This is a genomic window from Actinopolymorpha cephalotaxi (assembly GCF_013408535.1).
Lineage (GTDB): Bacteria > Actinomycetota > Actinomycetes > Propionibacteriales > Actinopolymorphaceae > Actinopolymorpha > Actinopolymorpha cephalotaxi.
This window is the reverse complement of sequence record NZ_JACBZA010000001.1, coordinates 4,768,400-4,826,070: the sequence shown is the minus strand read 5'-3', so window position 1 is coordinate 4,826,070 and position 57,671 is coordinate 4,768,400. Positions and strand designations below refer to the sequence as shown.

The following is a 57,671-nucleotide window of genomic DNA, read 5'->3' as shown; positions in this document are numbered from 1 at the left end:
CTGCGCTGGGTCTACCTGCAGGTGCTCCGGGAACTGGCCCAGCACAACGGCCACGCCGACATTCTGCGCGAACAGGTCCTGGCCGACTGAGGTCGGAGGCCCGGCACGCGGGCCGACCCCGGCGCTGCGCAGGCGAGACGTCGCGCAGGCCCTAGGGTGTCACTGGACGGGCGGAAGGAGGCGTGCCGTGAGCGCCCTGGCGATGGCCGGTAACGCGGACTACTACGCGACCTACACGACGGTTCTGCTGGTCGTGCTGGCCGGAGTGGCGTTCGCCGCGGTCGCGTTCGGCGCCAACCGGCTGCTGCGCCCGCACCGCCCGACGCGGGAGAAGCTCCTCACCTACGAGTCCGGGGTCGACCCGGTGGGGGAGGGCTGGGCGCAGACCCACGTCCGCTACTACGTCTACGCCTACCTCTACGTCGTGTTCGCGGTGGACGCGATCTTCCTGTTTCCCTGGGCCACGGTGTTCGCCGCGCCCGGGTTCGGCTGGGCGACGCTGACGGAGATGTTCGTGTTCATCGGGTTCATCGCGGTCGGACTGCTGTACGCCTGGCGCAAGGGAGTGTTGACGTGGACGTGACCCCGAAGGGCCCGGTCGACCTGCCGTTGCCGCAGGTCGCCCCGACCGGAACCGGTCCCGGACCCGGAAGCCCCGGCGAGCTGGGTGCCCTGTCGCGGCTGGCCCCGGAGCCGCTGAAGTTCGTCCTCAACTGGGGCCGGCGCTATTCGCTGTGGGTGTTCAACTTCGGCCTGGCCTGCTGCGCGATCGAGTTCATCGCCTCGTCGATGTCGCGGCACGACTTCATCCGGCTGGGCGTGATCCCGTTCGCGCCGGGGCCGCGGCAGGCCGACCTGATGGTGGTGTCCGGAACGGTCACCGACAAGATGGCGCCGGCGATCAAGCGGCTGTACGAACAGATGCCGGAGCCGAAGTACGTCATCTCGTTCGGCTCCTGCTCCAACTCCGGCGGGCCGTATTGGGACTCCTACTGCGTCACCAAGGGCGTCGACCAGATCGTCCCGGTGGACGTCTACGTGCCCGGCTGCCCGCCACGTCCGGAGGCGCTGCTGCAGGGAATCCTCACGCTGCAGGACAAGATCGCGGCGGAGTCGTTGCCGGAGCGGTACGCCGGGGCGGTCGAGTCGGGCGAGCCCGGGCAGCCCGGTCAGCCCGGGCAGCCCGGGACGGAGGCCGGCCGGCCGCGTGGCCGGTGGCGTTCGGCCGCCTCGCTGCTGCGCCGCCCGCTGCGACCGGGTGACCGCGAATGAGCTGGTCGGAGGAGGCCCGCGCGGCCGTGGCCGAGGCGCTCGGCCTGGACGCCGCGGAGGTCGGGCTGGACGAGGCGTTCGGCCCGCCCGCGCTCGACGTACCCGCCGATCGCTGGGTGGACGCGCTCACCGCCGTCCGCGACGTCGTCGGCTGCACGTACTTCGACTGGCTGTCCGCGGTGGACGAGCTCGAGCAGGGCTTCACCGTGGTCTGCCACCTCGTCCGGCTCCGCGGCCAGGATCGCGAGGACAGCGACGAGAGCGCCGGCTCGGCGATCGACCACCTGCTCGTCCGCACGAAGATCCCGCGCGAGGACGCCCGGCTGCCCACGGCCACCGGGGTGTACGCCGGTGCCGGCTGGCACGAGCGGGAGACGTACGAGATGTTCGACATCGACTTCGCCGGGCACCCGAACCTCGCGCCGCTGCTGCTGCCGGACCAGTTCGAGGGGCACCCGCTGCGCAAGGAGTTCGTGCTCGCCAGCCGGGTCGCCAAGCCCTGGCCGGGCGCGAAGGAGCCGGGGGAGTCCGAGCACGACGCGGCCCGGGCGCCGAGCCGTCGGCGGGTCGCGCCACCCGGCGTTCCCTCGCCCGAGGCGTGGGGTCCCCGCCCGCCCGGCTCGCCCGCCCCGGATCCGCTGGCCGCCGCCAAGCCGGCCCGGCCCGCGCGGTCGGCCAAGCGCGCCGAACGCCCGGCTCGGCGCACCCCGCGAACCGACCAGCCGGAGCAGCCCGCCCAACCAGAGCAGCTCGACCAACCTGACCAGCCGGGCGAGGGCGGTGCCGGCGATGGCTGAGGTGCTGGAGGTCGTGCTGCGGGTGGTCGGGGTGTTCGCCGCGTTCCTCGTACTCCCGCTCCTCGTGGGCCAGACCGAGCACAAGGTGATGGCGCACATGCAGGGCCGGCTCGGCCCGATGTACGCGGGCGGCTTCCACGGCTGGGCACAGCTCGTCGCCGACGGCGTGAAGTTCGCGCAGAAGGAGAGCGTCGTCCCCGCCCGGGCGGACCGCACCGTGTTCCGGCTCGCGCCCGTCATGGCCCTGCTGCCGTACCTCGTCGCGCTCGCCGCCATCCCCCTCGCGCCCGGAGTGGTGGGCGTCGAGCTGGAGACCGGGCTGTTCTACGTCCTCGCGGTGATGGGGATCGGGGTGCTCGGCGCGCTGATGGCCGGCTGGGCCAGCGCCAACAAGTACAGCCTGATCGGCGCGTTCCGCTCGGCCGGTCAGCTGCTGGCGTACGAACTCCCGTTCGTGCTCGCCGCCGCGAGCGTGGCGATGGCGGCCGGCACCCTCTCGCTGTCCGGGATCGTCGACGCGTGGGAGCCGTGGTGGCTGCTGTGGCAGCTGCCGGGGCTGTTCGTGTTCTTCGTGGCCGGGCTGGCCGAGCTGGCCCGGCCGCCGTTCGACATGCCGGTGGCCGACGCGGAGATCATCTTCGGCCCCTACACCGAGTACACCGGGATCAGGTTCGCGTTGTTCCTGCTCGCGGAGTACGCCGGGATCGTGGTGCTCGCGGCCCTCACCACGGTGCTGTTCCTCGGCGGCTGGCAGGGCCCGTTCACCGCCGAGCTCGGCTGGCTGTGGACGCTGGTGAAGGTGTTCCTGGTGGCATTCGTGGTGATCTGGGTGCGGGTCGCCTACCCGCGGCTGCGGGCCGACCAGCTGCAGCGGCTGGGCTGGCAGCTGCTGGTGCCGCTGGCGCTGTTCCAGCTCGCGCTCACCGGCGTGGTCAAGGTGGCCATCTCATGAACGACCTGCTCAGGAACGATCCGGCGTACGGGAAGGTGGCGTGGGCACGATGACCGATCTCCCCGGCAAGGGACTCGTCCAGGGGCTGAAGGTGACGTTCGACCACCTCACCCGGCGGGCGGTGACCCAGCAGTACCCCGATGTCAAGCCGGAGTTGCCTGCCCGCTCCCGCGGCGTCATCGCGTTGTTCGAGGAGAACTGCACGGTCTGCATGCTCTGCGCGCGGGAGTGCCCGTGCTGGTGCATCTACATCGACTCGCACAAGGAGACGACGGAGCCGACCGAGCCCGGCGCCCGGGAACGCTCCCACAACGTGCTGGACCGGTTCGCGATCGACTATTCGCTGTGCATGTACTGCGGTATCTGCATCGAGGTGTGCCCGTTCGACGCGTTGTTCTGGTCGCCGGAGTTCGAGTACGCCACCACCGACATCGCCGACCTCACCCACGAGAAGGACGAGCTGCGGGAATGGATGTGGACCGTGCCGGTGCCGCCGCCGGTCGACGCCGGTGCCGACGTGCCGAAGGAACTCGGCGCCGCGCGCAAGGCCGCCGAGCGGGAGAACCGCTGAGCCCATGACCACGACGATCGACGTGTTGTTCTGCCTGCTCGGCGCGGTCGCGGTCGGCTCCGCCCTGCTGGTCGTGACCACCCGCCGGATCGTGCACGCCGCGCTGTGGCTGGTGGTCACGCTGGGCGCGCTGGCCGGATGCTACCTGCTGTTGACGGCGGAGTTCGTGGCCTGGGTGCAGGTGCTCATCTACCTCGGCGCGGTCGTCGTACTCCTGGTGTTCGCGCTGATGCTCACCCGCGCGCCGATCGGTCCGGTGGAGCGACCGCCGCTCTTGCACGTGGTGGTGGGCGGGCTGGTCGCCGCCGGGGTGGCGGCGGTGCTGCTGGTCGCGCTGGTCTCGGGCTTCTCCGGTGCGGTCATCGCGCTGGACCGGGCCGAGGTCGGCGGGGCGCGGGCCACCGGGCGGGCGCTGTTCTCCACCTGGGTGCTGCCGTTCGAGGTGCTGTCGGTGCTGTTGCTGGCCGCGCTGGTCGGCGCGATCGCGCTGTCCCGGAGGGACGGCCCGGCGGCCGAGGCCGGCCGGTCCGACGCCGAGGAGCCTGCGACCACGGCGAAGGGGAGCCGCTGATGCCGCTGCTGTTCCCGCTGGTGGTGGCGGCGCTGCTGTTCGCCATCGGGGTGTACGCCGTTCTCGTACGCCGCAACGCGATCCTCGTCCTGATGGGCGTGGAGCTGATGCTGAACGCCGTCAACCTCAACCTCGTCGCGTTCGACGCCTGGCACCGCGACGCCCTGCACGGCGGGCAGATTCTGACGCTGTTCACCATCACCATCGCGGCCGCCGAGATCGGGCTGGGGCTGGCGATCGTGCTGCTGGTGTTCCGCACGCGCGGGCAGGTGGACGTGGATGCCGTCCGCGAGCTGGCCGACCGTGACCGGGCCGACGAGCACGTCGCCGAGGCCGAACGCGCCGAAGCCGCCGAGCTGGCGGAGATCGCCGAACGCGCCGAAGCCGAGCGCGCCGGGTCCGGCCGCGTGGAAGCCGAGCGCCCGACCACCGCGGAGGCCGGCCGATGACGCTTGTGTGGGTCGCGCTGCTCGCGCCGTTCGCCGCCGCCCTGGCAGCACTCGCCCTGGGCCGCCGGATCCCCAAGGCGGTCGCCCCGATCGGGGTGGCGGGCGCCGGGATCGCGTTCCTGGCCGCGATCGCCCTTGCCGGCATCGACCTCGCGGGCAACCTCGGCCAGCGCGGCGCGACCCTCGCGCACGTGCCGACCGGCGGGCTGGCGTTCGACATCTCCTTCCGCGTGGACGGGCTGACCGCGCTGGTGGCGCTGCTGGTGACCGGCGTCGCGCTGGCGGTGCAGATCTACTCGATCGACTACCTGCGCGGCGACCCGCGCTACGCCTCCTACACCGCGTTCGTCTCGCTGTTCACCGCGGCGATGCTGGTCGTGGTGACCGCGAACGACCTGTTCGTGCTGCTGGTCGGCTGGGAGGTGATGGGCATCTGCTCGTACTTCCTGATCGGCCATCACTGGGAGCTGCCCGACGCCCGCGACGGCGCGATCAAGGCGTTCCTGGTCACCCGGCTGGGTGACATCGGCTTCCTGTTCGGCATCTTCGCCCTCGGTCTCGGCGCCGGCACGTTCTCCATCGGCGGCATCCGCGAGGTCGCTGCCAACGGCGGGTTGACATCGGGTACGGCAACCCTGGCGACCTTGCTGCTGCTGTGCGGCGTGGCCGGGAAGTCCGCGCAGTTCCCGCTGCACGTGTGGCTGCCGGACGCGATGGCGGGCCCGACCCCGATCAGCGCGCTCATCCACGCGGCCACGATGGTGGCGGCCGGGGTGTTCGTGGTGGCGCGGCTGCTGCCGGTGTTCCAGCAGGCGCCGGCCACTCTCGCGGTGATCGCGGTGGTCGCCGCGGTGACCATGGTCGGCGCGGCGCTGTGCGCACTGGCCGAGAACGACGTCAAGCGCGTGTTGGCATGGTCGACGGTCAGCCAGCTGGCGTACATGCTGGCCGGTCTCGCCGCCGGCGGCTACACCGCGGGGCTGTTGCTGCTGGTGGCGCACGGCGCGTTCAAGGCGCTGCTGTTCCTGTGCGCGGGTGCGCTGATCCACGCGGTCGGCAGCAACTCGATGGACGCGATGGGCGGCCTGCGGCGCACGCTTCCGGTGACGTTCGTGACGATGACGATCGGGCTCGGCGCGCTCGCCGCGGTGCCGCCGCTGTCCGGCTTCTTCGCCAAGGACGCCGTGATCGGTGCGATCTCCCGGGCGGCGACGCTCGGCGGTCCGCTGCCGGGCTGGGCGGCCTGGATCGCGCTGGTCGCCGGTTTCGCGACCGTGGCACTCACCGCGGGGTACGCCACCAGAATGTGGCTGCGGGTCTTCTTCGGCACCGCCGCCGGCACGGTCCCGGCCGCGCCCAGCCAGCCCGCGCACACGCAACCCCACCTTGCCGAGGCGCCCGCCCTGATGCGCTGGCCGCTGGTGGTGCTCGCCGTCCCGGCCGCGCTGGTCGGCTGGCTCGCGCTGGTGCCCGGCACCTGGGCGCGCTGGCTCGGCGGCGGCGGGCCCGGCATCCCCGAACCCACGATGGTGCACTGGGGGACCACGCTGATCGCGCTGGTGCACCTGGTCCTCGCCTGTGTGCTGGTGACCTGGGCCTGGCGGCACGTCGAGCGCGAGGATCCCGCGCGGATGCTCGGCCGGTCGCGTCCGCTGCTGGCCAACGGCTTCCGGATGGACGAGCTGATCGACGCCTACGTCGTCCGGCCGGTGTGGGGGCTGGCCCGCCTGGTCGTCGCCGGTGACCGGGACGTCGTGGACTTCTACGTACGCGGGTCCGGCCGGGCCGCCCGCTGGGTCGGCGGCGGATTGCGGTTGCTGCAGACCGGCAACGTCTCGACGTACCTCGCCCTCCTGCTCGCCGGGGTCGTGCTGCTGGCCGTCGCGGCGTTGGGGGCCTTCGCATGAACGTCGTACTGCAACTTCTCCTCGGCGTGCCCCTGCTCGGCGCGCTCGCGCTCACCGCCGGCCGAAGGCTGGTGCCCGACCGCGCGGCGGCCCCCTTCGGCGCGGTGGTCGGCGCGGTGACCCTGCTGCTGGCGGTCTGGCTGGCGGCGGCGTTCGACTACGGCGCGGCGCACCGGGTGCAGTTCCAGACGAACGTCAGCTGGATCCCGTCGGTCGACGTGCGCTGGCACCTCGGCATGGACGGCGTCTCGTTGCCGATGGTGCTGCTCACCGTGCTGCTGGCGTTCCTCTGCCTCCTCTACACCACCCGGGTCGCGCCCGAGGGCGGGCGGGTGCGCGCGCTGGTGGCGCTGATGCTGGTGCTCGAGGTCGGCATGCTCGGCACGTTCGTGGCGTTCGACCTGATCGTCTTCTTCCTGTTCTTCGAGGTCGTGCTGGTCCCGATGTGGTTCGTGATCGCGGTGTGGGGCGACCCGCACGACGCGGCCGGCCGGCGCCGCGCGGCGACCACGTTCATCCTCTACACCCTGCTCGGCAGCGCGATCATGCTGCTGGGCTTCCTGCTCGTCCACGCCGGCGCGCACACGTTCGACCTGACCGTGCTCGCGCGGCGCGGCGGCGACGGCATCGCGCGCGGCACCCAGGTGCTGGCGGCGGTCGCGATCGGACTCGGCCTGGCGGTGAAGAGCCCGATGTGGCCGCTGCACAGCTGGCTGCCGGACGCGCACGCCAAGGCGCCCACGGTCGGGTCGGTGCTGCTGGCCGGGGTGCTGCTGAAGATGGGCACGTACGGCTTCGTCCGGGTGTGGCTGCCGGTGGTGCCCGACGGCGCCCGGGCGGTCGCGCCGTACCTCGCGGGGTTGGCCACGGTCGGGATCCTCTACGGCGCGCTGGCCTGCCTGCGCCAGGGCGAGCTGAAACGCCTGATCGCGTACTCCTCGGTCGGCCACATGGGCTTCGTCCTGCTCGGCATCGCCACCCTCACCGCCGCCGGCGTCAACGGCGCGTTGTTCGCCGGCGTCGCGCACGGGCTGATCACCGGGCTGCTGTTCTTCGTCGCCGGCGCGATCAAGGACCGGCACGGCACCGGCGACCTGGGCCGGCTGGGCGGCGGGATGTACGCCCGGATGCCGCGGCTCGCGGGCGTGTTCGTCTTCGGCGCGGTGGCCAGCCTCGGGCTGCCCGGCCTGGCCGGCTTCTGGGGGGAGATGCTGGCGCTGTTCGGCGCCTGGAATCCCGCGGCCTCACTCGCCCGTACGACGTACCTCGTGCTGATGGTGCTCGCCGGGCTGGGTGCCGTCCTCACCGCGGCGTACTTCCTCGTCCTCGTCCGCCGGATGTGCCAGGGCGCCGACACGATCGGGCCCAGCCTGCTGTCCGTGCGCGACGTCACCGCGGTCGAGGTGGTGGCGTGGGCGCCGCTGGTCGCGCTGACGGTGGTGCTCGGCCTGTATCCGGGCGCGGTGCTGACGGTCACCGATCCGGCGGTGCGGTTCCTGGTGGGCGGGTGAGTGCGGTGATGGGTTCCGTGGGTGCGGTGGACTCGATGGGTTCCGTGGGCTCCGTGGTGAGCGCCGTGGTGGGTTTCGTGCAGCCCGTTCCCTGGCTGGTGATCAGCCCGCCGCTGGCGGTCGCGGTCACCGCGCTGCTGGTGCTGGTGGTGGACTCGTTCGCGATCCCCCGGCGGCGGGGGATCGCGCCCCGGCTCGCGCTGGCCGGCCTCCTGGTCGGGCTGTTCCTGGTGATGGCGACGCCGGTGTGGTCGACGAGCTGGATGGACGGTGCCTTCTGTGCCGGCGGCGCCGTCGAGCCGTGGCTGACCAGCGCGTGTTCGTACGTCGGCGACCCGTTCACCTGGTCGTTCCAGTTCCTGATCGCGGGGGCCGGGGTGATCGTGGTGCTGCTGTCCACCGGCAAGGGGCGGGCCCGCGATCCGGAGGCGACCGGACCCGGGACCGGCACGCTCGGGACCGGCACGCCCGGGACCGGCACGCTCGGCGGCGGCATTCCCACCGGGGAGTACCACTTCCTGCTCCTCGCCTCCGCGGCCGGCGCGATGACCCTCGCCGCCGCCCGCGACCTGATCACGCTCGTGGTGGCGCTGGAGGTCGTGTCGCTGCCGGTGTTCGCGCTGGTCGGGCTGCGCCGCGGTGACCGGCGCGGCGCGGAGGGCGCGCTGAAGTTCTTCCTGGTCTCGGTCGTCTCGGTCGCGGTGATGCTGTTCGGGGTGTCGCTGGTGTACGGCGTGACCGGCACGATGTACCTCGACCGGATCGCCGCGGCGCTGCACGCCCCCGGCCCGGCGAGCCCGGTCGGCTACGGCGGTCCGCTCGCCCCGATGCCCGCGCTCCCCGGTGGCGACCTGGCCGCGGTCGCCGGTCTCGGAGTGATGCTGACCCTGGTCGGGCTGGCGTTCAAGGTCGCCTCGGTGCCGTTCCACTTCTGGGTGCCGGACACCTACGTCGGCGCGCCCGTCCCGGTCGCTGCGTACCTCTCGGTGGTCTCCAAGGCAGCCGGGTTCGCCGGCATCCTGCTGGTGCTCGGGTGGGCGTTCCCGGGCTACGTCCGGCTGTGGGCGCCGGTCGTCGGGGTGCTCGCGGCGGCGACGATGACGCTCGGAAACCTGGTGGCGCTGCGCCAGCGCAACGCCGTCCGGCTGCTCGCGTGGTCCAGCGTCGCCCAGGCGGGCTACCTGCTGGTGCCGCTGGCCGCCAGCAACGGCTACGTGAAGGGGACCACGCTCACCACCACGATGGCGTACCTCCTCATCTACGTGGTCGCCAACCTCGGCGCGTTCGCCGTCGTGTCACTGACCGTCAGCAGCGGGCCGGGTCGGCTGCTCGGCGACTACCGCGGGCTGTTCTGGCGGCGGCCGGGGCGGGCGCTCGCGCTCGGGTTCTTCCTGCTGGCGCTGGCCGGGCTGCCGCCGGGGGTGTTCGGGCTGTTCGGCAAGTTCGTGCTGTTCCGCGCGGCGATCGACGGCGGCGCCGGCTGGCTGGCCGTGGTGATGGCGGTCAACGTCGTGATCGCGCTGGCGTACTACCTGCCCTGGACGGCGCTGCTGTTCCGCTCCCCGGAGGGCGCCGCTGAGTCTGGAGCGGAAGCCGCCGGCGAGACGGGCGGCGCGGTCGCCGGGCCCGCCGGGGCCGTGGCGGCGGTGTGGGCGGGGCCCTGGCCGGCCCGGATCACGGTCTGCATCCTGGTCGTGATCGCCGTCCTACTCTCCGTCTTCCCCGACCTCGCCCTGGACTCCGTGAGCTACCCCGCGCGCGTCTGACCGGCTTCGGAGCCCACCCCGGGCTTGCCGCGGCGGGGCGGTGGGGAGAGGCTGTGCCGCGTGACAGTGATCCAGCCGGACGCCGGGCAGCCGGGCGCGGGAGAGTCCTCCTCCGACCGCGGTTGTGACGTGGTGGTCGTCGGTGCCGGCCCGGTCGGGCTGGCCGCCGCTCTCGATCTCGCCCGGCGCGGAGTCCGCGTCCGGGTGCTGGAACCGGAGGCGGCCCGCGCGTCCCGCCCGCCGATCCGCGGCCTGGGCCCGCGCAGCCTGGAACTCTTCGACGACCTCGGGGTTTCCGCCGAACTCCTCGCCGCCGGCACGCCTGACCTGCCTGTTCGCCGGTACGCCGGGACCCGGGTCGAGGAGTCGCCTGCCGCCGCCCCGACCGGTAAGCGCCGCCCACTCGGCCGGACCTACCTCGGCCCGCTGACGATCCCCGGCAGCCGGGTGGAGGCGATCCTGCGGGACCGGCTGGCGGAGTACGACGTGGTGGTCGAGCAGGTCGGCGGCCTCGGCCGGCTGAGGCAGGACGAGTACGGAGTGCACGTCCCGCTGGCCGGGGGAGCGGCGGCCGGGGGAGCGGCGAGCGCCAACGGCAGCGGTACGCCGGGCAGGGCGGCGTACGTGATCCTCACCGACCCGCTGCCGGACGTCCTGCCGGCGCCCGAACCACCGACCGAGCTGGAGGGTAAGCCCGGAGCCGCGCCTCCGCCGGAACCCGAGCCCGCGCCGCTGACGTACGTCGGCGAGCTCACGCTGACCGGCCTGGCCCGCGACGACGTACTCCACCTCTGGGAGCAGGGCGTCGCGCTGGCCCCGCTGCCGGGCGGGGACACCTGGTGGTTCCTGGCGTACGACGTACCCGATCATCCGAACGTGCGCCGGACCGCACCGCAGGCGCCCACCCTGGCCCGCGCCCAGCAGGTGTTCCACGAGCGGACCGGCCTCACCGACGTCCGCTTCCGCGACGCCGCGTCCCTGGTGGCGTACGCCGCCCCCACCGCACCGGGCACCGCCGCCGCCGAAACCACTTCGTACCGCCAAGGCCGGATCCTCCTCGCCGGCGACGCCACCGGTGCCCACCCGTACCCGCTCGGCGGCCTGGACGCCGGGCTGCAGGACGTGCACAACCTGGGCTGGAAGCTCGCCGCCGCGCTGGTGAGCGGGGAGGAGACGGCGCTGGAGACGTACGCCGGTGAACGCCGGCCGCAGCCCGCGCCCCGCCGCACTCTCTTCGGCCGCGCCAAGCCCCGCCCGTGGCACGCCGACCTCACCGAACCCGACCCGTTCGCCGTGCACTACCGCACCTCGGGCCTGAGCCAGGAACTCGGCGGCAAGCGGCTGTTCCTGCACGCCGGGGACCGGGTGCCCGACATCCGGCTGTGGAGTGTGCGCACGGGTAGCGACCTCCGGCTGTTCGACATCCTCCGCGGGCCGCACTGGACGCTGATCGGCCTGGGCTCGGTGGCGGCGGAGACGGTTTCCGCGGTGCGGCTGCGGTTCGGGAACGGCGTGCGCGGTGAGGTGATCGGCGGTGGCGCCGGGACGTCGGCGATCCCCGGGGTGAGCCTGCTCGACCGGTACGGCGAGGCGCGGCACACGCTCGGCAGCCGGGGCGGCAATGTTCTCGTCGTACGCCCGGACGGTCATGTCGGGTTGCGCGCCGGGCTGCGGCCGGAGATCGTGGTCGCCTACCTCGAGGGCATGGTCACCGAAGCCGTGTGACCCGGGGCGTGTAACCCGGTAAGCCGGGCGGGGCGGGGAACGACTGCCCCGGTGACGGCGTTCTCACGGTGGAGGTCATGACGACGTATGCACGATCGCGCTCAGTGCCATCGCAACCAGCTCAGGACGACTGTCCTGATCGCCGTCCTGTCCGGGCTGGCGCTGGTGCTCGGCCGGTCGCTGGGCGGGCGGACGGGCCTGGCCGCGGGGCTGCTGATCGCGCTCGCCATGAACGCCGCGGCGTTCTACCGCTGCGACCGGATGGCGTTGCGGTCGATGCGGGCCTACCCCGTGAGCGAGGCGGAGCATCCGGAGCTGTGCCGGCTGGTCCGCGAGCTCGCGATCACGATGCGGCTGCCGATCCCCGCCGTCTACGTCTCGCCGACGCAGACGCCGAACGCGTTCACCACCGGGCGCAACCCGCGCCGGTCCGCCGTGTGCGTCACCGAGGGGCTGCTGGACCTGCTGGACCCGCGGGAGCTGCGAGCCGTCCTCGGGCACGAGCTGGGGCACGTCGCCAACCGCGACATTCTCGTGTCGTCGGTCGCGGCGGCGCTGGCGAGCATGATCATGTACGCCGCGCAGTTCGCCTGGCTGGCCCCGACCGGGCGTACCCGCTCCGGTGACGGTGCCGAGGAGGCCGACGGCGGCCGCAACGGCGACGGCTCGGCGGTCACCGCGCTCGCGCTGCTCGTCCTCGGCCCGGTCGCGGCCTTGCTGTTGCAGGCGGCGGTGACGCGTTCCAGGGAGTACTCCGCGGACCAGGTGTCCGCGCGGATCACCGGCGACCCGCTGGCGCTGGCGGGCGCGCTGCGCAAGCTGGAGTCGGCGACCCGCCGGCATCCGCTGCCGGCGGCGCCGGAGCTGCGGAGCACGGCCGCGCTGATGATCGCCAACCCGTTCCACGAGAAGGGGTTCGTACGCGCCTTCTCCACCCACCCGTCGACGCAGGACCGGATCGCGCGGCTGGAGCATCTGGGCGGCGTGCGGCGCTGAGGCGGCGCACGGCGGGCGCCCCGGAATGCCGACGGCCGCCCCGCCCGGGACTCGGGGCAGGACGGCCGTGTCGACGTACGGTCGTACAGGTTAAGTGATCTTCATTGTCAGCGGTAGTTGATGAACTGGAGGGCGAAGTCGAGTTCCTTGCCCTTCAGCAGCGAGATGACCTCCTGGAGGTCGTCGCGCTTCTTGCTGGCGACGCGCAGCTCGTCGCCCTGGACCTGGACCTTGACCCCCTTGGGGCCCTCGTCGCGGACGATCTTGGCTACCTTCTTGGCGTTCTCCTGGGAGATGCCCTGCTCGAAGGTGCCTGTCAGGCGGTAGTCCTTGCCGGACTGCTTGGGGTCTTCGGTCTCGAGGCTGCGCAGCGATACGCCCCTTTTGACCAGCTTCTCCTTGAACACGTCGAGCACGGCCAGCGCCCGCTCCTCGGAGTTGGCGGTGATCTCCACGCCGAGCTCGCCCGACCATCGGATCCCGGCGCCGGTGTTCTTGAAGTCGAACCTCTGTGCGATCTCGCGGGACGTCTGGTTGAGCGCGTTGTCGGCCTCCTGACGATCGACCTTGCTCACGATGTCGAACGACGATTCGGCGGCCATCCGGGCTCCCTTCGTATGCGGCTGTCGGTGACGTACCGGCCGGGTGGCACGGGCGGGTAGCGTCTGCGCTATCCTCTCAACTCGCTGCTGAGAAGCAGCAAGCGGCAGGTTGCCCGAGCGGCCAAAGGGAGCGGTCTGTAAAACCGTCGGCTCAGCCTACACTGGTTCGAATCCAGTACCTGCCACACGAAGATGCGGCCCTTGACCTGCGCAAACAGGTCCGGGGCCGTTCTCGTTGATGTCCGGTGGTGTTCGGCTCGCGGCGGTTGTGGGCCAGTGTCTGCGGCCTGTTTGTGACCGCGTCCTGGATGACGTCGGGTCCAGCTTCCGGCTCCCGGGCGCTTCCGGCCCGGCGACGACGTGGAAACTCAAGACCTGTGAGCTGGTGGGCGTGGATCAGCCCGCAAGGACCGCCACAACCGACCTGACCGCCGTCCGCACCCATGTCGAAAGGCCAGGCGAAGCTGCTGGTCGGTGGGATGGGTCTGGTGACCGCAGCGGCCTGTCGCACTTGCTGGCGAAGGGCGCCGTTTCGTCGTCCGATGGAGACGCGACGTCCCGCGTACGCGAGGGCGAGGCCTACTACCGGTGTGCACGGGCCGGGTCGTCGCGCCACGCAGCAAACGTCCTCTGGCCTGTACGAACAGGGTTCGGGGTCGTTGAACTAGTAGTCCGCTCTCCCGGCCGTGGTCGATCCTGCGTTCCGGTCAGAAGCTACGATCATGCGCTTCACTCGAGTAGTAGACGTCAGCCGTCTCTCGATCGTGGCGGCTGTGCCCGCACCTGCAGCTCGCGATGGAACTGTGACGCTTGAGGCACATTGGGACGCAGCTCATGGCTCACGTGCCGAGGGCACACAGCCGCAAGGCTCCGAGGTACGAAGGGAATGAGTCGGAAGCGCATGTAACCGATCGCGGCAACGGATCGTTGTAAACCGGTAGGTTGCCAGAGGGGCGTATCACAGGCGGGAGGTCCAATGCGGATTCAAGGGATCGACGTGGCCGTCGTAGCGTTCAGCTCGGTAGTCACAGCCGCAGGCAGCCATGGCCAACGGAGCCTGCCGGAACGTTGGACCAAGGCGTCGAAGCAGCCCAAGCTGATGCTGCAGTACTCGTCCCGATGACGACCACTGCAGCGAGTATTGCTGACGGAGGCATAGGTGTCTGGTCACGGCAGCGGAGCTACAGGTGCCGGCACTGTCCACCTCAGCACCGTCTGGCGCAGCTACCGATCCCGTCCGACCGAGCCTTGCTTGCCCCTCCTCGGGTCCTGCGGCTTTCAGGGGCTCGGTCGTCGGATCCGACGTGGATCCAGCCCAGAGGATTCCGCGGCAAAGCCAGCCAACCCGGCTATATCGAGTGTGGTGAATTAATATGAGCACATCTGGCGGACTGCGGCTGATTGTAGTCCGGGGACTATTCGGTTTCCGGGACTACGAACTCAACATTGATCCCGAGTATCCAACCGTATTGACAGGCGCGAACGGCACCGGGAAGTCAACGCTGCTACAACTTGTAAATGCAGTCTCTACGGGCGACGTTCGAGTTTTAGCTGACGCGCCGGTTGACCGACTAGAACTACACTTCGAATCGAAGCCGACCTTCCGGCTTGTCCGGGACGCCAAGGGTTCAGTTCACCTGTCATGGGGAGACCACTCGTCAGACCTGAAACCTCTACCCTCATTCATTAAAGACATCCCTGAATGGATGCGGCGGGAAATACTCGAAGACGGAGAGTTCTCCGCCACTGCAATGCGACGGCTAAATTTGGCATTGGCGACCCGTAGTGACGTGTCGCCACGGCTAATACGAGACATCAGGCGGTACCTCGCGGGAGCTAAGTTTGAGCAGCCAGACTGGCTGGCAGGTATGGGCGAAGAATTTCCAGTATTGTTCGTCACAGATCAGAGACTAGTTGTTGACACCGAGAGGACAGCTGAATCACATGGTGCACAACGGAAAGCCGAACGTTCTTTCCGTCGTGCCGTAGAGGCTGCCAGCGACGAAATCGCGGACATGATTCGTCGGGTGGATACCGCCTATGCGCGGGTGTCCCAGCAGCAAGACCGCGCATTTCCCCGCAGAGTGATCACCGCAATGCGTAGTTCACGACGAGCCTCAGTAGACTACCTGCGACGACAGCTTCTTGAGGTGGACAGGAAGCGATTTGACCTTCGAGAGGTGGGCCTCCTAGATATTGATCAGCCGGAGGAATCCGAACTGGTTGAAGCGAGCTTGGAGGATCCAAATGTGCGACCAGTTATAGCGACGTTCTTGACATCCTCACTCAGGAAGTTCGAGGTCTTAGAAGGACTCTATGTACGGCTGCGTGCGTTCAAGGATTTCTTAGACGAAAGATTCACGCCGAAGAAGTTACTTATAGATCGCGGTGCCGGTCTGCGCTTCGAGCTTCCTAGTGGCGAGCCGATTAGCCCGTCCCAGTTGAGTTCAGGCGAACAGCAGATGATGGTCCTGGCCTATGAGATCTTGTTCCGGGCCGAAAAAGGCACACTTGTTCTCATTGATGAACCAGAGATATCGTTGCACGTCTTATGGCAGGATTCGCTTATCCAGGACTTAACAAACATGGGTAGAGCGAGTGACCTTCAGTTTTTGATGGCGACTCACTCGCCAGTCCTTCTAGCATCGCATCCCGAGACTGAGCGCTCTCTCGACTTGGACGCCAATGCTTTCCTTTCCTGATCCGAACGGCTTCCTCGGTTCTATCCGGATGCGTAGGACCGCATTAGCTCCGGATGTTCCTCTTTTGGTGGTCGAAGGGGTTACTGACCAACGAGCACTCAGGCCGCATCTCGCACCGAATACGCGAATCGTGCCGGCCAACGGAAAGACGGAGGTAGTTAGAGTCTTCGATGGACTCGGGCGAAGGCACCGGCAAGGCGTGTTATTTATAGTCGATTGTGATAATGAGATAGAGGATCGTCTGAAAGGTCATTCGGAGTTTGTCATTTCAGCGAATATGGATATTGACGCTGACTTAGTATTCGAGCTTAGCGCTCTCGACCGGGTTGCAACGGAGTGCCTCGCAGACCGGCTCCTGGATGGTGATGAATTGAGAGTCGCGACTAGTGAGCTTCTCATAGGCGCCACAGAGCTGAGTATCGGGGTTACTGTCGTGCAGCAAGCGGCGAGGCGGCGTCGGCTTCCTACGAAGGTAGTATCCGACATGGGCGGGCGTAGAGAGTTTCGCGTGCGTGACCTATCTGATGAGCTGTTAGACGAAATCGGGTCAGGCGATTCGTTCGTGAGGAAACTGGCCGCTGACATGGCTAATCTCATAGAATGGAGCGATCGTGAGCTTAGGCTGATCACTGCAGAGGCGGTGGATATGTACGGCAAACCTTGTGGACCCCACGGGATCGACCACTGCATCGAGTGTCATCGGCGATCGAGTTGCAGAGGTCATACCTTAGTTCAAGCTATCTCGGTGGTCCTTAAGAAGCGGCATAATGTTTCTATCGGCGTTCCAGTGCTGGAGAGTTTGCTCCGCACGGGAGCGGATCGTCGTCGCCTGGAGGGGTGGGAAGTTGCGCGACGCATACGGCGATGGGAGGATGTGAGTGGTTATAAGGTTTTGGCGGCCGAGTAGTCAGTTGAAGGTTTGACCAGCTTCCGTTAGTCGGCCCATACTCCACATGCGGCAGGCGAGGCAATCGATAGCCACGGGCAAAGACGTGACCCGTGCGACCGGATCCCCAGAGGTGGATTACTCCTCGTCGCGGAAGGCTTGCTCTATCCGTCTCTTGGCGATCTCGTCACGTCCGACGATGCAACGGACGTACACGCGTAGCAGTACGGCGACGCTGTGTCCGGCCCACTGAGCTACCTGGGCTGCGTCCACGCCGGCGTTGAGCCAGTTCGTGACGCAGGCGTGCCGGAGGTCGTAGGGGCGCCTGGCGAGGGGCGAGTCAGCTTCGCGTTCGGTCAGTGCGATCCGCCTTGCTTTGTGCCAGATCCGTCCGTAGACGCTGTCGGACAGGGGACGGTTGTAGTACCTGGCTCTGAAGAGTCGGCCGTCGGGTGCGACGCCGAACTCCTCCAGGTGCGCGTGGAGGAGTTGGACGAGGCGTGGGTGGCACGGGACTGGCCGCACCTCCTCGCGCGCTCTGTGCTTGAGCTGCCGGGGTTCCCTACGGGGTCAAGTCCATTGGCGTGGTGTAGCGGTCGTGTCGCGTGATCCTCTTGTTTATTAGGCGCTGAGGGCCTTGAGGTCGGTGTGGGTCACCTCCTCGGAGACGATGTCGTTGCGGGCTTTGGCGAGGAGGTCGAGGCCGAGGTAGCGGCGGCCTTCGATCCATTCGTCGTGTTGTTCGGCGAGGACGGCTCCGACGAGGCGGATGAGGGAGTTGCGGTCGGGGAAGATCCCGACGACGTCGGTGCGGCGGCGGATCTCGCGGTTCAACCGTTCTTGGGGATTGTTGGACCAGATCTGTCGCCACAGCTGCTTGGGAAACGTGGTGAACGCGAGCACGTCGGGCCGTGCGGCCTCGAGGTGGTCGGCGACCTTGGGCAGCTTGTCGCCCAAGGCGTCCAGGACGCGGTTGAACTGGTCGTGCACCGCGGCGGCGTCGGGCTGGTCATAGACCGAGTGCAGCAGGGTCCGCACCCACGGCCAGGACGCCTTCGGGGTCACAGCCATCAGGTTGGCGGCGTAGTGGGTGCGGCACCGCTGCCAGCCCGCGCCGGGCAGGGTCGCCCCGATCGCTGCGACCAGGCCGGCGTGGGCATCAGAGGTCACCAGCCCGACACCGGACAGGCCGCGGGCGACCAGCCCACGCAGGAATCCCAGCCAGCCCGCGCCGTCTTCGGCGGAGGTGACGTCGATGCCGAGGATCTCTCGGTGTCCGTCGGCGTTGACACCGGTCGCGACGAGGGCGTGCACCCCGACGACCCGGCCACCCTCACGGACCTTCAGCACCAGGGCGTCCATCGCGACGAACGTGTAGGGGCCGGCGTCCAAAGGGCCGGGTGCGGAACGCCTCCACCTGCTCGTCCAGCTCGCCGGCCATCACGCTGACCTGGGACTTGGACAGGCGGGTGATGCCGAGTTGTTCGACGAGTTTCTCCATCCGCCTCGTCGACACCCCGAGCAGGTAACAGGTCGCCACCACCGACGTCAGGGCCCGTTCGGCCCGGCGGCGCCGTTCCAGCAGCCAGTCCGGGAAGTACGAACCCGAGCGGAGCTTGGGGATCGCCACGTCGATCGTGCCGGTGCGGGTGTCGAAGTCACGGTGACGGTAGCCGTTGCGGGAGTTGGTGCGGTCCGGGCTCGGCTGACCGTAGGGGGCGCCGCAGATCGCATCAGCTTCCGCGCCCATCAGCGCGTCGATGAACGTGGACAACAACTCGCGCAGCAGGTCCGGCGACGCAGCAGCCAGCTGCTCGTGCAGGAGCCGGTCAGGGGTCATACTGGGCTTGGCGGTCATCGCGAAGGTCTCCTTGAGCTTGAGCGGGAACTCAGTTCGAAGGATCACGCGATGACCGCCCTACACGTCTACGACACGCCCATCAACAAGGCGCCTGCGGTACACCACTTTGATGGACGCCACTGTCGAACACCGCATGAACGACCGGCCGCGCAAGGTGCTGGGATGGCGGACACCAGCCGAGATCTTCAACAGCCTCTGACACCATGAAGAACGGTCAGCGTTGCGACGACCACTCGAATCCGCCCTAGAACCCGCCCGACGCCAGGGGGTCAGTTTTCACGTGTCGTCGACAGGAAGTAGAGCGGGTGGTGCCGCCGTCGGGAACATGTGGGTCGGTGGGCAGCAGATCTGGCTTGGTCCCGCGTTTGCCGGTAGGACCATCGGCATCTGGGTCGATGACAGGACTCTGCACGTCCTGGCGGACGGAGCCCAGGTGAAACCCTGCCGTCTCGACTGGGCAGCATCGAACTGGCTCGCCTGGCCTGCGCCGGAGCTTGTCCCGCCGGGCCACCGCCGCTTCCCACTCCTGCCGGCGCGGCAGTTGAGGTCGACCGGATCGTGAACGCGGCGGCTGGTCGGCCTATCCGGTGCCCAGGTCAACGTCGGGGCGCGGCTGGCCGGTCAGCGGGTCACGCTGCGGCTGGAAGGCACCCAGATGGCTGTCCTCAGGCACGACGGCAAAGCTGCGCATCTTGGCATGCCCTGTCCCGGCCAAGAACTGGCATCGTCTTCGTGGCGCCAGACGAGCGGGCGCCGTTCCCCTGTCCCATCCGGTCCGGTCACGGTCCAGCGCCGGGTCTCCCGCCGCGGCCAGACGGCGTATTCCGCTGAAGTGGCTGACCAGAACTGGCCACTGGTCTGTCCAGTCATTCCGAGAAGACACGGAACCGAAACGCCGGTCGTAGCGCACACTCACTCCTCCCTCGGGAGATTGGGCAGATCTGAGTGTGCGCTACGACGCCTGCCCTCTAGGTACCAAAGCCTGCGGCCCGTGTCAGTGGCGTCTTTTCCGATTGCCCCTTGCGGCGAGAGGCGGAGGTGTAGCCTCTCCAACTACTAGTGGCGCACAAGAGCTGCTGTGAAGGCTGAGGGCGACGATGAACCCTGTTGAGAAGGCACATGACAAGTCTCCACAGGTACTGTTGGTTACAGATCTTGACAATACCTTGTATGATTTTGGGCAATACTTTGAGGCCGGACTCAAGCGACTTATCCCGGTGCTCATGAGTTTGCTCGCTATCGATGAGAATGAAGCCCTACTTCAGGTGCGAGCTGCGCTTTCACGGACCAAGAATCTTGAGAACCCTTTTATCGTCGAGCATATGCCAATAACGGAATCATTGTCGAAGAATGAGGCTCGCGATCTTGCCAGAACTGCGAACATTGAATTTTGGGAAGGTGCCAAATCAGGCCTCTATGCGTATCCGGGAGTCGAGCCCACTCTACGCCACCTAAGGGCTATAGGAGTGCCGGTAGTTGCCCACACCGACGCTCCCATTCATCAAGCCATAAGGCGACTTCGGTTCCTTCAGTTGGACGGTTTCTTTCAGGGCATCGTCGCGACAAGCTGGTTCAGGAAGCGGCAGGGACCTTATCCCACCGCCCTTGTGGTCGCGTTGCCTGGTTTCAGGAGTCCACCGCGCCGATACAAAGTAACATGGCGCCTTAGCCCGACGGAAGCAAAGCCAAATCGTCAGGTTCTTAAGCGGATTGCCTCGACGATTGGTGGCCGAGAGACGCAGGTCCTAGTAGTGGGAGACAGTGTCACGCGGGATGTGCAGCCTGCAATCGAGAGTGGATTCATCGCAGCTTGGGCGCAGTACGGAATCCGCGACACGTCCAAGGAACCGCTACTTCAATCTGTTGTCCCGTCTCGGCTGTCAGATTTGCTGGTTCAGCCTGAGCTCCCGGACGGTTGTTCCGCCATAGATACGTTCGCGGACGTGGTCAACCTGATTCCTGGTCAACTCCCCCTACCCATTCTGATTTAAGATGAAGGCTCAACTCAATTACCTTAGACGTGCGCACGCTAATGGAAATCTGATTGTCTTCTGCGGGGCGGGCGTCGCATCTGCCGCAGCCAAGTTGCCGAGTTGGCCCGCATTATTAGACGGGGCGATGGACTACGTAAAAGCGAACTTGCCCTCAAAGGAGAATGTAGTGAGGCTGCGAGCCGCCAGAAAGCTGGGCTCTCAGGGAGACCTTCCCGGAGCTTTTCAGCTAATTCAAGAAAGTCTGGCAGAGTCATCGCTCCCCCTTTACGAGTCCGTACATTATGAAGGGTATCTGAGTGATGTATTCAGATCTCCGGCCCTTGCTTCTTCCGACCTTCTTGAGTCATTAAGAAATTTGAACCCGCGCCTCATAATAACCACGAATTATGATCTGCTGCTTGAGGAGTATGTCACTCAGAGTGGCGCGCCAGCGCCATCAGTTACATGGTTAAATCCCAGTCAGATAAAGTCGATGATCCGTATTGGGCGAGGGGTTGTACATCTGCACGGCCGCTATGACGTGCCGCGAAGCGTAGTACTGTCGACTTCGGACTACCAGCGAGTTGTTTCAGAACACGATGCGACCGAAATCGCCACCGCCATCTTTCACTCTGGAGTGCTTCTATTTGTAGGTGCGAGTTTGGAAGGAATGGGTGACCCCCATCTCTCAAAGCTCCTAGACTCCTTTGCCCGAATCAAGTCTGATTCAGATCTTGAAGAAAGCCCCCACATGGCGCTTCTCGCCGGCCGACCTGAAGGATCAGTAGTTGCACGACTGAGACGCCTTGGAGTTGACGCATGTACCTACGGAACGGCCTACGAGGAATTGCCTACTTTCATCCGATCAATAAGTGGGCCTGACGAGATAACTATTCGCGCTCGACCCGTTCGGAACACGATAGAGACCGTCTCCAGAGCCGGCAGCCTGGGAGAGGCAGTAGGTTCAGTAGGCGAATTCATAAAGTCTTCAATATTTCGCGGTCGCGATGTCCGAGTCACATATACTGAATTAACAGAGAACAGTGAAGGTGATCGTCAACTTGAATCACGCTACGTCTTCCCGGCGAATCCCACGAGAAACGTCTTTAACTACCCGCTGTCTATCGCGGCATGGGCACTGCTTGAAGGGCGAATCATCGAGTGGCCACGAGATGCCGAATCGCTTTGCAATCTAGGCTTGGTCGATCATCTGGGGCGGCTACGACGGGCTCGAGAATTATTAGATCGAGACTACACTCAGGCTTCGCCAGAAATCCAGCGGTACGTCGACCTGGTCCGTGTCCGCAAGGCCATGGATTCGAGAACCCTTACGCTAAAGGATTTTTTTCAAGATTGGGACAGTGCCCAACCGCGATCCAGATACGCTCAGTTCCTGAGCGTTCCTGTCCCTATCGTGGATTCCTTTGGCAATAGGGAGAAAATTTCGGAGTACGGAGTATTCAATATCGATAGCAACGAAGAGCTTCCTCTACTCGACGTGCGCTCGGAGGAGTCGCTCAAGCTGGCTTCGGCCATCGTAGCTACTTGTTATTCCGTCGGCGCCAAGTGGTAGCTGCTGTAAATCTAAACCCTGAGGAGGGCAAGGAAATGCCGGAGATGACGAAGATTGGTGCTGTAATTTTGACGCCGGATAAGACCAAGATTCTGGTGGTTCGTAAGCGGGGAAAGGAAACTTTTATCATTCCTGGAGGACGACCTGAGGGGCAAGAGACTGATCACGAGGCGCTGGCGCGAGAGATTCGGGAAGAGCTGTCTGTTGGTATGCATCTGAACGCCCAGCTCGGTCAATATGTAGAGCCAGCTGAGTTCGACGACGCGACGCTCACTATGCGTGTTTATGATGTGGATATGGTAGGTGAGCCAGTTCCCGATAACGAGATCGTAGAACTCCGATGGGTGGGAGCTGATTACGAGCGAGAGGGGGTCAAGTTGGGTTCCACCTTAACCAGACATGTGATTCCAGCGCTACTCGCTCGCGGTGACCTACGGTAGCTCGGCGCCATGAACACCGAATCTGCTTCTGATCCTCATGCCGTTGCTCTCCTCTTCTCTGGAGGTCGAGATTCTACCTTGGCTGCGGTACGGCTATGGCGAGGTGGACATCACGTCAAACTGATGGGTTTCGAAGGAGGATTTGGCTACGGTGCGTCTTTTCGCCAACTCCGCGTTCAGGAGGTTTCAGACTTGGTGCCCCCTGATAAGTATGCGTTTAAGACCTTAAAGATTCATGGCCTTGTGCGTCGAATTTGCCTTGTTGGACTTGTAGAAGACATCCTTGAGGATCGTTACCAACTTCTGCTGCTGGGCGAATTCTTGGCGATGATGGTCGCGACGATCAGGTTCTGCCATAATGAGGGTATTACCCGCATCGCCTCGGGTGCGACGGCTTACCAGGACTTCTACCCAGAACAAGGAGCCGTTTCAACTGCATTCATTCAGGATCTTTGCGCCAAGTATCAGATTCACTACGAGCGCCCTGTATCAGATTGCGTTGACAGTGAGGCCGTGAAAGAGGAACTGCTGATAGCGGGCTATTCTTCGAAGTCACTAGAGGGGAGCACTCTCCTCGCCGACATTTGCGATTCGGTTCCCGACACGTCCATTGCATCCTTCCTTACGCGAAAAGAAGCGGTGCTAAATTCGCTCATCGACGGGGACGGTCTGAATGATTATTGTAATCTCCGGCCTGACGGCGGCCGGTAAGACGACACACGGACGTATTCTAGCGGACGCTCTTCACGTTCCTTTCGTCGAGGCTTCGGAGGTCTTTAGGTCGCTTGCCGGAAACGCTTTGAACGGCGTTCGGTGGCTAGGTCGTTGGACGCCTGAGCTGGACACTTTGCGAGCAGCTACCGATCTAGATTCTCAGGTAGATGCGACGCTGATTCGCTCAATCGACAGGGCCTCGAGTGGTGTCTATGACGCCGCACTACTACCATGGTTAACCAATCGTCGTGATCTAGTCCGCATTTGGATGGAGTCCGATGAGCCAAGTCGGGTGCGCAAATGTGTGGTGTCGCATTTCGGCGACTGTCCTGAACTCACATTGGATTCTGCGCAGGCGATCGTCGCAGGGAAGGATAAGGTCACTCGTGAGAGACTTTTCTCGGTCGCTCGAAGGGTAATGAAACCCGATAGAGAGTTCTTTGACGCCGTGGTAGATAATTCGTCGTTGATACCTCAGGCGACGTCTGAGGCGGCACGCGCCGGTATTCTGCGTTTCTCGTTAGAACTTGAGAGGTTAGTCGATCACCTTCGAAATCCGGGGGCTGTGAGCCCTCCCGGCCCACCACTAGTCCCGTGGGTTCGTACGTGAGTTCGGCAGCCGACCATATCTGGAGAGCAACAAATTTGCCCGGTGAAGTTCAAATTGTTACGGCGATGAGACTGCATACGGGTTCATGGCCGACGCGGCGATAAACCGTGAAGGGCTTGCACAGCGGGTGAACGCGATGCACGAAGACGGCCTCCGTGTCTGCGGGATGTGTATACGCACGATCGCTGCCCAGGCTCCGACCTCAAAGCGGGCGAGCGTGGCTTGCGTCAGGACTTGGGTGCCGAAGGACCTCCAATATCGGGTCGGTCGACCGCGGGCCTCCGGTCGAAGCCCGAGGTGAAGGACGACACCATCGTCCAGCAGAGGGTTAGGCGGGAGTGTCGGCCGTAGATCAGTCTCTACCAGCTCGGAGTCGTCTTTGCTCGGCTGCTGCGACGTCTACGTCACACTCGGAATGACTCATCAGCGGCTCCTTCGGTACTTCCCATTCGACCTGCTCATCTTGCAGGGCGGTGCACGGCTAACGCCTGGTTCTGCGCGCCGGCGTCGTTGGCGTTGGACGCTTGGTTTGGCCATGGCCAGGCCTCCGCAGCTTGGGGAACACTTCTCGCCGATCCCGGTTGCCCTTGTCCCGCTGTGCTGGGTGTGGGAGGGCCCGGCCATCCTCGTGGCCGCACGGCCGTGCCGAGCGGTCTTCATCGTCCAGCTGTGGTTGTTCGCACGGTGCCAACTCAGTCCAACTCGCTTACCTTGTCGCGCGTACGGTGAGCAACGTGAGCAGATCGTGACCGCCGGGCTGGACGAGCCGATGCCCGAGTGATACGTCCGTGGTCAGAAGCGTCGGGGGTGGATCACCTTCCCGTCGACCTCGATTGAGGCACTCCACAACTAGCACCGCCGGATGCACCGTGCGGCCGGGGTTACCAGCCAGGTCGGATCCGGCGGTTGGGCCTCGTTGGCGACCGGCAAGCGCCGGTAGGCACACGGAACCGGCAGCGCAGCCCGGTCCAACCTGCTGCGACGGTGCCCGGTACACGACGGGGACTGGCGACGCGCGGTGTGATCTTCTGCGGCCTACTTGTGGCGGCGTCGGTCGCCAACCGGTAACGCTGTAGGTCAGCGCCCGGTTGGGAGCTTCCTGTAAAAACATTGATTGAATTCTCGGTCCCGGCGACCGCATCGGGATGCCAGTTGCTGAGCTGCGAGTAATGGGCCGCCATTCGACGAGTAAGGTTCGAGCTTTGGGAAATCGGCGGCCGACTGGAAGGTGACGATCGTTGAGGTGGTTGGATGCGTTGAGCGAAGATGTTGGTGTCGAATCCAGGGTATTTGCTTGTGTTCCAAGTGGTCAGCCTGTCTCGGCCGATTTCTCGGTCGCTCGCCCTGCTCGCGTCTCGCCTGCCCCGCCGGCGGTAACCGCAGCGGCCCGCACCGATCGGTGCGGGCCGCTGCTTCAACCAGATCCGTTACGTTGCTTCACATCGGCGCTTCCCAGAGGTCAGACCGTATTTTGGGGCCCCCGTGGCGACACGTAGCGCAGGTAGCGGTGTGGATCAGGGCCGGCCTGGGTTGCTGAGTGCGGCGCCGAAGGCTGCGTCTGGTTCGAGAGGCCTATCGCTACAGAATGCAGTAGTCGTCGCCCACATGACTGCGATCTACAGCGCGCGGCAGGCCCCTCAGGTCGCCGCCACGGGCATCAGGCGTCGACGAGGGGATCGACACTGACCGCGCCGGCGCCTTCCGAACCGGGGCTGGCGATCCGCGCGATGGGCGTTCCCTCGTCCGGCCGCAGGGTCCGGCGTACGTCGATGTCGACGTCCATCGTCACGGTCACGTGCAGAGTCCGGACACCGTTGGCGGCGGGAGCGTCGCTCATGTCCTTCAGGTTCAGGGCCTTGGCCCCCATGGTGGTCTGGTAGTCACCCTCGACCGTGGTGACCGAAGCGCAGGAGACGATGCGGTCGTTCTCCAGGCTGAGTACGGCGATCAGCAGGTCGCGGGCCCGCGCGAGCGGGGCCTGCAGGCCGGACAGTTCCAGCGTCACTTCGTCGCGCCCGCCCATCGTCGTCGCCACGCCGGTGGCCCCGTAGCTGACCTGGAGGTGGGTGACGACGTCGAAGGTCCGGTAGCGCCGCGGGCTGAGCGTGAAGGAGCGACCCGCCTGGGAACCACCGTCCCACATCACCTCGTCCGGATGCAGAACGGTGACCACCGCCTCGTTGCTGAGCAGGCGGACCGTGCGTGGACCGGTGCCGGCCGTCCCCTCGAGCTCGTAGGGGCCGGCGGGATCGTCGGCGTCCAGGGGCAGCACCTCGGTGCGAGACTGCCGATGGGGACCGGCCTCGTGGTGGCGCGGCCTGGTCAGGAACGTCAGGGACTCGGTGGCCGTGCGGATGTCGACGGCCGGAGGTGTCCCGCCGAAGAGGTCGGGCGACACACTGCCGAGAAGTGTGCGCAGAACCGTGATGAGGTCGCCGGTGGGCAACTGTTGCGCCATCCCATCTCCCTCTGATGGCGGACCGGCGGATGCCCGAAAGTGTGGCCGAGTGACCATCTCGAATCCCGCCGGTTCCTCGTTGCCGCGAGTGTAATCTGAGCACACCTTGCTGGAGATCATTTTCGTGGGCAAGGCCACTTGGGGGGCGGAGGCTTCGTCATGTCCGGAGACCTGCAACGCTCGGCCGTGGGTGTTCCTCACGACATTCCCGCGCCTGTGTCTCGGAACGCGCTGTTGATACTCGATCCGCCTGAGGTGGACGAGTTCGACATCGACGTACGGTTCGGTGAGGTCACCGGCGGTCGGGTTCTGCCGGGTCCGTTCCTGCCGCTTGACGCCCAGACGGACGGGGCGGGTTGTCTTCCCACTGGTGGCAAGGGAGCCGGCGGCACCTGCAACACCGCTGACAACACCTGCCAGGGAACCTGTGCGGGCCTCAACACCTGCCCGCAGACACAGTGCGGCAACACCTGCGCGGTGACTTGTGGCAACACCTGCGCGGCCACGTGTCGAGACACGTGCGTCAACACCTGCGCTGACACCTGTGAGGACACCTGCGGTGTGTGCGCGACCTTTGCGCAGACCCACTGTTTCACCTGCCGGTCGGGCTGCAGGGAACCTCTTTGAGCGTCCATGAGCCGGTCGCGGCGCTTGGACCGGTTGGCGGTTCGGTGGCCGTGGAGGTGGCCGGCACGATCGCGTCCCGGCTGGCCCACCTTCCCACGCTGGAACGTGCCGTGGCCGCGATGGTGGAGCAGTCCAGCTTTCCGCCCTCGGTGGGATGGCGGCCCACGTCGGTCGCGGCGGGACTCCCCGGCATGGCCGTCGTGTTCGCCGCCTTCGACGTTCACGAACCCGAAGCGGGCTGGGACCGCCTTGGCCACCGCGCGCTGAGCCAGGCGGTGGCGGCGATGCCCGAAAGGGCGGAACCAGGTGCCTCGCTGTTTGCCGGTTGGGCCGGCGTTGGTTTCGCGGCGACGAGCCTCGCACGAGGACGAGGGCGGTATACCCGCCTTCTGCACACGGTCGACACGAAACTCCAAGCCCGGACGCGCAACGCGATCCGGCGGTTGGACGCAGCTCACGGCTGTGGAGTCAGCGAGTTCGACGTCATCAGCGGCCTCGCCGGGGTGGGCGCGTACCTGCTACGCCGTCGCGAGAGCGCCGAGAGCGCCGACCTGTTGGGCGAAGTTCTTCGCTGCCTGAGCGAACTCCTCGCCGACGAGGGCGAACCGCGTCGCTGGCACACCCCCGCCGACCTCGTCGGGCACGCGATGACCGGGGCCTACCCGGACGGCAACCACAACTGCGGTCTTGCCCACGGGGTGACGGGACCGCTTGCCCTGTTGGCGATTGCGCTGCGGGAGGGTCTGAAGGTGGAGCGGGCCGAGCAGGCGGTCGACGTGGCCGCGGAGTGGCTGGCCGACCATGCGATGGCCGACGGGTGGGGCCCGAACTGGCCGAACGCCGTGCCGCTGCCACCTCGGCCCGGGAGCCGGCCGGACGGGACCGGACTCGCGCACGGTCGAGCGACCTGGTGCTATGGCGCCCCGGGGATCGCCCGCGCGTTGTGGCTGGCCGGTACCGCCCTGGACGCCGACCGCTACCGGCACCTCGCCGTGGAGGCGATGCTGGCCGTGTTGGCGCGGCCTGCGGCCCAGCGCGGGATCACCAGCCCGACGTTCTGCCACGGGACGGCTGGGCTGGCCCACATCACCCGACGGTTCGCGGTCGACACCGGGCGTTCGGAGTTCGCGGCCGGGGCCGAGGAACTGGTGCGGGAGCTGCTGGCGGCGTACGAACCTGACAGCGTGCTGGGTTACCGCAACGTCGAGCCTGGCGATGTCCGGGTCGACAATCCTGGCCTGCTGGACGGGGCGCCGGGTGTGGCACTGGCGCTGCTGGCCGCCGGAACCGACGACGAGCCGGCCTGGGACCGGCTCTTCCTGCTCTCCTGAGGCAGATCGCGAGCTCATGTCGTCCAGTCCGCCGACACGCATCCACTTGTCGTACGAGCCGTTCGACTGGTTCGTCGTCCGCGCCCCGTTGTTGCCCATCGACTCCTACGAACGGTTGGCCGGTGATACGGCGGGCGGCGCCGCGTCGTCGGTGGCGGATCCGCTGGTTCGCCGGGCTCTCGACGTGGCCAGCCCTGACCTCCTGCGCGCACTGGAGTCCGGTGCGGGTGGGCGATCGACGCCGGCGGCGCGTTCGGCCCTGTTGCGGTACCTGATCCGGATGTCGACCCGCCCGACTCCGTACGGACTGTTCGCGGGTGTGGGCGTCGGCGGCTGGGGCGATCAGACCACCCTGGCGCTCGGTCCCACCGCGAGGCCCACCCGGACCCGACCGGACATGGGATGGTTGACGCGGTGGATGCTTGCGCTCGAGTCCGATCCAGAAGTACGCCGCCGGCTGCGGCTCGCCGCCAACACCTGCGCCTTCGAACGCAACGGGCGCTTGCACCTGAGCGACCGCTCGACCGGTGGCAGGGCGGGCCTGCCTGATGTGTCGGTACGCGCCACCCCAGTGGTCCGCCGGGTGCTGTCGCTCGCACGGAACGCGGTGCCCTACGACGAACTGGTCGAGCGGGTCCTCGCAGGCACACCGGGAGCGACCGCGCAGACCGAGGCGAAGGTGCACGGGCTGCTCGCGGAGCTGCTGCGCCAAGACCTGCTGCTGTCGGACCTGCGGCCACCGTTGACCGGTGACCCCCTGCGGCATGTCGTCACCCGGCTGACCGCGATGCCGGCCCACGGGGCCGCCGGGGCCGAGCTGGCAGGTCTGGTCGCCGACGCCGCAGCGATCGACGCGGCCCCTGTCGGCACGAACGCCGACCCGACCGGCACGCTGGCCTCCCTGCGGGAACGGTTGCGGTCCCTGCACGACGATCCGGGTGACCAGGAGCTGCTGCAGGTCGACTCCGCGCTCGCGTTGGCCGGTCGTGAGGTGTCCCGTGCGGTGGCCGAGGAGGCGGCGCGGGCGGCCGAGCTGTTGCTGCGGATGCACCCGCGACCGGCCGGTCCCGGTTACCTCGCGAACTACCGCGCCGCCTTCCTCGCCCGGTACGGGCACGACCGCCGGGTCCCGTTGCTGGAGCTGCTCGACCCACGGTTCGGGTTGGGCCCCCCGACGTCGGGCTACTCCTACGCCCACAACGCTGCACACGACCCCGGTCCGCAGCGGAGCCAGCTGCTGATGGAGCTCGCGACGACCGCGCTGCGGACCGGATCGGTCGAGGTCGTCCTCGACGACGCGGACGTCGACACGCTGTCCACCTGGTCACCGGACCAGAAGCGGCTTCCGGCGTCGCTGGAGCTGAGTACGTTCGTCGTCGCACCGTCGGTCGCGGCACTGGACCGCGGCGAGTTCTGGCTGGTGGTGGGACCGAACCTCGGTGGCCAGGCCGCCGGCCGCGGGCTGGGCCGGTTCGCGGACCTGCTCGGTCCGGATGCGACGCGTAGGCTGACCGAGGTTGCCCGGGCCGAGGAAGCCGCCGACGGTGGGGTGACCGCCGAGCTGGTCTATCTGCCGGCGCGGCACCGTTCGGCGAATGTCGCGGTCCGCCCGCGGGTGCGCCACTTCGAGATCCCGGTGGGTGTCGCGCCCGGTGTGGAGGCGGACCGGGTGATCCGGCCGGACGAGCTGGAGGTGATGGTCCGCGACGGCCGGCTCGCCGTGTGGTGGCCCGCCGGTGACACCGAGGTGCACGTGTCCGCCGGACACATGCTCAACGCCTCCGCCGCGCCGGAGGTGTGCCGGTTCCTCCACGACGTCGGCGACGACGCGACGACGGGACTCATGCCGTTCGACTGGGGGCCGGCCGGTGGCCTGCCGTTCCTGCCCCGGGTGCGGTCCGGGCGGGTGGTGCTGCGGCCCGCGGAGTGGCGGCTGCCGCGCCGACGGGCCACCGAGGCGCTGCGGGTGGAGGACACGGCCGCGTTCACCGTGGCCCTGAAGCGGTGGCGGGAGGAGTGGCTGGTCCCGCGTCACGTCTACCTCACGGCCGCTGACAACCGGCTGTTGCTGGACCTGGACGACCCGGCGCAGGCGGACCAGATCCGGGAGGAACTACGCCGTCCGCGTGGGTCGGACCTGGTAGTGCAGGAGGCGCTGCCGGGACCGGGCACCGCCTGGTTGCCGGGTCCGGGTGGCAGTTACGCCAGTGAACTCGTCGTTCCACTGCGCCGCCGACCCCAGGCCCGCCCGGCAGCGAAGGCGACGACCCGCGACCCGTTGCCGACGCGGGCCGACGAGACGCACCGGCTGCGCCCGCCGGGCACCGACTGGCTCTACCTCACGTTGTACGGTCCGGCCGCCGGGGAGGACGCCCTGATCGCCGGGCAGGTACGCGACTTCGCGGGAGGCCTGGTCGCCGACGGTGCCGCGGACGGCTGGTTCTTCCTGCGCTACGCCGACTCCGGCCGGCACCTGCGGCTGCGTCTGCACGGGTCGCCGGAGGCCTTGACCACGCAGGTGCTTCCGCGGGTGACGACGTGGGCGGCCGGGCTGGTCGCCTCGGGACTGCTCACCCGGATCGGCCTGGAGGTCTACGAGCGTGAGCTGGAACGCTACGGCGGCCCGCAGGCGATGGAAGTCGCCGAGCGGGTGTTCGCCGTCGACAGCGCGGCGACCGCGGACCTGCTCGCGCTGACCGCGGGCCGGGACACCTCCGTGGATCCGGTCGAGCTGGCCGCGCTGAGCTTCGACACGCTGCTGCACGGGCTCGGTATGGACGAGTCCACGCGGGCCGCGTGGTACGCCGAGAACCCTGCCCCGCCACGGGAGTCCGGTGCCGCCTACCGCGAACGCAAGGACAGGTTGCGGGCACTGCTCGGTGGCGTACCCGAGGTGCTCGGACCTGTCGACGCGCCGGTCCGTGCGGTGCTGGACCGGCGGGCCGAAGAGCTGCGGCCCCTGGGTGCCCGCCTGGAGGGGCTGCACCGGGAGGGTCGAAGCACCCTCCCGGTGAGTGCCCTGGCGCACAGTTTCGTGCACCTTTCCGGCAACCGCCTCGGCATCACGCCCGGCACGGAACGTCTCGTCCTCGGTCTGCTCCGCCGGACCCTTGCCTCGTTGGCGAAGGCCCCGCTACGCGGCGCTGGCCGGTGAGGCGGCCGAGACCGCGCTCTCCAGGGCGTCGACGCGCTGACGGAGCCGTTCGTTGTCGGCTTTGAGTTCCTTGACGGCCTCGATCAGGACGGCGGTCAGCCCGGAGTAGTCGACGGTCAGGTGCTGGTCCTCCCCCATGGGTGAGACAAGCTCTGGGAAGACCTCGGCGACCTCCTGCGCCACGACCCCCAGTTGCGGACCGGCTGGTGCGGTGGCCGCGGGGCTGGTCGCCGGCTGGTCGCCACGCCAGCGGAACGACACCCCACGCAGCCGGGAGATGCGTTCGAGGGCGTCGGCGATGACCACGATGCCGGTCTTCAGCCGCCGGTCGGACAGGTTGCAGAACGAGGTCGCGCAGGACATGCCGTTGACCTCGAGCCGGTCCCACACCGACACCTTGCGGGTCGAGCCGTCGCCGGCGCGGTTGCCCAGGAGCATCAGCGTCTTGTACTGGCCGGTGTCGTTGCAGATCTCGGCGTTGGTCGCGCTGGAGAAGTTGCTGTAGGCGGAGGTGAAGCGGACCGGGTTGGCTCCGATCCGCGCGTTGCCCTTGACCTCCAGGTTGTCCTGCGGCGCGCCGGTTCCCGCACCGACCCGGACGTCGCCGAACGTCGCGGCTCCGGTGAAGGAGGAGGTGCCCGCCACCGACATCGGTCCGGCGACGGTGACACTCGCGCGCAGGTTCGTCGTGCTCGTGACGTCCAGGCTGCCGCCCACGGTGGCGGTGCCGGACAGGGTGGTGTTGCCGGTGACGTTGAGGGTCTGGCTGACCGACAGGGGCCCGGAGACCGGGCCGCCGGTCTTGTCCAGCTTCGCGGTGTCGAGGCGTTGGATCTCCTGGACCAGCTCGTTCCAGTCGGCGGAGCGGATCGGGTTGCCCGCGGCCTTGGGGAACGGGGGCTTCGGTACGTACGCCACTGGATCCTCCTAGAAGATGATGTCCCACAGCAGGGTGAGCTGGAATGTGTCGGTCTTGGTGACGTCCTTGAACACCACGCGGCTGTAGAGGACACCCGCGTCGTTGAGGAGCCCGGCCTCGCGCAACGGCGTGCTCGGGTCGTTGGCCTCGCCGAAGTCGAACTGCGCGGTGACCTGCACCCGCACCCGCGCCAGGCTCTGCGCGTCGGTGAAGTTGGAGTACTCCACCTTGGTGATGGCCTTCGGGTTGCCTCGTTTGCTCCCCAGGGCGGTGTCGGCGTCGGCGGGATCGCGGTTGTCGGTGCCGACCGCGATCGCGCTGACCGGCGTGCGCGGAAGTCCGGTGGTGCGCCCGCCGAACATCTCCGCCACCAGCATGCGTCCGCTCGTCACGATGCGGTTGTTCTGTCGCTGGTCCAGCACGAGCCGGCCCGCCCGGTCGTGCATCAGGATCGTCAGCCGCCCGGCCATGTCCATGCGATCTCTCACGTCGAACCTCTTCTCGTCCTCAGTCCAGGAAGACCTGGTGGCTGTCGTCAAAGGGGGAGATGTCGAAGATGCCTCCGATGCGCAGGCTCTCTTCCTGGTCGTGGGTCAGCGCGACCGCGCTGATGCTGCCGACGGAGACGGCCTCGGTGGCGTTCGCGTCCTCGGTGCGGCGCAGCAGGGCGACTCCGGTCTGCTGTTCGCTCATCTCGTGCCGGTCGGCCCCGTCCTGGGGCAGGTTGAGGGCGAAGTTGACCCGTCCCCGTACGCCGGCCGCCTTGGTGGTGTCGACGACCTCCTGGATGCGGTTGAGCGGGAGACCTTCGTAGGCGAAGACCGGCCCGGTGTAGCTGTAGTCGTCGCGGAGCCGCTGGACGGCGTCCTTGAGGAAGTACGGGACGGTGAGGTCGAAGGTCAGCGGCTCGTACCTCGTCCAGGTCAGCTCCGCCTCGAACAGCGGAAGGTCGAAGGTGTCCTCGTCGAAGGCGGCCCACTGGTCGGCGGCGAAGCCGCTGCCGGCCCGGAAGACCCAGGTGCTGCTGCCGCCGGGCACCGGCGGCAGCTCCGGCGGGGAGGTGGAGTCCCAGGCGAGGAACAGGTGGCCGACGCTGCGCTGCCCGGCCTCGCTGAGCACCCGGGCGAGGAACCGGCCCTGGGGGTCGGTTTCGAGGACGAGGGTCTCTCCCGGCTGCAGCGCCAGTTGGGGGTTCGCCCGCACTCCCTGGTCGCTGTCGCCGAGTTGGACGGAGATGTTGCGGGCGACGCCGAGGGTGGCGCGGATCTGGATCACCGGCAGTTCGGGGCGTACGGAGGGCAGGTCGACGGGAACGTCGAGGCGGCGCAGGTTCCCCTCGATCTGGCTCGCGGAGTCCGGCGCCCGCATGCTGGTGGGGTCGGGCGCGAACTCGGTGAGGTCGACCAGCCCGTCGATGGCCTCCCGCAGCTCCTCGGCGTTGGGCGGCAGCGGCAGGTCCTTCAGGTCGAAGGGAAGGCCGAGCGCCGAACGGACGGCGCCCTTCACGGCCGCGACGGTTCCACCGCCGGTGAACCGTGCCACCAGTGACTTCAGTCGTTGCCGCAGCGCCTCGTCGGTTTCGGCGGTGCCGTCGCGCAGGATGCGTCGCCGTTCGTTGAACGTCGCGGCCAGCCCGTCGAGCCCCTGCCCTTGCGCGTAGTCGATCCAGTGGGAGGACAGCAGCCGTTTGACGGCCGTGTCGGCTCCGGTCAGCTCCGCGCCGACCGCGTCGAGGAGTCGGTGCAGGGTTCCGTCGCCGTACCGGGCCGCGTAGACCTCCGGCAGGAGGGCGGCCAGCCGTTGCGTCTTGGTGGGCATGGCTACATCACCAGGTCCAGGGTGGTCGTCGCGGCGGCGACCGCGGGGTATCCGGCCAGGGTGACGGTGACCTGCCCGGTGGGCTGGTGTTCGTCAGCATCGAAGTTCGTCAGGTCGTCGTCGGTGAGGGTCACCACCGCGGTGTCGCCCTGGTTAATGACGACAGCCTTCACGACGTCGGCCACCAGCACCGGTGGAAGTGTCGTGCTCGACCGCAAGGTCGCCTTGACCTGCAGGCGAACCTGGACGGTGACGTGCCGGAACCCGACCGGTGAGATGCCCTGCAGGAGCTGGATCTCCAGCGTCCGTGTCGTGTCCGCCTGCGCGCCGAGGTGGGTGACGGCAACGGCGCTCAGGGCTCCGGGCGTGGCCTGTTCGGACCGGTCGACCGGCAGCAGGTCGCCCACGGCGCCGTTCGCGGGCAGCCCGGGTCGGGCCACCTCGCGGGTGAAGTCGAGCTTGGCCTCGGCCACGTCGGCGAGGCCGGGCACCTGGTAGACCAGCGAGGTCAGCCGGCGCAGGGACAGGGCCTCGCCGATGGCCAGGCCGCGGATAGCCTGCGCCGCCGCGTCGGCATAGGTGGAGGCGGCGGCCGGATCCTCGATCTCGGAGCGAATCAGCACGAACGTGCCTGTGATGGTGACCGGGCGGACGCGTTCGGGTACGGCCATCACGCCGGCGGCTCTGGTGCGTTCGACCGCGGCGGCCACCGCGTCCTCGATCTCGGCCTGGCGTTCCGGGCTGCCGGCCGCGGACGAGTAGCGGACCCGGACCTGGCCGAGCGGGACGTCGAGGTCGACGCTGTGATCGATCACCGCGACGTCCTCGACCCCGTCGACGTCGCGGACGGCGAACTCGATCGCGCCCATGGTGGCGTTGCCGGCGCGTTCGAGGGCGTGCCGGGCGCGTTCGCGCAGGGCGTCGTCGGGTTCGGGGTCCTGCCCGCCGGTGATCGGTTCGGCGTTGGTGACCGAGTTCACTCCGACGGGCGGGGTCGGCATCACCGCCACGGCGTTCGCGCCGATGTTGCCCGCCGCGCCCGGCTCGACGGCCTCGACCTCCGCTTCCCCCTCGGTCGCGCCTTCCTCCAGCACAGCAGCGGTCGTGGTGAGGTAGCGGCGTCCGGCGGGGTCCTCCACGGCGGTGCCGACCGGGACGACGGCCCGCGGGCCGGCCAGCAGGCGGGCGAAGGTGACGGTGCCGCTGGCCTTCTGCGCGGGGTTGCGGACGATGCCGAGCAGCGCCACGACGCTGTCGAGAGCGACGCCGTTGGCGGTGTCCAGGAACGCGCGGCGGTAGGCCTCGTTCAGCTGGTGGTAGAGCAGCGCGACCTCCCGGCCGACCGCGCGGATGATCGTGCCGGCGACGCTTCCGGGGGCGAAGTCGGTGATGCCGGAGGGCAGGTCGCGGAAGGAGTAGGTGACCTCGGCAGGCGTGCGCGGGTCCGGGGTGCGTGGGGTGCCCGCGGCGTCGGCACCGGCCGGTGCCCGCCGCCACACCAGCCGGGACGGGCTGGCGTCGTAGTCCCGGCCGGGTTCGAAGACGGTGAAGTGGCCGCCGGACAGGCCGGTGACCCGGACGACGGAGGCGTCGACGCGGGGCAGATCGTAGACGTAGACGGCCGGGTCGAAGACGAACCGGTAGGACTCCTGGTGCTCGACGCCCAGGTGCAGGCTGTCTTCCAGGGCGGCGACGACGCTGGGGAAGTCGTGCCCTTCCAGGAACGGGTTGCCGGGGTCGATCACGGCGCCTCCAAGGGGACGGCGACTGCGAGCTGGACGGGCTGGGTGCGGTCCTGGAGCAGGAGCCGCAGCGTGATGCGGGCCTGGAAGCGGTCGGTGGTGACGGTGACGTCCTCGACCTCGCGGACGCGTGGGTCGGCGGCCACCGCTTCGCGTGCGTACTGGGCGAGCCACAACCGGGTGCGGGGTACGTCGGGTTCGCCGACGAGCTCGTGCAGGCGGGATCCGTAGTCGGGCCAGCCGAGTGGTTCCAGTTCGCCCCTGCGTACTAGCAGCCGCATGGTGAGTGCCTGGACGGCGGCGTCGGCGCCGTGGGCCGTCTGGAGCCCGCCGGTGCCGGCGACGCTGAGGTCGCGCGCCTCGTTGCCGGACGGGACCAGGAGCAGGTCGACTCCGAAGTCCCGCTCGTCCACCTCGCTCATCCGCTTCCCCCCTTGCCGATTCTCAGTTCGTGACCGTGACGGACACGGTCTTCTCGTCGTGGTTGGTGTACGTCCTGCTGGTCTCGTTCCACCCGAAGCCGACCTGCAGAGTCAGGTTGTAGGCGCCGGCGGGAACAGTCGCCGGGATCGGTGCGATGCCCACACACGGCGGGTGGGTGTCGCTCCGCGCGGCGAACTGCAGGCCACTGGTGAGCGGGCGGAGTGCGGCGACCTCGGTACCTGAAGGCGTCGTGAAGACCCAGCGGTACTCGATCCGGTTCACCGCCTGGTAGGCCGGGTCGGGCCAGGCGACCGGTGCCTCCGCCCAGACACCGGCCGCGCGGGCGAGGGGGCGCCGGTTGTCCGCACCGGCTGAGGACAGCCGGACGGGTTCGGCGATGAGCACGTGGATCACGCAGGGTGCGGGCACACCCGGTGCGGGGGTTCCTCCGGCCGCCCCGGCGTGTTGGACGGCTGTCAACGCCGCCTTGTCGTCGCCCCGAACGTCCTTGGCGGTGAAGGTGATGGTGTGCGAGCCGATCCACAGCGTGCGGTCGAACGCCAGTGCGCCGCCGGGTGGGCTGATGGCCACCTTGTCCAGGTCGACGGTCGTGCCGGACCGCGGATCGGGTGGTATGCCCGGGGCGGCGGGCAGGCTGGAGTACCACCGGGTCCACAGCTGTCCCGCGGCCGGGTCCACCGCGTCGATGCGGCCCCGGAAGTGGACCTGCTGGGTGCGGCCCGCGACGCGGCTGTCGTGCGCCGGTTCGGCGATGCTCATCGTGACCAGTCCCATCGCGAGGCCCCTACTGTCCGCTGGCCTGGTCGATGGATACGGCTGCCCCGTTGGGGAAGATGGTGGCGCGGTCGCCGAGGACGTTGATCGGCAGGCCGTTGGCCTTCACGGCGGCCGGGCCGGTGTTCTGGGTGCTGGGTAGCACCATGCCGGGCCAGGTGGAGGAGTTCGTTCCCTGCAGGACCATGCCGGTGGTCACCAGTGCCGTGCCGTCGGCCTTGACGGTCTTTCCGAGGCTGGTGACCACCTCGACGTTCTGGCCGGGATCGGCTGGGCTCGCCGGCGGTGGTGGCAGCGCGACCGGGGCGGGTGCGAGGCCTTCCGCCCCTTCGACGAGGGCCTGGACGCCGTTGACGAGCACCTTGCCGCCGCTGTCGGCGACGAGGTTGAGGCTGCCGTTGAGGTCCAGGGGGCCGTTCAGCTTCAGGTCAGGCATTGGGAGTTCCCGGCTTGCCGGTGATCGTGGTGCCGTCGATCTCGGTCGTGGTGCCGGAGTGCCCGGTCCGGAGGATGCCGTCGTTCACGGTGAGGTTTCCGTTGTCGACAACGACGTCGCCTTTGACTCGGAGCGTCTGGCAGGTGACCTCGACGGTGGTGTCGGTGCTGACCTCGACGTTGCCGTCCTTGGTGAGGACGACGGTGGCTTTGGCGGTGCCGTCGTCGGCGAGGTCACGGTCGATGCGGATCGTCCCGTCGGCGCCGAACCGGAGTTGGTTGCGGGTGCCGTCCCCGGGCACCCGGTGTTCGATCACCAGGTCGCCGTCGGCGTGGACGGGTGGGCGGTCGTCGGCGTGGTGGAAGCAGGCGGTGACCAGCGGTTGGGCGAGGCTGCCGGCGAGGAACTGGACGAGCACGAGGTCGCCGTTCTTCAGCGGCGCGACGCTGCCTGGTTGGGTGACGGCGACCGGGACGCGGGCCAGGGTGAGGCCTTCGTGTTGCAGCTGGACGTCCACCTCGTCGTTGAAGTCGTCGCTGTCGCCGGTGTGGGGGTGGACGCCGGTGACGACACCGAGCGCCGGTGGTCGCAGCGCGGTGAGTTCGCGGCGTACGACGGAGCGGATGAGTTCGACCATCGAGGTCATGGCCGCACCTCCGGGGCGACGGTCGGCAGGGCGAGCCGGACGGTGGTGGTGAACCCGCCGTCGGCGCTGAGGTGGTGGCGCAGCGCACGGACCTGGCCGCTGCCGCCCGGTGCGTCGGACGGCATGGCCGCGACGGCGAGGGTGTCACCGAGGTCGAGGTCGGGCCGGCCGGGCACGGTGACCTCGACCAGGTTGGTCGACCGGCTGGCTCGGCGCAGCTGGCCTTCGGCGATGTCGTGGGCGAGGTCCCTGGTGCGGGCGAGTGGTGCGAGCAGGAGCCCTCGCCGGCTTCCGGAGCCGGCACCGGAACCGGCGTCGGCGCGGGCGACCTGGTCATCGGTGGTGAGCCAGGACGCCGCGGTGGCGCCGCGGGTGGATGCCGGGCTCTCCCCGCCGACGGTCACGACGTCGTAGCTGGGTGGGCGGCGGGTTCCCCGGGCGGTGAGGATGTCGGCGCCGTAGCGGGCCGCGGCGGGTCCGGCGAGCCCCGCGGCCGCGGCGCCGGCCGTGCCGGTGAGGCTGGGTGTGCCGCCAGGCAGGGCCCGGAGCACGAGCCGGCCCTGCCGGTCGGCGTACAGGTCCAGGCCGAAGCTGTGGGCGAGGTCGGCGAGGTGTTCGTGGCCGCTGCGGAACACGTCGACGGCGAAGCGGGGCAGCAGCGGCCCCTCGTGCACGTCCGCCGGCGCCAGGCCGGCGCGGGTCGCCAGGTCGCGGGCGACGGTGCCGACGGTGACGTCGGAGTATGCCGCAGCGACCCGCAACTCCATCAGGTTGCGCATGGTGCCGGTGGCGAGGACCGACGTACCCGTGAGGGTGGTGCGGACCTCGGCGACGGTGCCGGTGAACGTGTCGACGGGTGCGGCGCCCAGGCCCAGGCGCAGCGTGAGGTTGGCGCCGAGGCTGATGTCGTGGCGGGTGCAGAACCGGATGCGGGCGATGTCGAGGGGCACGTCGACGGCCCGGTCGACGGTGAGCGTCGTCGGGCCGCCCACCGGTTCTGCGTCGGTGGCGCGGAGCAGCCCGATGCTGAGCTGGTACGTCGGTTTCACGGTCGCACCTGCCTCACCGCACCCAGGCCAGATCCCGCACCCGCAGCCGGGCCAGCCGCCGCCCGGCGTAGTAGCTGCGGATGTCGTCCCAGGTCTTGAGGTAGTCGTGTTTCCACCAGTCGCGGGGTGGCCGGCAGTACGGCACGAACAGCATCTGGTTGGTGCCGCAGCCGGGACACACCCAGTCCGGTGGGAGCGCGTTGCCGCGCACCAGGTCCCACATGGTGGCGGCGCGGAACGACGTGCCGGGCGGTACACCGTGGGCGGGGTCGCCGACGGCGGGGTCGTAGACGTACCCGTCGGTGGGACACAGGTATTCCCGGCCCATGAACTCCTCGATGCCGCCGAGCATCCGCATGCCGGGCCCGTTCAGGCCGTAGGTGAGGTTGCTCTCCAGGGTCAGGACCCGGCCGGTCTCGGCGTGGATGTCGACGATGAGGAAGGTGTGGCCGCCCTTGCCGAGGTTGTTCGGGTCGCGCCAGCCCTGCACCACCGTCCAGGGCGGTGGCGGGTCGTCGCCGCCGATGTGGTCGGCGACGCCGGCGTCCTCGAGAACCTCCACCGAGGAGTAGATGTGGGCGGGGTCGGTGATCATGGACCGGTTGTGCTTGGTGAGGTTCCAGCTGAAGCCGGGGACGGTGGCGTCCTTCCAGCCGCGCACGAGCAGGGCCTCGACGAAGCTGCAGCAGTCGTCGTAGGTGGGCGGTTTGGGGTGGTCGGTCTCCAGCGAGACGGTGATGCCGATGTCGTAGGGGTACTGCGGGGTGAACCGCGCGGAGGAGCCCGGGCGTTTCGGCGTGTAGTACCAGCCGCGGAAGTGGTGCAGGAGGCTGACCAGGCGGGTCTCGGCGACCGGGTTGGTCGCGGCGGGCAGCGGCACGGTGAACGGCAGCGCGGCGTACCCGCGCACGCTCTGCCCGTCCAGGTGGCCGTCGGCGCCGGCGCGCAGCCGGTAGACCTGCTCGGCCGGTGCGCCGTCGGGGACGGGCAGGGTGAACCTACCGTCCGACCCGGACCGCACACCCCCGCCGGGCAGCGGGTCGTCGTAGGGCAGCGCGTAGTGGGAGGTGCGCCAGCGGGAGCAGATCCAGCCCTGCCCGCCGGGCAGGCCGGTGGAGGAGACCCGCACGTAGTCCGAGCCCTTGGCGGCCCCGGGCCGGATCTCCAGGACCGGGTAGTCGCCGGCCGGGGCGGTGGCGAGGACCTTCGAGGTGGTGTCGGCGGCTGCGTACACCTTCAGCGCACGGGTGGTCCGCAGCAGCGTGCGGTAGCCGCGGACGAGGGCGTTGCCGATCAGGACCTCGGTGCCGTCACGGGTGACGAATCCGGTGAGGTTGGTCATGCCGTCTCCGGGGTGTACTGCGCCGCGCCGAAGGCGATCGGGGGTGGATAGGCGAACTGCGTGGCGGCGCCGTCGGGCCGGTTGGGCTGCCCGGCGGCGTCGCGGTAGTAGACGAGGCCGGTGCCGAGCACCTGGTTGGGGTAGAGCAGGTTGGCGTGCGGTCCCTGGCTGTGGTCGGAGTCCTGGGCCCAGCGCAGGGACGGGCTGACCGCCCACGTCGTGCCGGTCCAGGTGAACTCCGTGCCGCCGTTGTAGCGGCGGACGAGCTCACGCTGGAACACCGCGCGGGTGAACCGGTCCAGGGGGGCGGGTGCGTGCTGGCCGATGAGTGCCCAGGCGCTGGCGGCCTTCTCGGCGAGGACGACCTGGACGGCGGCGCGCAGGTTCTCCACCCAGTTCCACACCTCGTCGTCGTTGGCGCCGCGTTGCGGAGTGGAGAAGAAGTCGAGCTGGCCGATGCCGTAGCCGTGCGGGGGCCCGAACAGCGGCATGTCCTGTTCGGTGCCGAAGAACCAGGTGCCGCCCTGGCGGGTGAACCGGCGGCGGCCGGCGCCGCGGTCGTCGAACTGGCGGTACTGGCCGCCGCTCTCGTGGCGCAGGATCCGCAGCACCGTGGTCTCCCAGCACTGCTGGGTCAGCGGCCGGATGTGCGCGGCGGTGGCGTGGCTGGTGACGTAGTCCGCGACGAGCGCCCGGATGGTGGCCTCGACGTCGGCGGCGGGTGCGTTGCGGCCGATCACCCGGAAACGCGGCAGGGCGAGGGTGGGGTCGTTCGCCCCGGTGGGGCGGGGTGTGCCGGCGGGGTCGCTGAGCATGCCCGGGTCGACCGGGGTCCCGTCCAGGCGCAGCGCGACGATCGCGAGTTCCCCGTCGCCGCCGCGCAGGATCTCCGCGCCGGCCGGATCGGCGACCAGCGGCTGGAACTCCACGACCAGCGCCGGCAGCGCGGCGGCGGCGGGGGTCCTTCCCCAGGGGCGCTGGCCGAGCCGGACGCCGGGCAGCCGCCGGTTGGGGACCGGGAAGGTCGCCGGGGCGGGTGCGGGCTCGAGGGTGCCGGCCTGGTGGGTGGGGGCGGCGGCGCCGGTGGGGTCGGTGAGCCGGCCGCGGCTGTCGTAGGAGAGGACGGCCGTGATCGGGGTGGAGGTGCGCGGCAGGGTGAGGTCGGAGTTGTGCCGCTGCCCGGGTCGGGGGAACGGCGCGGCGAACATGGCGGAGTTCGCGTCCGGACCGTCCCAGCTCAGCCGCAGCCGCCAGTCGAAGGAGAGGCGGGTGGTCTGGGGTCCGGTCGGCGTGCCGGCCTGGACGTTCTTGCGTTCGGCGCGGCGGCCCAGCAGGTCCTCCAGGTCGGTGCGAGCGAGGCCGACCAGCTGCATCTCGCCCATCCACAGCGGCATCCGCGGCCGCAGGGTGGGGGTGCCGCCGGTGTCCGGGACGCGTGGCTCGTTGGCGATGCGGTAGCGGACCATCCGGCGGGCGCGGGTCTGCCCGGACAGGGTGCGCAGCACGGCCTGTGGGCTGGCGTCGAAGTCGACGGCCACGGCCTCGTCGGCCTCCCCGGGTACGGCGCCGGGCTGGGTGGGAGTGGTGTCGTCGACGAGCCCGAGTTGCAGGCCGCACAGGTGCACGGTGAACGCGTCCGCGGCCGGTCCGGCGGGTGTGTCGGCGAGGACGGCGACCTGCACCGGCCCGAACGCGGTCGCCGCGTCGGCGGGTTTGAGGACGGCCTCGAAGCCGCGCGTGCCGGCGGTGGTCGGTGCGCCGAGAGCGATGGGCACCTCGTCGACGGGGGTGGTGGCGGGTGGTGTCGGCGCCAGGGGGATCCGCCGGCCGGCGGCGTCGATGAGGCGGATCCGGCCGGCGGTGGTGGTCGCGTCGACCTGGCCGCGCAGCCGGAGCCAGCGGGTGGCGGGTCGGGCGTTGGCGGGGGCGGCGGGTGCCGGGGAGCCCTCGGTGACGGTGAGGGAGCCGGGCCCGTCGGGTGGGTTCCACAGCGCCTCGCCCTGGGGGAGTCCGGTGGTGGCGTAGGCGGGAGTGGGTGGTTCCCACAGCAGCGGCCACAGGCTGAGCTCGCTCGGGGCCTCCAGCGTGAGGGTCGGCCGGGGGATCTCGATGGTGCCGGCACCGTTGGCGGTGGCGACGACCTCGTGGTTGGTGAACAGGCCGGGGGTGGCGAGGACGTCGGCGGGCAGGGGTTTGGCGCCGCGGCTGGCGGCGACGTCGACGAAGGTGCCTGGGAGCGCGGTGAACGGTTGGGTGTAGTCGGCCGGGCGGTCCGAGCCCGGGACGAGGGTTGCCCGGAGCAGCCCGTCGGGTTGGGTGCGCAGCACCTGGGTGGTGCCGCCGTGCCGCCAGTACACCCAGGTCCGGCCGAGCTGCGGGACGGCGACGCCGCCGGCGTCGGTGGCGGTCACCTCGACGGGGGCGGGTGGGCCCTGGGCGTGGGCGCGGGCGTCACGTTCGGTCCAGGCGTCGCGGTAGCCGTGCAGGATGACGTCCCACTCGTAGAACCCGAACAGCGGCAGGCCGAGGTGGAAGAACGGGCCGAGCCAGCCGTACTGGTTGGTATGGCGGAGTTCGTGTTCGTACAGCGACTGGGACAGCGGCAGGCGGACCTTGCCCTGGTAGGCGGTCGGCAGGATGTCGCCGGGCCCGTTGTAGCGCGGGTCGTCCTCCCAGCGGCCGTAGACGAAGAACACGTTGCCGAAGGTGATGCCGAGCAGGGACGGGAACGAACCGAGCCAGCCGCCGCGGAACACCATGGCGAACGCGTTGAGCCGGCCGGACGCGGCGAGATCGAAGCCGGGCGGTTCCCAGCTCACCCTGCCGAGGGTGACCGCCCAGGCCAGCCAGCGCAGCACCTCCGCGACCAGGCAGGACAGTTCGACGACCAGGCCGAACAGCGTGTTCGGCAGGGTCCACAGCGCGCCGAGGAGGCTGAGGACGACGCCGCCGAAGGACCAGTGGCCGTTCGGGTCGGTCCGGTTGACCGGGTCGTGGCCGCAGTAGGCGTAGCGCTGCCGCAGCCCGGGCCGGGCGAGCCAGTCCGGTAGCTGTTCGGCGCGGGCGAGGGCCTGGCGGCGGCCGGGGAAGGCGGGGTGGACCAGGCGTTCGTCGTCGGGTGCGGCGGTCCAGGAGTCCGGGGCCAGGAAGCGGCGCAGCCAGGGGTGGTGCCAGCGGGCGCCGAAGTAGTACATGCCGGTTCCGGGGACGAGCGGGCGGCCCGCGAACACCGGCGCGGGTGCGCTGGTGCTTGCGGTCGGTTCCTCTGCTTCGCCGAGGGGGAGGCCGTACGGGTCGTAGTCGTAGCGGGCGAGCACCTGCCCCTGCGCGTCGGTGGCGAGCCAGACGGTGCCGCGGTCGTCGTGGTGCAGGTAGTGCACCGCCGGTCCCTGGGGCGTGGTGACGACGTGGGCGTGCACGCCGAGCGGGCTGCGTACGGGCAGCCGCAGGAGTACGCCGGCCGCGTCGGTGACGGCCAGGAGTTCGTCGCCCAGACCGTAGACGTACCGCTCGGTGTGGTCTGGCCCGCGCAGCAGGACCAGCCGGCCCTTGTGGTCGTAGCTGAGCCGGGCGGTGACGTGCCCGTCGCGGCGGACCTGCACGAGGTGGCCGGCCGCGTCGTAGCGGTAGACCCATTCGTGGCCGGCGCGGGTGAGGGCGACGACGGCTCCGTACGCGTCGTTGGCCACCGCCGCGGGGGTGCCGGTGCCGGGGGTGGTGGAGGTCAGCCGGTCACCGTCGTGGCCGAGGCGCAGCGCGGGTTCGCCGGTGTGCCGGCCGTCGACGGCGGTGAGGTTGCCGCGACGGTCGAAGCCGAACCACCACTGGCGTCCGGAGGTTTCGGTGACCTCCCTCAGCCGGCCCTGTTCGTCGTAGGCGAGGTGGCGGTGGCCGTCGTCGACGACGCGGCCGGCCGGGTCGTAGGAGTAGTGGCGGGTCAGCATCTCGACGTCGCCGCGGCGGACGGTGCGGGTCAGGGGCCGGCCGTCGAGCCGGTCGGCGCGGGTCTCCTCGACGACCCCGTTGGCCAGGGTCGTGGTCACCCGGCGGGCGGTGTCGTCGTAGCCGAATGCGGCGAGGGGTTGCCCGTCGAGGGTGACGGTGGCCGGGCGGCCGGCGTCGTCCCAGCCGTAGCCGACGGCCGGTCCGCCCTCGAGCCGGACCCTCGTGAGCCGGCCCTGGTCGTCGTGGGTGAACTCGACCGCGACGGGCACACCGTCGACGACCTGCTCGACCCGGCTGACCTGGCCGGCGTCGTCGAACCGGTGCCGGGTGCGGACGCCTGGCGCGGCGGCCTCGACAACCCGGTCGGCGTCGTCGTGGCGGTAGGTCCACAGCAGTTCCCGGCCGTGGCGGACGGCGACGATACGGTCGCGGTCGTCGAAGTCGATGACGCGGCGGCGGACGCCGTCCTCGACCTGGACCAGCCGGTCGCGGTCGTCGTAGTGGTAGCGGGTAGGGCGGCCGTCCTCGTGCAGGACAAGCTCAAGGCGGCGGTCGGTGTCGTAGCGGTAGTGGGTCGCCGCGCCGTCGGGGGCCTCGATCCTGGCCAGGTCGCCGTGGTCGTCGTAGTGGTAGTGCCAACCCGCTGCCCCGGTCTCGGCCGGCTTGTCGGGGGCCTGGACGCCCAGGGCCTGCTCACCGGTGGCGGCGCGGGCAGCGAGGACACGGCCGGTCTCGTCGATGTCCACGTCGGCGGACAACGCGGCGAGGCAGCCGTCCAACCGGCGGACCAGCTCCCGCTGCGGCGGGGTGAGCGGGGGCGCGTTCTGCGTACGGGTCGCGGCCCGTCCGGGGGTGACGGGTGCGGTGCGGGTGCGGAGTGTCATGAAGCCACCGCCTGGGTGCGCGGGTGGATACGGTCGCCGGCCGGGATGGCGTCCAGCATGGAGTCGAAGGACTGCCGTACGCGGCCGAGTTCGGTCTCGAAGCTGGTGGCGAGGTTGCCCAGGACCGTGCGCAGTCGTTGGATCAGGCCGACGAAGACGAGGTCACCGATGCGGGCGATGATGTCCTCCAGGTCCGCCGCCCCCGTGTGGAGCGCGGCCGTCAACTCGCCGATGACGGCTTTCACGGCTGCTCGTGCGGCGTTGAGGTGGTCCTCCAGGGCCTTGTGCACGTCGGCGACGAGGCGGCCGAGTTCGCCGGTGACGGCGGTGCGGGCGGCCTGGTAGGCGCCGTCGAGCTGGCCGGCCAGGGCAGCCGGGTTCAGTCCTTCGACGGCGGCGATCACCGGGACGTAGACGTCGGCGCGCAGCTGGTCCAGCAGGTCGGCGGGGTCCAGTTCCTCCACCTGGGCGCGGACGGCCTCGAAGATCTCCGCGACGGCCTGGTCCAGGGCGAGCGGGTCGATCAGTGCGGCGGTCGCGCGCAGGTCGGCGGCGAAGGTGTCGAAGGCGGCCTCGAGCTGGTCCGCGACGGGCACGAGCAGGTCGAGGAACGCGTGCAGCCTGGTGTCCAGCGTCGCCGCGCGCCCGGAGGGTCGCCAGGTCTCGCACGCGGCGATCACCTGCGGGACGGTGAGAGTGCCGGTGCGGGGCAGGTTCGCCGGGACGAGGCCGTCGACGGTGGCCTTGAGCCGGTCGAACGCGGCGGCGGCCTGCGTGATGTCGAGGTTGTCGACGGCGTGGGTGAGGGCGGTCATCGCCTTCTCGTGCAGGCCGTTGAGGGTGGCGACCGCAGAGGCTGCGGCGCCGCCGTCGAGGAGTTGGAGGACGGCGTCGAAGCTTGCGTCGACCTCGGCGACCTTGCCGGCCGGTGTGGTCAGGGCCGCGTCGGCCTTGGCGTGGAAGGCGATCCGCAGTGCCCGCACGCCGGTCAGGGGCGGGACCAGGGTGGTGGGTGCGACGTCGACGAGGCGGCGGTGCGCGGCGCGCAGCCGTTCCACCAGGCGGCGTGGGTCGAGTTCGTCGAGGGCGGCGAGGACGTCGTCGCGGGCGGCGGTCGCGGCCGCGACGAGATCTGCTGCGGGTACGGCGGACAGGGTCGCGACCGCCTGGTCGAACACCTGCTCCAGCGGTTCGTACAGCGCGGCCGGGGTGAACCCGTCGTGGACGCGGCGGCTGAGTTGCCGCATGCCGGCGGCGGGGTCGAGGGTGAGGACGTCGGTGATGCCCTCCAGCAGCGGCCAGACCCGTTCCAGCCAGCCGGCGAGCGGTTCGGGCAGGCCGAGGTCGTGGACGGCGAGGGAGAGCTGGTCGCGGACGGAGACGAGCAGGTCGCGGCGGCGCTGGTCGAGTTCCTGGAACAGCGGGGTCAGGTCCAGCCGTGCCACGGTCGCCGCGAGTTCGGCGTACAGGTTGGTCAGGGTCGACCCCCACACGGCCGGGTCGAGCTGGCGTACGGCGGCCAGCGCGGCGTCGTAGGGGCCCTGCAGCGGGGTGAGGAGGGCGGCGGGGTTCAGGCCTGCCAGCCACTGGTCGAGCTGGTCGAGTTCGGTGCGCAGCGGGGTGGTGAGGGCGGCCGCGTTGAGCCGGTCCAGGCTCGTACCGAGGTCGGTCAGGGCGCCGGTGAGGGGCGTGAGCACGGTGGTCGGGGAGAGTTCGCCGACGGAGCCGCGGATGCGCTCGAGGGCGGCGGTGATGTCGTCCAGGACGGCGAGCACCTGGCCCTGCAGGTCGTGGAAGGCGTGGGTGAGGACGGTGACGACCTTGCCTTCGACGTCGACGGCCTCCAAGACGGCGAGGGCGGCACGGACGGCGAGTTTGCCCTCCTCCGACAACGCGTCGGGGTTCATCTCTCGCAGCCGGGTGCGCACGTCCTCGATCTCGCCGATCACCTCGTCGGAGACCGGCCGGAAGCTCAGCTTCTCCAGGCTGGCGAGCTGTGCCTGCAGGTCCTCGATCGCGCCGACGGCGCCGTCGTGGAGGTGGTCGACGACCTGGCTGAGTTGGCGTACGGCGTCCTGCAGCGCGGCGAGCAGGTCGGCGGCGGGCAGGTCGTCGATGGCGGCCAGCAGCTCCTGCAGCCCCTGGCGGACGGCCTGGCCGGCCTGGGCGGTCGCGGTGGTGGCGGTGGTGGTGAGGTCGGCGAGTCCGGCCGCGATCTGGGTGGCGAGCTGGTCCAGGCCGAGGTCGGAGATCTCCTGGCCGACCCGGCCGAGCATGTCGGCGACTGCCTGGTGGGCCTGCGCGAACGGCACGCTCGCGACGGTGGCGCGGATTTCGTCGAGGAAGTCCAGGATCCGCTGCCGGACGACGCCGATGCCGCTGCCGCTGATCGCCTGGTGCAGGCCGGCGCCGAACTGTTCGACGCGGGAAGCCAGATCACCGGCGGTGATGGCCTGCTGCAGCGCCGCGATGAGGTCGTCGAAGAGGTCGACGGTGGCGGTGAGGACGTCGTCGACCAGGTCGCGGGGGCGCAGCTCCTGTGCTGGCAGCAGCCGCAGGTAGCCGTCGATGAGGGTGTCCCACGGGTGCGCGCCGAGCACCTGGTCCAGGCCCTGGTAGAGCGGGCGGAGCGTGTCCGTGGCGGTGGTGACGGCGGCCCGGCCGGTGTCGAGGGCCGCCACGATCGCGGTGTAGCCCGCGGCGGCGGTGGGGTCGAGGTCGTCGACGGCCTGGGTGAGTGCGGTGACCACGTCGGTGGCCGCGGCGCGCAGCGGGTCGACGGCGGCGGCCAGGGCCGCCGGGTCCAGGGAGACGACCACCTGGTCGGTGGTGGCGACGTGGGCGCGGACCGGGCCGAGCAGCTGCGGTGAGAAGCCGAGCAGGGTGGAGGTGACGAAGCCGGGCAGGTCGTCGGCGTGGGCCTGGAAGTCGGTGGCCAGGCGCCGCATCACCTCGAACGCCTCGACGAGTTCGGCGACCTCCTCGGCGTCCAGCAGCCGGTTGGCGAGCTCGTTGACGCGGCGTTCGAACAACGCGACGGTCTGGTCGATGATCTGGGCCACGACGTCCTGCAGGGCGCTGCCCTCGGGCAGCAGCGACAGGATCGGGTTGCGGGCCACGAGCGCGTGTGCCTGCTGATAGGCGGCGTCGAGGGCGCCGACGTGTTCGGTGACGGCCGGTGGGACGGCTCCGGTGACGGTGCGCAGCGTCGAGCCCAGTGCGTCACCGAGGCCGCCCAGGTCGATGGTCGCGCTGGCCCGCACGGACGCGAACGCGCCGGCCGCCGGGGCGAGCGCCGAACCGGGCTGGTCGGCGCCGAGGCCGGCGTGGGCCTGAGCGCTGGTGTCGCAGGAGGCCTGCGCCGTCTGGGAGATCCGGCCCATCGCCGTGGAGTCGGGCAGCTGGTCCAGTGCACCACTCATGTCAACCCCCACTTGACAGCAGGTCGCGGATCGTGGTCGCGGGTTCGGTACGGCCTCCGCCCGCTTCCTGGTAGCCGGTGAGCATGGCGGGGGCCTTCGCGGTCGGGTCGCCGAAGCCGGCGATCTGGGTCAGGGCGGTCAGTTGCGCCACCTGGGCCAGGCCGTCCTGCACGTCGTCGAGGTAGCCGGCCGCCTCACTGGCCAGGCCCGTGTCGATGCCCTGCAGGGCGTCCAGGCTGGTGGGTGCGGGTGGGCGGACGTACTCCAGCAGCTGGATGCGGTAGTCGAACCGGTCCACGTGCCCGGCCTGCTGGGTGACGTCCAGGCCTGTCACCACGACGTTGGCGACGTACCCGTCGGCGGCCGCGTCGGCGAGCAGGTCGAGCTGCTGCTCGGAGCGGAACGCCTCCCGCAGCGCCGCGAGTTGGGTGGCGGCGTCCGGCCCGAAGAACGATCCGGTCAGGCGCAGCTCGACGCTGGACCGCCCGAGCTGCTGGATCAGGTCGCCGTTGAGCGCGGGGACGGCGTGCCGGGCGACGCGGGCCCGGTCGCGGACGCGTACGTCGGTGAGATGGTCGAGGGACACCGGTCCGAGTTGGACTGCCACGGCTAGTCCTCCGTCGTTCCGTAGCTGCGGAGCACGTCCAGGCGCAGCCGGTCGGTCATCGCGTCGAGAAGCGTCTCGACCAGTTCCTCACTCGGCTCCGGGGCCGGCTGCGCGCCGGTCGCCCAGCCTTCGGGGTCCTCAGGTGCGTGGCCTGCGGTGGTGCTGGGGTGGTTCGGCCGGCCGGCGTACGGGGCGGCTGGGCGGGCCGGGGTGGTGGGGTGTGGCGGTGGGGCGGCATCGGGTGCCGGTCCGGCGTCCTCCCGCGTGGCGCCGGGCTGGGACGGGTTGTCGGTGAGGTTGGCCCGCAGGATCGAGAGTGCGGCGTGCGGGTCGGTGCTGACGCGCAGCGCCCCGTCGCGTGGCGTGGTCGCGCCGTTCAGCTGGCCCGCGTCGGCGGCGGGGACTCCTGCCGTGGCCGCGTACTCCGAAAACCCCTGCGCGGCAACGGGTTTCGCCGGTCCCGGCGGCGCGGACAGGGCCGGGTCGTTGCGCCGGCGCAGACCCGGATCCGGTTCGGTGACGCGCCCGTCGACGGCCGGTGCGCCAGGTGCGGCCCGGTCGGCCTCGGCGTCAGCCGGAACGCCGGCCCGCACGCTCGCCCCACCAGGACGAACGCCGAACACGGGCTGCCCGTCGGCCACCGGGAGGTCCGCCCGGCTGGGAGGCGTCGCGTCAAGCCCGCCGGACGCGCCCGCTGGAGTCGCCCCAGGACGTCGCCAGGGCCCGGACCAGCCCCGGTCCGGGCCCCGGCGACGCGGGCTCGCCCACTCGCCGGCCCCTACGGCGTCGGGAACCCCCTCGGAGGTCTCGCCCATGATCTCCCCGGTCGGCTGCTCCCCGTCCGGCTCGCCCACCCGGCGCGGCAGGACGACGTCCAGGCCCAGCAGCGGGTCCTCGAACATCGCCTCGGCCGCGGGCGCGGCGGTCATGCCCGCCGCCCGCAGCCGGGTCAGGTTCCCGGCCAGCCGGGTGACCCGCGCCTCGACGGCCAGCAGCGCCGCGACCGCCGGGATCCGTACCGGGCCCGCCCCGGACCCCGAGTGGGGTCCGGCTGTCAACGCGCACCTGCCGTCTGCTCGCGGAGCCGGTCGACCCCGGCGAGGTAGACCGCCACCTGGCCGGGTGTGAGCTGGGCGACCTGCTGCGGTGACCAGCCGAAGTGCGTGGCCAGCAGGACGTGCACGTCGGCCATCGGTGAGCTCGTCGGCGCGTCCAGCACCTCACCGTCGGCGGCCAGGCCGGAGACGGTGTTGACGGCCGCGACCAGGAAGTGCAGCAGGCCGATGCTCAGTGCCCGCACCTGCTCCAGCGACAGCCGCGGTTCGACCAGCGCCTCCTTCACCATCAGGACCGGCACCAGGCCCGGGTCGTCGCGGGCCGCGCGGGACACCAGCACCAGGGTCTGGACGGTGAGCGGCCGCAGCCGCACCACCCCGGCCGGGATGTCGTTCCCGGCCAGCGGGTCGAGCAGCCGACCGGGCAGCTCCACGTCGTGCACCATGGACGTGCCTGCGAGCAGGTCGTCCGCGGTGAGGGTGCGCATCAGGCCTCCTCGTAGGTCAACCGCATCGCCTGGAACGTCACCGACTCCAGGACGAAGTCGCTGCTGACGCCGAGGTTGTAGGACCAGGAGTCGAACCGGACACCGAACGCGGTGACCTTGGCGTAGGCGGCGGGTTGGGCCACGTCGCGCAGGGTGGCGACGGCGTTGAACGCCGGCTGCGCGAACCCTGGCATCGCCGGTGGGCTGGACGCGCCGTCGCCGAGCAGCAGCCGCAGCAGGGCCCCGTTGATGTGGGCGCGTTCGGCGGAGCCCGTGACAGCGACCACGCCAGGCCGCAGCGCAGCCGGGTAGCGGCGGCCGATCTCGTAGAAGGGTTGGACCTCGCTGGTGACGGCAAGCCGCACGTTGGACAGGCGTCCGACGGCGTTGCTCAGGTCGTACTGCGTGATCAGTGCCCCTGCCGCGCTTCCCTCCACGGACTGGCTGTCGTCCGCTGCGAGCACCAGCGTCGCGTCGGTAGCACGGAAGACCTCGGTCGGCATGTGAACTCCAAGGCTCTAAACAACGGGTGGACGGCTGCTGAACGGCGTCAGCGGAGGTACGGCGTCTAGCGGAGGTAGGCGTCAGCGGAGGTACATGGTCACGAGGACGAACTCGATGCTGAACGTCGGTTGGAGCGTCATCACCACGCTCACCTCGCCGCGGATCTCCTGGGCGCGGTCGGCGAAGACGTCGAGCTCGTAGCCGGTCAGGGCCTCCTCCTCGACCATCCGGGTGAGGAACCCGTCGAGGCTGGACTTGAGCGCGTCGCGGACGCGCACATTGTTCAGCCGCCCGATGTAGGGGTCGGCCGCGGAGCGGACGCCGTAGCGGGCGTAGTCGACGATCCGCCTCGTGGGGATGGCGGCGTACGGCATGCCCTCTCCCTCGGAGGTGATGCCGCGCAGGACCCGGAAGCCGCCCTTGCGGACGACGGTCAGGACGTTGCCGCCGATGAGCTGGCCCTGCTGGCCGCGGTTGAAGTCCTGGGCGACGTCGGGGATGTTGAGCGGCTTGTTCGTCAGGCTGGTCTGCGGGCTCACCGAGGCGACCAGGCCGGCGACGGCGGCGGCGGTGTAACCGGCGGGCAGGCTCGACCCGTCGGGGTAGCGGATGCCGGGGGCGACGACCACGACCCGCCCGTCGGCCATGCCGTGGGCATTGAGCTGCTCCACGCTCTGCCCGGCGGCGCCGATCACACCGATCCGTTCGTGCTCGGAGTTCGCGGTCAGCGCGAGGTGTCCGAGCAGGAGGTCGCCGTGGGTGGTGGCGTGCTGCCCGGCGAGGACGACGATGTTGACGAGCTGGTTCTCCAGGGCTTCCAGCCCGGCGGCGTAGTCGTCGCGGTCGGCGTCGGCGCCGTCGGCGCCGTGGGCGTTGCTGCCCCTGCCCATCGCGCCCTGGTCGTGGGCGGGGCGCTGCCCGCCGAGCAGGGCGTCGGCCTGCGCGGTGACGAGCTGGGAGGCTGCGTCGACGCGGGCGGCGAGGAATGCGGCGTCGGGGCCGACGAACGTCTCGGTCGTGCCCGCGTTGGCGAGGCTCAGTCGCACGCAGCTGTCCCGGTCGAGGAGGTAGGTCACCTCGAGGGTGTCGCCGGCGGCCTGGCTGGGTGCCTCGCCGGGTGCGAAGTCGAGCTGGCCGTTCCAGGTGGTCAGCAGCACCTGGCCGGGGGTGGGGTCGGCATGGCCGACGGCGTAGGTCGCGACCACCTGTGCGGAGGGGCCGGGGACCTCTGCGGCGGCGAAGACCAGTTCCCCGCTCGCGGGGTCGATGCGGACGGTGCCGGCCGCCGGGGCGCCGGGGCTGTCGTAGTCGATGGCGTCGCCGGTGTAGTCGACGGTCTCCGCGCCGTCGCGCACGCTGATCCGCGCGGCGGGTACGCCGGGCTCGACCGGGCGGCCGGTGAGGAAGTACCGGCCGGCCGCGTTGGGGCGGACCTGCTCCTCAGACTGCAGCCGCCGGTAGACGAGGTCGAAGCCGCCGGCCTGCCCGGTGGCGCCGCGGACGATCCGGACCCGGTTGCGCGGGGACGGGACGACCGGGGTGTAGCGGACCTCGTCGAAGGGCGCCTCCAGCGACTCCCGTTCGACCAGGCAGTCCTCCTCGGCGTCCTCGACACTGACCTGCACGGCGTTGCCCCAGCTGCCCGGTGTCCGGGCGGTGAGCACCGCGATCTGCTGGCCCGCGTCGTTGCGCAGCGCGAACGACGCCGAGGACTTGCTGGCGCCCGCGACCCGGACGGCCACGACGGTGGAGGCACCGTTGGCGTAGGCGAGTTCCACCGCCCGGACGAGCGTCAGCGGGTTCGCGCCGTCGGTGGGGTTGCGCGGGTCGTCGGCAAGGCCGAACGCCGTCCTCGCCTGGCTGGGCAGCGCCAGCGTCACCGCCTGGCCCACCGGCCCGTTCGACGCGGTTCCCACGATGCCCAGCACCCCGGTCGCGATGCGCCCGGCGGAGATCAGGCCCTCCGCGCGTACGTCGATGTATGTCCCTGGAATGATCGTCTCGGTCACGGAACCAACCCCCACTGCTCGGTCAGGCGCTTCATCGGTTCGTGGGATGCGTGAGCGCGGTACCTCGAGGCCGCATCCCCTGGGTTCACGTCGAATCGGGTGTTCCACGTTCTGGAGCCGCACACTGGTGCTGGCCCGGCTCGGGTCTGGTTCCTGGGTCCGGGCACACCGGGTGGAGCGTTCGGCGTCACCGGAGCAGGAGAGAACAGTCGCGCGGCGGAACGTGAACGCTGCGTCGAAGCGGGTACGACGGACTGTTCATGGGCAGCTGGTCGGCCAGCTGGAAAGGGTGCGTCTTTCGTGAAGACGCGCTCGGCGTCCCTGCCTGCGAGGCTGGGCCACGGGCCGAGCGTCACATGTGCGTCGACCGGCTACGAGTCGTCGTCGAGAACCACCAAAGCCCCCCAGGTCGATTCGGTGCGTGATCGCAGACCTCATGATCACCCACGAAGGCCACCTTGTCCGGCGAATTCGGCGATCACGATCACCTGGCGCCACCGTCCTTCTTGGCTTTGGCGCGTTGGGCGACCTGAGCGGCGTCGCCGTCGCGGCCGTGTGCCGGCCAGCCGCCGCCGTCGGGAATGCGGCCGGCCTTCCCCCGGCCGAGGATTCGCGCACGTCGAGCCCTAACCCCGAGGCCGACCACCTTGGGGAGGCACACGCGCGACGAAGCCGACGGGTTTGCTCCGGAGCGATCATCTAGAGCGCGGCTTGGGCTTGGGCTTGGGCTTGGGCTTGGGAGAAGCGCTGGCGCGTCGATGACGCTTGGCCGTGACGCAAGCAGATCAGGCCATCGTGGCCCCAATAGGAAAGCCCTCAGTCCGACACCAGGCTCAGCAAGGCGTCGGCCACTATGTCCGGAGCGTACGACTCTCCTGACGCCACCGCGACCAGGGTTTCCTGCCCGTCGACACGCTCTCCCACGCCGTCCGGTCCGGTCCGGAGGAGAGAGGAGCTTATCCTTGAGTGGCCGCTCGAAGCTGCTCGGCAGTCAGCGTGGTCGTGGCCTGCGCACCTGGCAGGGCCTCCGCGGCGAAGCCCAGGGTGGCCGCATTGGCGTCGATCACGGCCAACAGCGCGTCGGCGGGGTCGTCGGCGTAGATCTGGTCCCCGGTCAGCAACAGCTGGTGCGGGCGACGCGACGGGTTGGTGACTGTCGGCCCGATGAGGCGGTCGAGTTGGTTCAGCATGTCCACCCCGCCGCCATGGGGCTTGCGGCAGGAGGCGTGGATCAGGCGCAGACGGTTCGGGTCGTCCGGCGCGTGTCAGACGTCGCCGTCACGGCCACCACGTCGTAAACGCGCACCGTCACCTTGGTCTCTTCGCGAAGCGCGAAGAAGAAGGTCGTCGTTGCCGGCTCGACTCGACGCAGAATCGGCTCACACAGAACAAGTGGAAGATCTTCCAGTCGGACTGGGTGCCACATCGCCCCTCCCCGAGGTGACGCCAAGCAGCCCGAGGGTAGCGATCGAATGTCGGAACGCCGGGACTTTCGACAACGCGTGGCCTGATCCGGACTGCGTACCGAGAAACAGCCCACGGCTGTGGCTGCGGGCAGTATCGCCGCGTGCCTCGAGGCTCCCTGGCGACAGCGCGGTGTGCACTGCGCCAGGACGGACCCGACCCACGCGCATGCGGCTTCCGGGCCATCTTCGCCGTCCAGGCCCCAAGGCGCTGTTGTCTCCGGGGCATCCCCATTTCTCCGTGTTGCCGCGGCCAGGAAACTCGATCTTGACGGCGACTCGAGGCCGGTGTAGAACCTCAGACTGAGATCTGCGGTCAAGGGGGCACGAACGGGGATTGCCGAGCCTGGAGAATGCGTCCAGATTCTCGCTGGAACATTCAAAGAAGCGCTCGGAGCGATCCGTTACGGCAGCGTGGTGACGCAGACTGATCACTGTGGAATCGACGATGCCGTTGGCGTCGTCCCACGTCCAGGAGGGGAACATGGGCGTAGGGTGGATCGACGATATTTACAACAACACCGACGCACGCTGGTACCTGAGGTCCGTCGACTCCAGTCACAACGGGTCACTCGCTGGCGGCGGAACCTCTTTTGTGCTGGACGGCGGCGCTTATCATTCTCTGGCGCCGCGAACGCATTACCACGCTGACTGGTGTGGTATTCCGTGGTATTACAACGGGCAACACTTCAAGGCAATGTCCAGTGACATGCGGCAGAACGTCCAGTTCTTCACGTCACAGGTAGATGGGAAGAACTGGGTGTACTACACGAACGGGGTTACCGGAGCGACCATAGCCCGTCAGGAGGCCCCCAAGGTCGACTTCCACTGTCGCCTACGGTTCGAGGCCGACGGCAACTACCTCGACATCATCAATGACGACAGCTCCACGCAGGAAGCGGTGACCTACATCTACACGGAGCTGAAGACCTGGGCGCAGATGGCCATGAGTGCCCTTGGCGGAATCCTCAAGAAGAACAGCGGCGGGGGCTGAAACGGCTAAACCCGCATTGGCGAGACCGGGCCGAGGCAGTCGGCCGGCCTCGCTCGCAATTTCTCAATGAGCTGGCCGTGTTCGCCGTAGATGTCGTTCCGTTGTCCGCGGCCGGAAAGTGGAAGTCGATGCGTCGTCGCTCTGCTTCCATGTGTCTTACTCCGCGACTCGCGCAATGGCGGTGTCGACGGGATGGTTAACCGGTGCTGCTGTCCAGTGCGCCAAGGTCCGGGCGATGGAGACCGCCCGTCGATCCTTGCGGTGGATGGCTGCGGGAATCCAGGTGTACGGGGTGGACGCCGCTGCGTTGCATCGATGCTGCGAGGCGGCGACATGGCTGATGTCTTGACGTGGATGGGGGTTGGAAGATGGGTGACGAGAACACGGCTGCATCGGATCTGGGCCTTACGGCAGACCAGGCGGCCGATCAGACGGCCCGGTTGATTGGGCCCGATGCCGAGCTGGAGCAGCCGTCCCAGGACCAGGATGCTGCGATTGACGGCGAAGAGCCGGACCAGGACCACAACGCTCTGACGCCTGGGCTGCACCGGGAGAAGCCAGCCGTGAGAGCTCGTGTCGGCGAGGTCGTGGACCTTGCCCGCAGGCAGTTGGGGATCGGGGAGGATCCCCCCGGGAGCAACCGCAACAAGTTCACCTCGTGGTACGGCACAGCAACGGCATGGTGCGCGATCTTCGTGCGGTGGAACTTCGTCAACCCCGAGGGTTTCCCGTCGGGATGGTCCGACTCCGAGCTGAACCCGACCTCGGCGTACTGCCCCGCAGTCGCGAGGTGGTACCAGCAGCAGGGCCAGTGGGTCAGGATCGAGCACGGTGCTCCCCGACCCGGTGACCAGGTCTTCTTCGACTGGACGCGTGGGCGTTCCGGCAGTGGCTACAACCACACAGGGCTGGTCGAGGCAGTTCACGCCGACGGCACTGTCACCACGATCGAGGGGAACTGGTTGGACGGTGTCCGGCGGGTCCGGCGTACGAGCTACTACATCGTCGGGTTCGGGCGTCCCGCCTATGACGACGCCCACCCTGTGCCGCCCACACCCGCACACCCGGCGCGGTACAAGGTGAAGATCGCCGGGCTGGAGTACGGCTACGGCGCGACCGGCAGCCAGGTGACCGAGGTCGGGAAGGCACTGGTGGCCAAGGGCTTCGGCAAGCACTACAAGACCGGGCCCGGCCCGCGGTGGACCGACGCCGACACCGAGAACTACAGCGACTTCCAGAAGTCCCTCGGCCTGTCCGGCCGCGACGCCGACGGAGTTCCCGGCCCCGACAGTCTCAAGAAGCTCCTGGGCCACCTACCCACGATCACACCGAAACGCCCCGATCACGTCGTCGACCTCGCCCACCTGGTCAGCGCCGCGAAGCAGGACCCCGCCCGCAAGCAGGGCGGCACCACGCCCGGCGCAGCCGAGGACGTACGACTCGTCGAAGATGCACTCCACCGCGAAGGCCTGCTCGCACAGACCTACGCCGGCGACGGCAGCTTCGGATCGGCCACCGTGCAGGCGTACCGCAAATGGCAACTGCGCTGCGGCTACGGCGGTAAGGACGCTGACGGCATCCCCGGCAAGGACTCCCTCACACGTCTCGGCAAGAAATACGGCTTCACGGTGGGATAGCAACCTGTACGGAACACTGCGCCCGGCATCGTTCGGCCCTGACTG

43 protein-coding genes, 1 tRNA gene and 2 pseudogenes (1 of these 46 cut by a window edge) are annotated in these 57,671 nt (G+C 69.2%); 24 read left to right on the top strand and 22 right to left on the bottom strand.

Features of this window, described 5'->3' with window-relative positions; all coding sequences use genetic code 11:
* The 13 genes and pseudogenes from FHR37_RS21250 to FHR37_RS21190 all read left to right on the top strand — a co-directional run.
* Window positions 1-90, top strand: the 3' end of a protein-coding gene (locus tag FHR37_RS21250) for a DinB family protein (RefSeq protein WP_092882415.1). Its footprint begins 390 nt before the window's first position; only the last 90 of its 480 coding nucleotides appear in the window; its start codon lies beyond the left edge, outside the window; its stop codon occupies window positions 88-90.
* 97 nt (window positions 91-187) lie between these two features.
* Window positions 188-583, top strand: coding sequence for an NADH-quinone oxidoreductase subunit A (locus tag FHR37_RS21245; protein ID WP_237768670.1), 396 nt, complete (start codon window positions 188-190; stop codon window positions 581-583).
* Entirely contained in the window at window positions 574-1,272 is a 699-nt protein-coding gene (locus FHR37_RS33605; RefSeq protein WP_330831761.1) for an NADH-quinone oxidoreductase subunit B, read from the top strand. The genes FHR37_RS21245 and FHR37_RS33605 overlap by 10 nt, the downstream gene beginning before the upstream one ends.
* On the top strand, window positions 1,269-2,069 hold the full coding sequence (locus FHR37_RS21235; RefSeq protein WP_092882416.1) for an NADH-quinone oxidoreductase subunit C: 801 nt from the start codon (window positions 1,269-1,271) through the stop codon (window positions 2,067-2,069). Before FHR37_RS33605 ends, FHR37_RS21235 begins: the two co-directional genes overlap by 4 nt.
* Complete coding sequence (nuoH, locus tag FHR37_RS21230) at window positions 2,062-3,021, top strand: NADH-quinone oxidoreductase subunit NuoH (RefSeq protein WP_092882498.1); 960 nt, start codon at window positions 2,062-2,064, stop codon at window positions 3,019-3,021. The genes FHR37_RS21235 and nuoH overlap by 8 nt, the downstream gene beginning before the upstream one ends.
* A 178-nt stretch (window positions 3,022-3,199) precedes the next feature.
* Window positions 3,200-3,424 (top strand): annotated as a pseudogene (locus FHR37_RS31915) (4Fe-4S binding protein); the annotation flags it as partial.
* 172 nt (window positions 3,425-3,596) lie between these two features.
* On the top strand, window positions 3,597-4,163 hold the full coding sequence (locus FHR37_RS21220; protein WP_092882417.1) for an NADH-quinone oxidoreductase subunit J family protein: 567 nt from the start codon (window positions 3,597-3,599) through the stop codon (window positions 4,161-4,163).
* Window positions 4,163-4,612 carry an NADH-quinone oxidoreductase subunit NuoK gene (nuoK, locus tag FHR37_RS32635; RefSeq protein ID WP_092882418.1) on the top strand — a complete coding sequence of 150 codons (450 nt, stop codon included), beginning with the start codon at window positions 4,163-4,165 and terminating at the stop codon, window positions 4,610-4,612. Before FHR37_RS21220 ends, nuoK begins: the two co-directional genes overlap by 1 nt.
* Entirely contained in the window at window positions 4,609-6,519 is a 1,911-nt protein-coding gene (locus tag FHR37_RS21210; RefSeq protein ID WP_092882419.1) for an NADH-quinone oxidoreductase subunit 5 family protein, read from the top strand. The genes nuoK and FHR37_RS21210 overlap by 4 nt, the downstream gene beginning before the upstream one ends.
* Entirely contained in the window at window positions 6,516-8,030 is a 1,515-nt protein-coding gene (locus tag FHR37_RS21205; protein WP_092882420.1) for a complex I subunit 4 family protein, read from the top strand. The genes FHR37_RS21210 and FHR37_RS21205 overlap by 4 nt, the downstream gene beginning before the upstream one ends.
* Before the next feature lie 8 nt (window positions 8,031-8,038).
* Window positions 8,039-9,796, top strand: coding sequence for an NADH-quinone oxidoreductase subunit N (locus FHR37_RS21200; RefSeq protein WP_202817989.1), 1,758 nt, complete (start codon window positions 8,039-8,041; stop codon window positions 9,794-9,796).
* 60 nt (window positions 9,797-9,856) lie between these two features.
* Window positions 9,857-11,521: an FAD-dependent oxidoreductase gene (locus FHR37_RS32630; protein WP_175542416.1), complete on the top strand. Its 1,665-nt coding sequence runs from the start codon at window positions 9,857-9,859 to the stop codon at window positions 11,519-11,521.
* Between the two features lie 87 nt (window positions 11,522-11,608).
* Entirely contained in the window at window positions 11,609-12,517 is a 909-nt protein-coding gene (locus FHR37_RS21190; RefSeq protein ID WP_092882422.1) for a M48 family metalloprotease, read from the top strand.
* A 107-nt stretch (window positions 12,518-12,624) separates the two neighbouring features.
* Here FHR37_RS21190 and FHR37_RS21185 read toward each other — a convergent pair whose 3' ends face one another.
* Window positions 12,625-13,119, bottom strand: coding sequence for a YajQ family cyclic di-GMP-binding protein (locus FHR37_RS21185; RefSeq protein ID WP_092882423.1), 495 nt, complete (start codon window positions 13,117-13,119; stop codon window positions 12,625-12,627).
* A gap of 103 nt (window positions 13,120-13,222) precedes the next feature.
* Between FHR37_RS21185 and FHR37_RS21180 the strand changes: the two genes are divergently transcribed.
* From FHR37_RS21180 to FHR37_RS31895, 3 genes are all read left to right on the top strand, one after another.
* Window positions 13,223-13,304, top strand: a tRNA-Tyr gene (locus FHR37_RS21180).
* Window positions 13,305-14,492: 1,188 nt separating this feature from the next.
* A complete protein-coding gene (locus FHR37_RS21175; RefSeq protein WP_092882424.1) occupies window positions 14,493-15,821 on the top strand; it encodes an AAA family ATPase in 1,329 nt (442 codons plus the stop codon).
* A gap of 130 nt (window positions 15,822-15,951) precedes the next feature.
* Window positions 15,952-16,728, top strand: a complete 777-nt coding sequence (locus FHR37_RS31895; RefSeq protein WP_238344805.1) for a hypothetical protein — start codon at window positions 15,952-15,954, stop codon at window positions 16,726-16,728.
* Window positions 16,729-16,845: 117 nt separating this feature from the next.
* On the opposite strand, the gene FHR37_RS21170 is transcribed toward FHR37_RS31895, so the two are convergent.
* Window positions 16,846-17,232, bottom strand: coding sequence for a site-specific integrase (locus FHR37_RS21170; protein ID WP_092882425.1), 387 nt, complete (start codon window positions 17,230-17,232; stop codon window positions 16,846-16,848).
* Window positions 17,233-17,328: 96 nt separating this feature from the next.
* A pseudogene (locus FHR37_RS21165) lies at window positions 17,329-18,565 on the bottom strand (IS256 family transposase).
* A 1,100-nt stretch (window positions 18,566-19,665) separates the two neighbouring features.
* Here FHR37_RS21165 and FHR37_RS21160 point away from each other — a divergent pair.
* From FHR37_RS21160 to FHR37_RS21145, 4 genes are read left to right on the top strand one after another with little or no spacing between them, the layout of a single operon-like run.
* Window positions 19,666-20,559: an HAD family hydrolase gene (locus tag FHR37_RS21160; RefSeq protein ID WP_139239267.1), complete on the top strand. Its 894-nt coding sequence runs from the start codon at window positions 19,666-19,668 to the stop codon at window positions 20,557-20,559.
* A gap of 1 nt (window position 20,560) precedes the next feature.
* Window positions 20,561-22,114, top strand: coding sequence for an SIR2 family protein (locus tag FHR37_RS21155; RefSeq protein ID WP_092890560.1), 1,554 nt, complete (start codon window positions 20,561-20,563; stop codon window positions 22,112-22,114).
* A 35-nt stretch (window positions 22,115-22,149) separates the two neighbouring features.
* A complete protein-coding gene (locus tag FHR37_RS21150) occupies window positions 22,150-22,554 on the top strand; it encodes an NUDIX hydrolase (protein ID WP_092890554.1) in 405 nt (134 codons plus the stop codon).
* Between the two features lie 9 nt (window positions 22,555-22,563).
* Window positions 22,564-23,265, top strand: a complete 702-nt coding sequence (locus tag FHR37_RS21145) for a hypothetical protein (protein ID WP_139239266.1) — start codon at window positions 22,564-22,566, stop codon at window positions 23,263-23,265.
* A 2,270-nt stretch (window positions 23,266-25,535) separates the two neighbouring features.
* Here FHR37_RS21145 and FHR37_RS21140 read toward each other — a convergent pair.
* Window positions 25,536-26,336 carry a hypothetical protein gene (locus FHR37_RS21140; protein WP_092890548.1) on the bottom strand — a complete coding sequence of 267 codons (801 nt, stop codon included), beginning with the start codon at window positions 26,334-26,336 and terminating at the stop codon, window positions 25,536-25,538.
* A gap of 623 nt (window positions 26,337-26,959) precedes the next feature.
* Between FHR37_RS21140 and FHR37_RS21135 the strand changes: the two genes are divergently transcribed.
* On the top strand, window positions 26,960-28,294 hold the full coding sequence (locus FHR37_RS21135; RefSeq protein ID WP_139239265.1) for a lanthionine synthetase C family protein: 1,335 nt from the start codon (window positions 26,960-26,962) through the stop codon (window positions 28,292-28,294).
* Between the two features lie 46 nt (window positions 28,295-28,340).
* Entirely contained in the window at window positions 28,341-31,448 is a 3,108-nt protein-coding gene (locus FHR37_RS21130; RefSeq protein ID WP_179771017.1) for a lantibiotic dehydratase, read from the top strand.
* Here the strand turns inward: FHR37_RS21130 and FHR37_RS33235 are convergent.
* The 18 genes from FHR37_RS33235 to FHR37_RS21040 form a co-directional block, all read right to left on the bottom strand.
* On the bottom strand, window positions 31,428-32,366 hold the full coding sequence (locus FHR37_RS33235) for a tail fiber domain-containing protein (RefSeq protein WP_092890539.1): 939 nt from the start codon (window positions 32,364-32,366) through the stop codon (window positions 31,428-31,430). The genes FHR37_RS21130 and FHR37_RS33235 overlap by 21 nt on opposite strands.
* A 9-nt stretch (window positions 32,367-32,375) precedes the next feature.
* A complete protein-coding gene (locus tag FHR37_RS21120; RefSeq protein ID WP_139239264.1) occupies window positions 32,376-32,855 on the bottom strand; it encodes a hypothetical protein in 480 nt (159 codons plus the stop codon).
* Window positions 32,856-32,874: 19 nt separating this feature from the next.
* Window positions 32,875-34,185, bottom strand: coding sequence for a hypothetical protein (locus FHR37_RS21115; RefSeq protein WP_092890533.1), 1,311 nt, complete (start codon window positions 34,183-34,185; stop codon window positions 32,875-32,877).
* Between the two features lie 2 nt (window positions 34,186-34,187).
* The gene (locus tag FHR37_RS21110; RefSeq protein WP_175542853.1) at window positions 34,188-35,930 is read right to left on the bottom strand and encodes a baseplate J/gp47 family protein; all 1,743 of its coding nucleotides are present in this window, start codon (window positions 35,928-35,930) and stop codon (window positions 34,188-34,190) included.
* A complete protein-coding gene (locus FHR37_RS21105; protein WP_175542852.1) occupies window positions 35,927-36,349 on the bottom strand; it encodes a hypothetical protein in 423 nt (140 codons plus the stop codon). Before FHR37_RS21105 ends, FHR37_RS21110 begins: the two co-directional genes overlap by 4 nt.
* Before the next feature lie 22 nt (window positions 36,350-36,371).
* Entirely contained in the window at window positions 36,372-37,145 is a 774-nt protein-coding gene (locus FHR37_RS21100; protein ID WP_092890527.1) for a hypothetical protein, read from the bottom strand.
* Window positions 37,146-37,155: 10 nt separating this feature from the next.
* Window positions 37,156-37,581, bottom strand: a complete 426-nt coding sequence (locus FHR37_RS21095; RefSeq protein WP_092890524.1) for a hypothetical protein — start codon at window positions 37,579-37,581, stop codon at window positions 37,156-37,158.
* Window positions 37,574-38,227, bottom strand: coding sequence for a hypothetical protein (locus FHR37_RS21090; RefSeq protein ID WP_092890521.1), 654 nt, complete (start codon window positions 38,225-38,227; stop codon window positions 37,574-37,576). The genes FHR37_RS21095 and FHR37_RS21090 overlap by 8 nt, the downstream gene beginning before the upstream one ends.
* Window positions 38,224-39,276, bottom strand: coding sequence for a hypothetical protein (locus FHR37_RS21085; RefSeq protein WP_092890518.1), 1,053 nt, complete (start codon window positions 39,274-39,276; stop codon window positions 38,224-38,226). Before FHR37_RS21085 ends, FHR37_RS21090 begins: the two co-directional genes overlap by 4 nt.
* A gap of 13 nt (window positions 39,277-39,289) precedes the next feature.
* Entirely contained in the window at window positions 39,290-40,618 is a 1,329-nt protein-coding gene (locus tag FHR37_RS31005) for a rubredoxin (protein ID WP_202818422.1), read from the bottom strand.
* Window positions 40,615-45,447: an RHS repeat protein gene (locus tag FHR37_RS21075; protein WP_092890515.1), complete on the bottom strand. Its 4,833-nt coding sequence runs from the start codon at window positions 45,445-45,447 to the stop codon at window positions 40,615-40,617. The genes FHR37_RS31005 and FHR37_RS21075 overlap by 4 nt, the downstream gene beginning before the upstream one ends.
* Window positions 45,444-48,869 (bottom strand): hypothetical protein, encoded by a 3,426-nt coding sequence (locus tag FHR37_RS21070; protein WP_092890512.1) that lies wholly within the window; start codon window positions 48,867-48,869, stop codon window positions 45,444-45,446. Before FHR37_RS21070 ends, FHR37_RS21075 begins: the two co-directional genes overlap by 4 nt.
* Window position 48,870: 1 nt before the next feature.
* Complete coding sequence (locus FHR37_RS21065) at window positions 48,871-49,476, bottom strand: DNA circularization N-terminal domain-containing protein (protein ID WP_092890509.1); 606 nt, start codon at window positions 49,474-49,476, stop codon at window positions 48,871-48,873.
* Window positions 49,477-49,478: 2 nt separating this feature from the next.
* Window positions 49,479-50,534, bottom strand: a complete 1,056-nt coding sequence (locus FHR37_RS21060) for a hypothetical protein (RefSeq protein WP_092890506.1) — start codon at window positions 50,532-50,534, stop codon at window positions 49,479-49,481.
* A complete protein-coding gene (locus FHR37_RS21055; RefSeq protein WP_092890503.1) occupies window positions 50,531-51,019 on the bottom strand; it encodes a hypothetical protein in 489 nt (162 codons plus the stop codon). The genes FHR37_RS21060 and FHR37_RS21055 overlap by 4 nt, the downstream gene beginning before the upstream one ends.
* Entirely contained in the window at window positions 51,019-51,522 is a 504-nt protein-coding gene (locus tag FHR37_RS21050; protein WP_092890500.1) for a hypothetical protein, read from the bottom strand. Before FHR37_RS21050 ends, FHR37_RS21055 begins: the two co-directional genes overlap by 1 nt.
* An 81-nt stretch (window positions 51,523-51,603) precedes the next feature.
* Entirely contained in the window at window positions 51,604-53,532 is a 1,929-nt protein-coding gene (locus FHR37_RS33230) for a phage tail sheath C-terminal domain-containing protein (protein WP_175542851.1), read from the bottom strand.
* A 956-nt stretch (window positions 53,533-54,488) separates the two neighbouring features.
* Window positions 54,489-54,722, bottom strand: a complete 234-nt coding sequence (locus FHR37_RS21040) for a hypothetical protein (RefSeq protein ID WP_092890494.1) — start codon at window positions 54,720-54,722, stop codon at window positions 54,489-54,491.
* 709 nt (window positions 54,723-55,431) lie between these two features.
* Between FHR37_RS21040 and FHR37_RS21035 the strand changes: the two genes are divergently transcribed.
* Together FHR37_RS21035 and FHR37_RS21025 are read left to right on the top strand one after the other, a co-directional pair.
* Window positions 55,432-55,989: a hypothetical protein gene (locus FHR37_RS21035; RefSeq protein WP_139239263.1), complete on the top strand. Its 558-nt coding sequence runs from the start codon at window positions 55,432-55,434 to the stop codon at window positions 55,987-55,989.
* Window positions 55,990-56,552: 563 nt separating this feature from the next.
* Entirely contained in the window at window positions 56,553-57,626 is a 1,074-nt protein-coding gene (locus FHR37_RS21025) for a peptidoglycan-binding protein (RefSeq protein ID WP_202818421.1), read from the top strand.
* The last annotated feature ends 45 nt before the right edge of the window (window positions 57,627-57,671 follow it).

Excerpts from the sequence above, each read along its gene's own strand:
- FHR37_RS21190 (WP_092882422.1), top strand. The coding sequence starts at position 11,609 with ATGCACGATCGCGCTCAGTGCCATCGCAACCAGCTCAGGACGACTGTC.
- FHR37_RS21075 (WP_092890515.1), bottom strand. The coding sequence starts at position 45,447 with ATGACACTCCGCACCCGCACCGCACCCGTCACCCCCGGACGGGCCGCG.
- FHR37_RS21095 (WP_092890524.1), bottom strand. The coding sequence starts at position 37,581 with ATGCCTGACCTGAAGCTGAACGGCCCCCTGGACCTCAACGGCAGCCTC.
- FHR37_RS21205 (WP_092882420.1), top strand. The coding sequence starts at position 6,516 with ATGAACGTCGTACTGCAACTTCTCCTCGGCGTGCCCCTGCTCGGCGCG.
- FHR37_RS21115 (WP_092890533.1), bottom strand. The coding sequence starts at position 34,185 with ATGCCCACCAAGACGCAACGGCTGGCCGCCCTCCTGCCGGAGGTCTAC.
- FHR37_RS21040 (WP_092890494.1), bottom strand. The coding sequence starts at position 54,722 with ATGCTGAACCAACTCGACCGCCTCATCGGGCCGACAGTCACCAACCCG.
- FHR37_RS21105 (WP_175542852.1), bottom strand. The coding sequence starts at position 36,349 with ATGAGCGAGGTGGACGAGCGGGACTTCGGAGTCGACCTGCTCCTGGTC.
- FHR37_RS31005 (WP_202818422.1), bottom strand. The coding sequence starts at position 40,618 with ATGACCAACCTCACCGGATTCGTCACCCGTGACGGCACCGAGGTCCTG.
- FHR37_RS21050 (WP_092890500.1), bottom strand. The coding sequence starts at position 51,522 with ATGCCGACCGAGGTCTTCCGTGCTACCGACGCGACGCTGGTGCTCGCA.
- FHR37_RS21150 (WP_092890554.1), top strand. The coding sequence starts at position 22,150 with ATGCCGGAGATGACGAAGATTGGTGCTGTAATTTTGACGCCGGATAAG.
- FHR37_RS21145 (WP_139239266.1), top strand. The coding sequence starts at position 22,564 with ATGAACACCGAATCTGCTTCTGATCCTCATGCCGTTGCTCTCCTCTTC.
- FHR37_RS21185 (WP_092882423.1), bottom strand. The coding sequence starts at position 13,119 with ATGGCCGCCGAATCGTCGTTCGACATCGTGAGCAAGGTCGATCGTCAG.
- FHR37_RS21090 (WP_092890521.1), bottom strand. The coding sequence starts at position 38,227 with ATGACCTCGATGGTCGAACTCATCCGCTCCGTCGTACGCCGCGAACTC.
- FHR37_RS21155 (WP_092890560.1), top strand. The coding sequence starts at position 20,561 with ATGAAGGCTCAACTCAATTACCTTAGACGTGCGCACGCTAATGGAAAT.
- FHR37_RS21100 (WP_092890527.1), bottom strand. The coding sequence starts at position 37,145 with ATGGGACTGGTCACGATGAGCATCGCCGAACCGGCGCACGACAGCCGC.
- FHR37_RS21055 (WP_092890503.1), bottom strand. The coding sequence starts at position 51,019 with ATGCGCACCCTCACCGCGGACGACCTGCTCGCAGGCACGTCCATGGTG.
- nuoK (WP_092882418.1), top strand. The coding sequence starts at position 4,163 with ATGCCGCTGCTGTTCCCGCTGGTGGTGGCGGCGCTGCTGTTCGCCATC.
- FHR37_RS21200 (WP_202817989.1), top strand. The coding sequence starts at position 8,039 with ATGGGTTCCGTGGGTGCGGTGGACTCGATGGGTTCCGTGGGCTCCGTG.
- nuoH (WP_092882498.1), top strand. The coding sequence starts at position 2,062 with ATGGCTGAGGTGCTGGAGGTCGTGCTGCGGGTGGTCGGGGTGTTCGCC.
- FHR37_RS21140 (WP_092890548.1), bottom strand. The coding sequence starts at position 26,336 with ATGGCGCAACAGTTGCCCACCGGCGACCTCATCACGGTTCTGCGCACA.
- FHR37_RS21160 (WP_139239267.1), top strand. The coding sequence starts at position 19,666 with ATGAACCCTGTTGAGAAGGCACATGACAAGTCTCCACAGGTACTGTTG.
- FHR37_RS21220 (WP_092882417.1), top strand. The coding sequence starts at position 3,597 with ATGACCACGACGATCGACGTGTTGTTCTGCCTGCTCGGCGCGGTCGCG.
- FHR37_RS21210 (WP_092882419.1), top strand. The coding sequence starts at position 4,609 with ATGACGCTTGTGTGGGTCGCGCTGCTCGCGCCGTTCGCCGCCGCCCTG.
- FHR37_RS21070 (WP_092890512.1), bottom strand. The coding sequence starts at position 48,869 with ATGAGTGGTGCACTGGACCAGCTGCCCGACTCCACGGCGATGGGCCGG.
- FHR37_RS21235 (WP_092882416.1), top strand. The coding sequence starts at position 1,269 with ATGAGCTGGTCGGAGGAGGCCCGCGCGGCCGTGGCCGAGGCGCTCGGC.
- FHR37_RS21175 (WP_092882424.1), top strand. The coding sequence starts at position 14,493 with ATGAGCACATCTGGCGGACTGCGGCTGATTGTAGTCCGGGGACTATTC.